Consider the following 57,671-nt stretch of genomic DNA (forward strand, 5'->3'; position numbering starts at 1 on the left):
AAGAGCAATTTGGCTAAGCAGCTCGCTTAACCGAGGGCGCATTCTACAGCACCTCATTTCGCTGTCAAGCACTGTTTCGAAGAATTTTTTCTTTCGATTCAGCCACTTAAAAAAGCCACTCGTTAAAGCCGGCTTCGTCAGCGGGAGGCGCATTCTACACTGAGCAAGCTCTGTGTCAACACCTCATTTTCGAGCCTTTTCACACCTCGCCGAAGCGAGCCACAAAACCCTCAGGACAGCTCCTATTGCCGCCCCACCTCGCAAAAACCTTAACTAAGTCAATCAGTTACGACTCGCTGCGAAGTGGGGCGCATTATAGGGACGGCATTTTTGCGGTCAACTGTTTTTTGCAGTTATTTCAGCGTGATGCGCGCGAAGGCTTTTTTACCGGCCTGGCAAACGTGCGTCGCGCCTTGCTTGAAGAGGAAATCGCGATCAACCACTGCACCATCGATGCGCACGGAACCCGAAGCCAGCACATCACGTGCTGCCGCCGCATTCTTAACCAGACCCGCCTTATTAAGGATGGCGGAGATCGGCATATCGCCCTCGCCCTCTAACGTCACCTCGGGCAGATCTTCTGGCAGCTCTCCGTCTTTTAGGCGATTGCCCGCTGACTTATGGGCATTCTGCGCAGCCTCTTCACCATGGAAGCGCGCGACAAGCTCTTCCGCCAGCTTGATCTTGATATCGCGCGGATTAGCACCTGCCTCGACATCACGCTTGAACTGCTCGATTTCGTCCATGCTGCGGAAGCTCAGCAGCTCGAAGTAACGCCACATCAGCGTATCCGGCATGGAGACCAGCTTGTTGTACATGACGCCTGGCGCTTCTTGGATGCCTACATAGTTGCCCAGTGACTTGGACATCTTCTTCACCCCATCCAAGCCTTCCAACAACGGCATGGTCAGGATGATCTGCGGTTCCTGCCCGTAGGCACGTTGCAGTTCACGGCCCATCAGCAGGTTGAATTTCTGATCAGTGCCACCCAGCTCGACATCCGCCTTCAGTGCTACGGAGTCGTAGCCCTGCACTAGCGGGTAGAGAAACTCATGAATAGCAATCGACTGATTGGCCGCATAGCGCTTGGAAAAATCATCACGCTCCAGCATGCGCGCTACGGTGTGCTTGGCGGCTAACTGAATCAGCTCAGCCGAACTCATAGCGTCCATCCACGTAGAGTTAAACGCCACCTCGGTCTTAGCCGGATCGAGAATCTTGAACACCTGCTCTTTATAGGTCTCGGCGTTCTGCAGCACCTGCTCACGCGTCAACGGCTGACGGGTGACGTTCTTGCCGGTCGGGTCACCGATCATGCCGGTGAAGTCGCCAATCAGGAAGATCACCTGATGGCCCAGCTCTTGGAACTGGCGCAGCTTATTAATAAGCACCGTGTGACCCAAGTGCAGGTCCGGTGCGGTCGGATCGAAGCCGGCCTTAATGCGCAGTGGGCGCCCCTGCTTAAGTTTTTCGATCAATTCGTCTTCGACCAGAATCTCTTCAGACCCACGACGAATCAGCGCCAACTGATCATCCAGCGACTTCATTCTTATCCTCTTGAAAGAATCCACAGACACAAAGGGAACTCAGCTTACAATGCAGGGGACTAAAAACAAATCCGCCCGCCAAGCGGAAATGGGGGAACCATGACGTTTTGATGATTGATCAAACAAGCGTCTGGTTATATTTTATACAGTTATTGCATAACACCGGCCCTTTAAAGACCGATGAATTCTCGCCAGAAGAATAACAAGCCGTACTACCCGCGCAGTCATCTGCTCGCCGCCAGTGGCGTTGCCGCGCTTATGAGCCTGACGCTGTTGGTGTTTCCTTCGCGCGAAGTGGAAGCCAAACGTAGTTCGCCGCTTGAGTTAGACCTGCCCTTAGAAACGGCAGATATCGCAGACTCCCCAGCCCTAGCGCCGCAAAAACCTGAGGTTTTAAGCGCCAAAGCGGGTAACACGCATGCCGCCGCGCTTGATGATTCGGTACGTGAGTCTGTTGCAGAAAACAGCAGCGACGACGATAGCGAAAGCCGCGGTGGCCTGTTTGGCTTTTTCAGCAGCGATGACGACGACAGCGAAGAAACTACCGAGCTGCTCGATACGCCCGTTGAAGAAGATGAACAAGCGCTGCTGGCAGAGACGCCAGAGCCCGTCGCGCCGGCTGAGCCTGAATGGCTGAGCCTCGCGGTTGCCTCCGGTGAAACCCTCTCGACACTGTTTAATCGTGCTGGCCTGAGCGCTACCCAGCTGCATGCAGCGCTGAATAGCAGCAAAGACGCCAAGCAATTCACACGTTTGAAAGTCGGCCAAGTGCTGGAATTCCGCATTGAAGACGGCGAACTGCAGGCCATGCGTTCGCAACTGAACAAGCTAGCCAGCATTGAGCTCGCGCGTGAAGAAAAAGGCTTTAAGTTTCAGCGCCATGAAGTGAAGCCCGAGGTGCACACCCGTTACACCCAAGGTTCGATTGAGTCATCGCTGTTCTTGGCCGGCAAGCGCGCCGGCATGAGCCACGGCTTGGTCATGGAGCTGGCGAACATCTTCGGCTACGACATCGACTTTGCCCGTGAAATCCGCAAAGGCGATCACTTCGAGTTGGTTTACGAAGAGAAGCAAGTGGACGGCGAAAAAGTCGGCACCGGCGAAATTCTTGCCGCACGCTTTACCAACCGCGGCAAGGAATACCAAGCGGTTCGCTACACCAACAAGCAAGGCATCACCAGTTACTACCTGCCCAACGGGCAGTCGATGCGTAAAGCGTTTATTCGCACACCTGTGGACTTCGCGCGCATCAGCTCGCGCTTCTCCATGGGCCGCAAGCATCCGATTTTGAACAAGATCCGCGCCCACAAAGGTGTGGACTATGCCGCTCCGCGCGGCACGCCGATTAAGGCAGCGGGCGCCGGCAAGGTGATTCTGGCTGGCCGCAAAGGCGGCTACGGCAACACGGTGATCATTCAACACGGCGGCACCTACCGCACCCTGTATGCGCATATGAACGGCTTCGCCCGTGGCGTGCGCAATGGTGTGGCGGTCAAGCAAGGACAGGTGATCGGCTACATCGGCACCACCGGCTTGTCGACCGGCCCGCACTTGCATTACGAGTTCCTAGTTAACGGCGTGCACCGTGACCCGCTGTCGATCAAGCTGCCGATGGCTGACCCCATCGCCGCCAACGAAAAACAACGCTTCTTGCAGCAAACGCAACCACTGTTTGCTCAGCTGGAAAGCGGCAAGAAGACCTTGCTCGCCAAACGTTCGGAGTAACATGGCGCTTTATTTGGGGGTGATGTCGGGCACTAGTCTGGACGGTATCGACATCGCCCTAACCGACCTCTTGGGCCAGCCTCAGTTGCTGGCCCATTATTTTTCGCCCCTGCCAGAGGCCCTGCGCAGCGAGTTGTTAGCACTGTGCCAGAGCGGCCCCGATGAACTAGCCCGACAAGCCGTGGCCGGCAATGCGTGGGCCGAGTGTGTTGCCACAGGCATTAAACAGCTGCTCGCCGAGCAGAACTTAACCGCCGCCGACATCTGCGCCATAGGCAGCCACGGACAAACCGTGCGTCACGAACCTGCACGCGGCTTCAGTGTGCAAATTGGCGCGCCTGCTCTATTGGCCGAGTTGACCGGCATTAGCGTAGTCGCCGATTTTCGCAGTCGAGATATTGCCGCCGGCGGTCAAGGCGCACCATTGGTACCAGCGTTTCATCAGCAGTTATTTGCCGATGACATCGAAGTGCGCGCGCTGGTCAACATCGGCGGCTTTAGCAACCTGACCTTGCTCACCCCCGGCGCCGCCGTACAAGGCTTTGACTGCGGCCCGGGCAATGCGCTGATGGACGCGTGGATTCGCCTGCATCGCGGGCAAGATTACGACGCTGACGGTACTTGGGCGGCCAGCGGACACGTTAACCACACGCTACTGACCCAGCTACTGGAAGACCCCTTCTTCGCCCAGCGCGGCCCCAAAAGCACCGGGCGCGAATACTTTCACCCTGCATGGCTGCAAGCGCAGTTGAAGCGTTTTGGTGAGAAGCTGGAAGCGGTGGATATTCAGGCCACACTCTGTGCCCTCACGGCGCACTGCATTAGCCAAGCTTTGCTCGCGCAACAGCCGCAGTGTCAGCGTTTGCTGGTGTGCGGCGGCGGCGCGCACAACCGGCAGTTAATGGCACTACTGCAACAAGCTCTGCCAGCGCTCCATGTAGACACCACGCAAGCGCTCGGCGCTGATCCAGACTGGCTCGAGGCCATGGCTTTTGCTTGGCTGGCCAAATGCTGTGTCGATGGCACGCCGGGCAACCGCCCGGCGGTGACCGGCGCGCGCGGCTTGCGTGTTTTGGGGGCGATTTACCCTGCCTAAGGGACTCATCGCAGGCATTAAAAAAGCGCCCTAGGGCGCTTTTTTACCTTCAGCCGATCAAATCGAGAACGACTGACCGCAACCACAAGTGGTCGCTGCATTGGGGTTTTTAATCACAAAGCGCGAGCCTTCGAGGCCTTCCTGATAGTCGACCTCGGAGCCGGCCAAGTACTGGAAGCTCATCGGGTCGATCACCAAGCTGGCACCTTCGCGCTGGACGATGGTGTCATCATCGGCGACGTCTTCATCGAAGGTGAAACCGTACTGGAAGCCCGAGCAGCCGCCGCCGGTGACAAACACACGCAGCTTTAAGCGTGGGTTGCCTTCTTCTTCGATCAAGGTCTTCACCTTATTGGCCGCACCATTGGTGAAGATCAGAGGGGTCGGCTCAAAGGTTTCAACAGACATGTACTACTCTCCACGGGCCTAAGCCCTATCACAACGCGCTTATTATCCTGTTACCCGAGCAAAATGGTCAACTATTGACCAGCGCTTCTTCACTGCCGCTCGGCTGCACGGCTTCATCCCCCAGATAGCGCAGCTGACCTTCGACTTGCGCGCCCATGGCCATTTCCATCAGCCGATAGTGCAAGTTGCCGCGAATGCGTGCGGTGGCGCCCAGTTCGATGTGCTCTAGGGCAAATACATCGCCCTGCACTTCGCCGTTAATGATGATATGGGGCGCGCTCACTCGGCCTTCAACCCGGCCCTTGTCACTCACCCGCACTAAGCCTTGTTCGGCATTGATGGTGCCTTGCACGAAGCCATCCACCTGCAGCGCGCCGGCCAGTTCGATATCGCCTTTCAGCGCGGTGTTGTGGGCAATCACACTGGTTTGACCGGAAAACTGACTCATGTCGGCACGCGGATTTTTCTTGTTGAACACGACTTACTCCTGATTAATCCAGTCAAAGGTTCGCTCGATGGGCTGCTTCTGCCCGGCCACTACGGCCAAGATGCGAATACGCTGCGGCACAAAGCCCTCCGGCAAGCGTAGCTCGGCAAAACGCCCGGCTGCGGGGTACAGCTGATAATGCTTAAAGCCAAACTGGATGCCGTCTTTGCTCACCTGTTCAGAGAGCTCATGCAGCGGCATACGTTTGGCTTTGTTGCCCTCTTGGCCGAGCACTTCAATCTTCAATTGGCCCTTGAGTGATTTTTCGTCATCGCCCAAGCGGCTGAGCATGAACTTATAGCGGAACAACTGCGCATCGTCCGTGGGCTGTAGCTCAAAGGCGTGAATGGTTAAACCATCGCGACGGCTACCCGGCGCCACGGCCTCTTTGTAGAAGGCCAAGTCTTGCTGCAGCTGAAACACTTCCGCTTCCAGCATTTTGATGGTTTGCCGGCTTTGCTCGGTGGCTTGCTGCGCCAGGCGGCCACCACTTTCGAGCACAGCTTGGCGCTGCATTAGGGTTTGCTCGGCCTCTTCCGACTGGGCCAAGCGCTCGACCAGCGCGTCGTGACCATCCAATGCTGCGCCCACTTCGTAATCGCGCCACTGATAGCCGGCGTACACCGCCAACGGCAGCAGCACCGCCGCCAGCAGCAGGACGGCGTTTTTCCACCGCCCCTGTCCCGGCTGTACAACCCTGACTTGCCAATCGGCTTGCTGACGTTTCTTCGCCATTAGGGCAGCAACGCCACATGACCAAGACCAGCTTGCTCATCCAGACCAAACATCAGGTTCATGTTGTGCACCGCCTGCCCTGCGGCCCCTTTGACCAAGTTGTCGATGGCCGAGAGGATCACCACAGTGTCGCCGTCTTGCGGGCGATGAATAGCGATGCGGCAACGGTTGCTGCCCTTCACGCTGCGGGTTTCTGGATGGCTGCCAGCAGGCATCACATCGACGAATACCTCGTTGGCGTAACGCTGCTCGTACAAGGCTTGCAGATCGACACTGCGGTCCGGCACTTGCGCATACAAAGTAGCGTGAATGCCGCGAATCATCGGGGTGAGATGCGGCACAAAGGTCAGGCCGATCTCATGCCCAGCGGCGCGCGCCAAGCCTTGGCGAATTTCTGGCAGGTGACGATGGCCCGGCACGCCGTAGGCCTTAAAGTTTTCCGAGGCCTCACACAACAAGCTGCCCAAGTGAGTCTGCCGACCGGCGCCGCTGACACCGGATTTACAGTCAGCCACAAGATCGCCACGAATCAGGCCTTGCTCTACCAGCGGCAAGAAGCCCAACTGCACCGCCGTGGGGTAGCAGCCTGGGTTCGCCACCAAGCGCGCCTCGCGCACCTTAGCGCGGTTAATTTCCGGCAGGCCGTAGACCGCCTCGGCCAGAATGTTTTCGCAGGCGTGCGGCATGCCGTACCACTTCTCCCACACCGCAGGGTCACTCAGGCGGAAGTCAGCGGCCAAGTCGACCACTTTCACGCCTGCTTCGAGCAGCTCGGGCACTTGCTGCATAGCAATGCCGTTGGGCGTGGCGAAGAACACCAAGTCGCATTGTTTGAGGGTGTTGACGTCTGGCTGGCTGAAAGCCAAATCCAGATGACCGCGCAAATTGGGGTACATATCCGCCACAGGCAGCCCCGCCTCAGAGCGGGAAGTGATAACCTCAAGCTGCACATCCGGGTGCTGAACCAGCAGGCGCAACAGCTCTACGCCGGTATACCCTGTTCCGCCAACGATACCTACCTTGATCATCTCTGCCTCCCGGATACGCTAAAAATAAGGCATGCATAATAAAGCGCCACGCGGCGCGCAGCAAAAGGCTGACTTTGCGTGAAGTTGCACGTTCGTCCCGTTTTAGACCGTTTTCGCGAACAACTGGCGTCGGTAGAGGCTGCGCCACAGTTGGCCTTGCTGGGTTTATTGGCCGGTTTAGTGACGGGCTTTGTGGTACTGCTGTTTCGCGCCTCGGTAGAAGGCATCTTGGAGGCCATCAACGGCAGCCAAGCCGAAGCCTTTGAAAACCTCGACCCGCTGTGGCGCCTTGCTCTGCCGGTTATTGGTGCGGTGCTGATCGCCCTATACCTGTGGAAACAAAGCGACGCTGACCGCCGTATGGGCATCGCCCATGTGCTGGAGCGCTTCTCGCACCACCAAGGCTATTTCAACCTGCGTAGCCTAATTAACCAGTTCAACCTTGGCGTGATGACCTTAGGCAGCGGCTTTTCCGTCGGCCGTGAAGGCCCCGCCGTGCACTTAGGCGCCGCTGCCAGCAGCTTGATCGGCCAGTGGATGCGTTTGCCGAATAACTCGATGCGCACCTTGGTTGGCTGTGGCGCTGCGGCGGCGATTGCCGCTTCGTTTAACACTCCGCTGGCCGGGGTGATCTTCGCTATCGAAATTATCTTGTTGGATTTCAGCCTCGCCAGCCTGTTGCCTCTCACCCTTGCCGCCGTCACCGGCGCTTTGATGTCGCAGTTGGTGTATGGCTCCGGCAGTGTGATCAACGTGCCGCCTTTGGCGCTCGGCAGTCTGTGGGAGGTGCCGTGGCTGGTGGTCTGTGGCATGGCTCTTGGCGGGCTCGGGGCGATGTTTTCTTGGTGCTTGCTGTTTTGCCAACGCTGGGCGCGCGGGCCGTTTTTTATCCGCCTGATTGGCATCGGCGTGCTCACCGGCGCCGTCGGCTGGTTTCTGCCGCAGGCCATGGGCATGGGTTACGACAGCCTTAACGCCGCGCTGATCGGCCAGTTATCACTCGGCGTGCTGCTCGCCTTGGCACTGGTAAAAACCTTGCTCACCGCCACCAGCATTGGCTTGGGTTTACCGGCTGGGCTGATCTCGCCAATTCTGGTCTGTGGCGCCTGTTTAGGCGGCGCGCTGGGTTTAATTGGCCAAGAGCTGTTTGGCCTGCGCTCACCCAGCGGTTTGTACGCCATGCTCGGCATGGCGGCCGCGATGGGCGCCATTCTGCAAGCGCCACTGGCGGCGCTGATTGCTCTGCTGGAGCTCACCCACAACCCCAATATCGTCTTCCCCGGCATGTTGGTGGTGGCCATCGCCAACCTGACCACCAGCCAAGTTCTTGGCCAAGGCTCAGTATTCTTACAGTCGCTGCGCCAGCAAGGCATCGGCATTCGCTTTAGCCCGCAAGTGCAAGCCATGCAGGCGGTGGGGGCCAGCACACTGATGGAGCGCGACTTTATCTGCCTGCCACGGCACGTTGAGCTGGCCCATGCCAAAGACCTGTTTGCCAAGCGCCTGCCGCGCTGGATTATCGTCGAGCGCGACGACAAGCCCGTCGCCCTGCTGCGCGCCGCCGACCTCGCCAGCCAGCTGGAGCTAGAGCACAACGCGCCGCTGGATTTGCTCAGCATGCCCGGCGAACGCCGCGACCTGTGTATGCTGCCGATGCAAGCCACCGTACAAGAAGCCCTCGATGCACTGAGCAATCAAGGCCATGAAGTGCTGTGTTTGATGGTCCGCCGTCGACGCAGCGCGCCGCGCCCCGCCGGCGTGGTGACCCGTGAAGCCCTCGACCACTATTACCAACTCAACCGCTAAGGAAGTTCCATGCTGTATTTGTGGCTCAAAGCCCTGCACCTGATCGCCATGGTCTGCTGGTTCGCCGGCTTGTTCTACTTGCCGCGCCTGTTTGTCTATCACGCCATGAGCGACGACCAGCCCAGCCGCGAGCGCTTTAAGATCATGGAGCGCAAGCTGTATCGCGGCATCATGCTGCCGTCGATGATTGTCACGGTGCTGGCCGGCGCGGCGCTGCTGTACCTCAACTACCCCTACTACTTAAGCCAAGGGTGGATGCACGCCAAGCTGACCTTAGTGTTCGTATTGATTGGTTATCACCATGTGTGCGGCGCACAGATGAAGCGCTTCGCCCGTGATGAAAACACCCGTGGTCACGTGTTCTACCGTTGGTTTAACGAAGTGCCGGTGCTGTTCCTGCTGGCGATTGTCATTTTGGTGGTGGTGCGTCCGTTCTAACCGCCCCGTTTAAGGAGAAACCCATGGCCTTACCGCAAGCTCTACACAACCTGCGCCTGCCATTGATTGCAGCGCCGATGTTTCTGGTTTCCAACCCTAACCTGGTGCTTGGCTGCTGCCGCGCCGGCATCGTCGGCAGCTTTCCGGCGCTTAACCAGCGCACTAGCGAAGGCTTTGAGCAGTGGCTGGAAGAAATCCAAGCCGGGCTTAACGCCAGCCAGTGCACCACGCCGTACGCCGTCAACCTGATCGTGCACCACAGCAATCCCCGCCTGCAGGCCGACTTAGAACTGTGCGTGAAGCACAAAGTACCGCTGATCATCACCAGCCTCGGCGCGGTGAAAGAAGTGGTCGACGCCGTGCACAGCTACGGCGGCTTAGTGTTCCACGATGTCACCAACAAGCGTCACGCCAAGAAAGCCGCTGAGGCTGGCGTAGACGGTTTGATTTGCGTGAGCGGCGGCGCTGGCGGGCATGCCGGCACTTTGAACCCCTTTGCGCTGATCAATGAAGTGCGCGAGTTCTTCGACAAAACCGTGCTACTGGCCGGCTGCTTAAACCACGGCCACGACATTCTGGCCGCGCAAGCCATGGGCGCCGACTTGGCCTACGCCGGCACGCGCTTTATCGCCACCCAAGAGAACGGTGCCAGCGCCGAATACCAGCAAATGCTGTTGGACGCGCAGTCTGGCGACATCATTCACACCCCGGCGGTTTCCGGCGTACCAGCCAGCTTTATGCGCCAGAGCTTAGAAAAGGCCGGCTATGACCTCGCCAAGCTGAACGACAAAGGCGATGTTAACTACGGCGAAAAACTCAAACCCGTGGATGACGAAGCCAAAGCGTGGAAGACCGTGTGGTCGGCCGGCCAAGGCGTGAGCGGCATTCACGACATTCCCAGCGTGGCCGACCTCGTGCAGCGCATGGAAGACGAATACCGCGCCGCCCGCGCTCGTTTGGCCTTGTGAGTGGGACTGGGGAGCGGCTAACCAGCCCTCCCCCATGCTGGCACTGTGCTTGCTTTTAACCTGCCGCGCAGCCCGCGCCAGCAGCCATCATCCCCCGCACGAGGGGCTGACAGTGCACCAGTACGGCGTTAACCTGTGCGCGGGAAATTACAAAAACCATCGCACAAGGGAATCAGGATGAGCGACGTTCGCTACAAGATCATGTTTTCTGGGGAGCTGATGCCTGACTTCGATCTGGCTCAGGTAGAACAAAACTTAGCTCAGCTGTTCAAGTCAGATATCGACAAAATCCGTCAGCTGTTCTCCGGCAAACCGGTCGCGCTGAAGCGAGATTTAAGCGGCGCCCAAGCCGAAAAATACCTCACCGCCTTGCAACGTGCCGGCGCCAAAGTCAGCAAAGAAAATGACTTAGCCTCGGCCCTGAGTTTAGTCGCCACTGACGATCATCCTGAACCAGAACCACAAACGGCCAGCGCATCGCCGGCCATGCAGGCGCAAGCCGATGACCGCATGAGCTGCCCTAAGTGCGGTTTCGAGCAACCCAAAGCCGCCGAGTGCTCCGGCTGCGGCATCATCATCGAAAAATTCCTCGCCCGTCAGACCGAGTTTGAAGCCAGCATTCAGCCGGCTACCAGCAGCGCAGCCTCGCCCTATGCCACCCCGCAAGCGGCGGTGTATGACAACACCGGCGAAGAAGGCGAGCTGAAATACCTAAACTTCGACGGCCGCATTGGGCGCCTGCGCCTGCTGGCGTGGAACCTACTGTTAGTCCTCGTGGCCTATGCCATCATCGGCGTCGCCGCCGGCATGGTGATTGGCGACTTCCTCGCCCCGCTGGGCTGGTTGATCGGCATCGCGGCCTTTATCGCCTCTATGGTTTACTCGGTCAGCTTCAGCGTGCAGCGTCTGCACGACATCGGCTGGAGTGGGTGGTTGGTGCTGCTCAACTTCGTACCGTTTGTGAACATCGTCTTCCCCTTCCTGATGCTCTTCATGCCCGGCACTCAAGGCCCGAACCGCTTCGGCCCACCGCCGCCAGCCAATAGCACAGGGGTTAAAGTTGCCGCCGGCATCTTTATCGTGATTCTGGTGATTGTGCCGATCACAATGGCGATCAGCCTGCCTGCCTACATGGCCTACATGGAAAACGCCGGCATGATGGGCGGTGAAGGCATGGAGGGTATGGAGGGCATGGAAGGCTTCGACGAAGAGGCCTTCTTGGAATACCAACAGCAACTCGAACAGCAGCAATAAGTGACGGCCTTTGCCTTAGTCACAGGCGCCAGCTCCGGTCTTGGGCTGGCGTTGGCTGAAGCGCTCGCTCGCCAAGGGCGGGCGCTAATGCTGCTGGCCCGCAACAAAGAACAACTGCACCAGATTGCCAACGAACTGCAACGTCGCTTTGGCGTTGAGGTGTTGGTGCGCGCCTGCGACCTGAGCAAGCCACTGCAAGTCACCGGCTTGATTCAAGAAGTGGAAGAGTCTGGCTTAGCCATCGACCTGCTGGTGAATAACGCGGGCCTTGGCACCGCCGGCGCGTTTCTCGCTCAAGAGTGGGCCGACGAAAAGCAAGAACTGGAAGTCAACATTCTCGCCCTCACCCAGCTGTGCCATGGCATTGGTGGGCTGATGGCGCGGCAAAGCGGCGGGCAGATTCTCAATGTCGCCTCCGCTGCGGCCTTCCAGCCCGGCCCGTGGATGAGCAGCTACTACGCCAGCAAAGCCTATGTGCTGAATTTCTCCGAAGGGTTACGCGAAGAACTCAAACCCTTAGGGATTGGCGTCAGCGTGTTGTGCCCCGGCCCCACGCGTACGCACTTCTTCGCTCAAGCCGGTATCGACGCCAGCAAACTGGACAACTCGCCGCTGATGATGAGCGCCGATCAGGTCGCACTGATTGCCGTGCGCGGGCTGGCAAAAAATCGCGCGATTATTATCCCCGGCCTGTTTAACAAGCTGCTGACCCTAACCCCGCGTTTGGCGCCGCGCTGGGTGGTGCGCCGCTTGGCTGGGCGTATCAATCGGATGTTTGTGCACTGAGCATGCACACTACTGAGCCACTGATTAAAACAACAGCTCCCTGACCCTCTAAACAACCACGCCGAGCATTGCTCGGCGTGGTTGTTTTTAGCACGGCGGCTTAAGCCTCCGGCGCATTCACCTCAAGGCGATCGACCTTCTGGAAGCCACGCGGCAGCTTATTACCCCGGCGGCCACGCTCACCTTGGTAATGCACCAAGTCGTCGGGCTTTAAGGTCAGATTGCGCTTGCCGGCTTGCAACACTAAGCTTGCGCCCTCGGGCACCACGGCCAGATCCACCAGTAACTCTTCACGCTTACTGGCGCGATCGGTCGGAATGCCGATGATCTTATTGCCCCTACCCTTCGACAGCTGCGGCAAGTCGGCCACTTTAAACAGCAGCAGACGGCCTTCGCTGGTTACTGCGGCGAGCAAATCGTTTTCAAGCTTGTGCAGCGGTTTGGGCGGCATCACCCGAGCGTTATCGGGCAAGTTAAGCAGCGCCTTGCCGGCCTTGTTTTTCGCCAGTAAATCGGCGCCCTTCACCACAAAACCGTAACCGGCATCGCTGGCGACGATCAGCAGCGTTTCATCTTCAGGCAGCAAGACATGCTCGAAGCTCGCACCCGCCGGTGGCTGCAAGCGACCAGTCAGCGGCTCGCCCTGCCCACGTGCGGATGGCAAGCTGTGCGCGGCCAGCGAATAACTACGCCCCGTGGTATCGAGGAACACCGCTTGTTGATTAGAGCGGCCGATAGCACTGCCCAGATAACTGTCGCCGGCTTTATACGACAGCGCAGCGGCGTCCACATCGTGGCCCTTAGCGCAGCGCACCCAGCCTTTTTCCGACAACACCACAGTGACCGGCTCGGTGGGCATTAGGTCGGCTTCGGACAGCGCTTTGGCTTCGGCACGCACCACCAGCGGGGAGCGGCGCTCGTCGCCATAGGTTTCGGCATCGGCAATCAGTTCTTCGCGTACTAAATTGCGCAGCTTGCCTTCGTTACCCAGCAGCGCCAGCAGTTCGGCGCGCTCTTTAGCGAGCGCATCTTGCTCGCCGCGAATCTTCATTTCTTCGAGGCGCGCTAACTGACGCAAGCGGGTATCGAGAATGTAATCGGCTTGCACTTCGGTGAGGCCAAAGCGCTCCATCAGCACCGGCTTGGGCTGATCCTCGGTGCGGATGATGTGGATCACTTCGTCGAGGTTTAAGAAGGCAATCAGCAAGCCTTCCAACAGGTGCAAACGCCGCTCGACCTTATCTAAGCGGAACTCCAAACGGCGGCGCACGGTGCCGATGCGGTACACCAGCCATTCGCTGAGCAGCTCTTTGAGGCCCTTCACTTGCGGGCGACCGTCGAGGCCGATCACGTTGAGGTTAACCCGGTAGCTGGACTCTAAATCGGTGGTGGCAAACAGGTGACGCATCAGCTCTTGCAGGTCGATGCGGTTAGAGCGCGGCACAATCACGATGCGGGTGGGGTTCTCGTGATCGGATTCGTCACGCAAGTCGCTAACCATCGGCAGCTTTTTGGCCTGCATTTGCCCAGCGATTTGCTCCAGCACCTTAGCGCCAGACACCTGATGCGGCAGCGCGGTGACTACCACTTCGCCATCTTCAATGCAGTACACGGCACGCATACGCACCGAGCCACGGCCGGTGGTGTACATCTTCTGCAGGTCTTCCGCCGCGGTGATGATCTCCGCTTCGGTAGGGAAGTCCGGCCCCGGCACGTGTTCCATCAGCTGTTCAAGGCTGGTCTCGGGCTGCTCCAGCAAGCGCACGCACGCGGCCGCCACTTCGCGCAGGTTATGCGGCGGCACGTCGGTGGCCATGCCCACGGCGATGCCGGTGGTGCCGTTGAGCAGCAGGTTAGGTAAGCGCGCCGGCAACACTTGCGGCTCGTCCATGGTACCGTCGAAGTTGGGCTGCCAATCCACCGTGCCTTGGCCCAGCTCATTGAGCAGCACTTCGGAGTAACGCGACAAACGTGCTTCGGTATAACGCATGGCGGCGAAGGATTTCGGGTCGTCCGGCGCACCCCAGTTACCTTGGCCGTCGACCAGCGGATAGCGGTACGAGAACGGCTGCGCCATCAGCACCATGGCCTCATAACAGGCGCTATCACCGTGCGGGTGGTACTTACCCAGCACATCACCGACAGTACGCGCCGACTTCTTGTGCTTGGAGTCGGCACTCAAGCCCAGCTCGCTCATGGCATAGACAATGCGCCGCTGCACGGGCTTTAAGCCGTCGCCGATATGCGGCAAAGCGCGGTCCATGATCACGTACATCGAGTAGTTGAGGTACGCCTGCTCGGTAAAGTCGGCCAGCGAGCGGCGCTCAACGCCTTCGAGGCTCAGGTCTTGGGTATCACTCATTGGTGGGCTTCCCGTGTTGTTGCCGCCAAACGCAGGCGTAGTTCGTCGCCGCGTTGGGTAAATTCCAATTGTTTTAACGCGCTCATGCCGAGCAACACTTCGTGGCCGGCCAAATTCGGCGCCACGGTGGCGCGCACATCAAATAAGCGCAGATCGCCTAAGGTGAGGCGCTTAAGCACCGTGCGATAACCACGGCTAATGCCGTTGGCGGTGGCCAGCTCGACGGGCAGACCTTCTTCCAACTGCAACTCGGCAGCGAGGCTTTCGGGGATTGCCACATCGGTGGCGCCGGTATCCAGCAGATACACCACAGCCACGCCGTTGATGGTGCCGGAAGCCACGTAATGGCCCTGTCGATTGCGCTTAAGCACCACCTCAACACTGCCGTCGCTGAGCTGCTCGCTGACCGGCACACTGTTGGGGTTGAGCTGTTTTTTCTCCCACTGGGCGAAAAACTGCACGGCCAAGGCCATACCGATAATCCACGCGATGATCATCATCGCGCGGCCCTGTTTGCGTACGCCGTCTGGCGGGGCTTCGCTCATCGGGCCATCCAGCCGCCTTGCGGCAGGTTAAAGCGGAACAAATACGGTCGCGTGTCGCCATCACTCAGGCGTGCTTTATCGCCGTTATCGATACCTACCCAAGCGCCTTCGGCGTCTAGGCTCATGGCCTCGGCCACGCCATAGGGGGTGTTGTAGCGGTATTGGTCATCTTGCAGGGTTTCGGCAAAACCCCAGCAGCGCTGCAGTTCGCCCTTGGCGGTATCGCGGCGACAAATGCGGTGCTCAGAGCGCTCTAGGGTAAACAAGCGCTGCTGATACAGGCTCAGCGCGGTGTAGTCCAAAGCAATCGGCGCACTGACACCATCCCACGCTGCACGAGTGCCGGCATCGACACTCAGCACACAAGCGCTGCTGCACTGCCAGCCCTTGCTGGTGTTCTGCACGCTGAGCAAACCGCGCGGTTCGCGCTCGGCAGCCAGCCACAACTGTTGTCCATCGGGGCTAACGGCCAAGCCTTCGGCGTAGGCGTTAAAGCGCTGAAACAAGCCGCGTGCACGGGCTTGCGACCAAAGCTTTTTCGGCAACCGCAGCCATTCGGCTTTACCGTTGCGAGCAAGTTTGAGCACCGCGACACGGCTTTCGCTGACCAAATACAGGTTGCCGTCTTGGTCGCAGTCCATGCCTTCAAAATCTAATTCGCCGCCGCGTAACTGCGCCGCCAACCAGTTGCGCGCCCGCATGCCGAACGGTAGCGGGCTCGGCGGGCTGGGCGGCAAGGCAAACATCAGCGCCTCGGCACGTAGCACCTCGCCGTCTTCACGCAGGCGAAACACCGCATCATCGACGCGATCCGAAATAGCCCACAGCTGGCCACGACACTCAGTCACGCCGGATAAATTGCCGCCAAACAGACCTTCCACTGGCCATGCCTTAGCCAGCTGCAATTGCGGCCAAGTGGCTTCTTCGGCATGGCTGTTAAGCGCCAGCGCAGTGAGCGCCAGCGCCAGCAAACCACGCCGCATTAGCCCAGCACCTCGGCCAGATTGCCTTTGCTTTCGAGCCAGCTTTTGCGGTCGCCGGAGCGTTTTTTCGCCAGCAGCATGTCCATGATCTCCAGCGTGCCTTGTTCGTCATCCAAGGTTAGCTGCACCAAGCGGCGGGTGTTGGGGTCCATGGTGGTTTCGCGCAGCTGCAGCGGGTTCATCTCACCCAAGCCTTTAAAGCGGGTGACTTGCGGCTTGCCGCGTTTTTTCTCGGCAGTGATGCGCTCGAGAATGCCGTCCCGCTCGGGCTCATCCAGGGCGTAAAACACCTCTTTGCCGAGGTCGATACGGAACAGCGGTGGCATGGCAACGAACACATGGCCGGCCTCGACCAGCGGGCGGAAATGCTGCACGAACAAAGCGCACAGCAAGGTGGCGATGTGCAGACCGTCGGAGTCGGCATCGGCGAGGATGCAGATCTTGCCGTAGCGCAGCTGAGTTAAATCCGCCGCGCCGGGGTCAACGCCGATGGCCACGGCGATGTCGTGCACTTCTTGGCTGCCGAGCACTTCGCCGGCGTCAACTTCCCAGGTATTCAGAATCTTGCCGCGCAGCGGCATGATGGCTTGGAACTCTTTATCGCGCGCTTGTTTGGCACTGCCGCCGGCGGAGTCACCTTCCACCAAGAACAGCTCGCTGCGGCGCGGGTCTTGACCCACACAATCAGCCAATTTGCCGGGCAATGCTGGGCCTTGGGTGATCTTTTTCCGCTCGACTTTTTTGCCGGCTTTTAAGCGTCGGCTGGCGTTGCTGATCGCCAATTCGGCCAGCTGCTGACCTATGTCGGCGTGCTGGTTGAGCCACAGGCTGAAGGCGTCTTTGACGATGCCAGAAACAAACGCGGCGGCTTCGCGCGACGACAGTCGCTCTTTGGTTTGCCCGGAGAACTGCGGCTCCTGCATCTTCATCGACAGCACGTAGCTGATGCGTTCCCAGACATCTTCCGGCGCTAGCTTGACGCCACGCGGCAGCAAGTTACGGAATTCGCAGAACTCGCGCAGCGCATCCAGCAGGCCTTGGCGCAGGCCATTGACATGGGTGCCGCCTTGCGCGGTGGGAATCAAGTTAACGTAGCTTTCCTGCAGGCTTTCACCGCCTTCTGGCAGCCACAGCACGGCCCAGTCGCAGGCTTCCTTATTACCTGCCATGGAGCCATGGAACGGCACTTCGGGCAGGCGCTCGGCTTCGCCGATGCTATCGAGCAAATAGGCGCGCAGGCCGTCTTGGTAGTGCCATTCGAGCACTTCACCGCTGTTACGGTCATCGAATACCACTTTCAGGCCCGGACACAGCACGGCCTTGGCCTTGAGCAGGTGCTTTAAGCGGCTGACGGAAAACTTCGGCGAATCGAAATACTGCGCATCCGGCCAGAAGTGCACAGTGGTGCCAGTGTTGCGCTTGCCGACGCTGCCGACCACGGCCAACTCGCTGGCTTTAAAGCCGTTCTCGAAGGCCATCTGGTATTCCTGACCATCGCGCTTAACCCGCACCTCAACGCGATTCGACAGGGCGTTGACCACCGAGATACCCACGCCGTGCAAACCGCCGGAGAACTGGTAGTTCTTATTGGAGAACTTACCGCCGGCGTGCAGCTTGGTGAGGATCAGCTCGACGCCGCAAATGCCTTCTTCGGGGTGAATATCCACCGGCATGCCTCGACCATCGTCGCTGACTTCCAGCGAGTTATCGGCGTGCAGCACGACCGTCACGCAGCTGGCGTGACCGGCCAGCGCTTCGTCGACGCTGTTGTCGATGACTTCTTGCGCAAGATGGTTGGGGCGTGCGGTGTCGGTGTACATGCCCGGGCGCTTGCGCACCGGATCGAGGCCGGAGAGGACTTCAATAGCGTCGGCGTTATAACTGGTCATAGGCCTTTCTTGTACGTGGTCGATTAACGCAATTGGCTGGGGTTAGCGGGGTTTTGCCACACGCTTGGCGGCCAGCCAGCAAAGGCCAACAGCGCCGGAATGTGTGCGGCAAAGTGGCGAAATCCGTGCTCGCCGCCGGGCTCTACCCGCAGCGCGCAGCCTCGGTAATAGGCCACTGCATCGCGATAATCGAGGGTTTCATCCTGGGTTTGCAACCATACCTGATAGCGCTGCCCGGCGCACGGCGGCGGGCACTGCAAGGCGTTGATTTCGTCGACAAAGTCTTGCGTCAGCTGCCACGTTTCGCCGCTGTGATAGTTGCGCTGCTCCCCCAAGTAATCACTCACCCAGCGCGACGGCGCCACGGCAGGGTTAATCAGCAAGGCTTTCAGGCCATGCTTCTCGGCCAGTGCGGTGGCGTAGTAGCCGCCTAAGGAGCTGCCGATTAGCACCGGCGGCACGACCTCTTGCGCCATGCGCTGCTCAATCAGCGCCAGCGCTTGGGCGGGGCTGTGCGGTAATTGCGGGGCGTATAAGCGTTCGGCGTGGCCAAGCTTGCTCAGTGCGTCCTGTAAAAGACGCACTTTGAGTGACTGCGGCGAGCTGTTAAAGCCATGCAGGTAGATGAGTAACGGTAAATCGGCGCTCACGCGGTGGGCTCCAACGACTCTGACAGGCCGCCTACCTTAGCAGCTCGCCTTAGCGCTGGGGACTGTCACCGAGTCAGTAACCCTTGACGCTGTAATCGACCACAAAGTCGATGCCGGTCACGCGCGACACGCCGGTTTCCAGCCCGCCATCGGGCAGCAAACGCAGCCAGCGATAGCCCGGCGGCTGAGTGTCGACCTGAAAGTCTTCACTGCCGGGGGCGAACTGCACACAGGTAGACGGCGTGGCGAGCAAGCGGTAGTGCCCGCGCAGCTGGTCAAACTCTTGGTGGATGTGCCCCCACAGCAAGCATTTCACCTGCGGTGCGGCATCTAAGCGGCTGAGCAGCGCTTGGGCATTTTTGATCCCAATCGGCTCCAGCCACTGACAACCTACCGACACCGGATGATGGTGGCAGACCACCAAGCAATGTCGCGCTCCCGCTGAAGCCAAGGCGTTATCCAACAGCTGTAATTGATCGTCACGCAGGTAGCCGGGCACGCTGCCTTCCACGCTGGTATCGAGCAAAATGACTCGCCAAGCGCCCAGATCAGTCACGGCCACCAAACGCTGATCGGCGGCGCAGAGCTGCTGCATCGGTGCCACTTCGTCGTGATTGCCGGCCAGCCAGCGCTGTGGCGCTTTAAGCGGCGCGGTCAGCTCAGCAAAGCGCTGGTAGGCCGCCATGCTGGCGTCTTGTGCTAAGTCGCCGGTGCCGAGCAGCAAATCGATCTGCGCTTGCTCGGCCTGCACCTTATCGACCACTTTGGCCAAGCTGTGCGCGGTATCCATGCCCAGCAGGCAGCCGTCAGCCTCAGCAAACAAATGGCTGTCAGATAACTGCACAACCGTCAGCGGACGGTCACTGGGGCAATCGATCAGGCTGGGCAATGCCGCCTACTCCTTACAAGCCGTGGTTACGGCACAAACTGTTCACACAGCGTAAAAGCTGACTCTTGAGCGTGGCAGGAAAAACCGCGTTTTGCTGCCAGCCACTTCACACTTCGCCTTATGACGAAAAATCCACATCCAGTGCTTCGCTACCCACGCCGCACTCACGCACTTGGCCTAACCACTCGGCCAGATAGCCATTGAGCTGGGCTTTTTCATCGGGCTGATGCATGGCCTGATTCGGGTAACCATACGCGCCATGTAAATAGCGTAGACCTTGCATGCCGCCGACTTCCGCCATGCGCGCATCGTGATACACACGCACCAACAAGCGCGGCGTAGGCAACCATGCCAAGGCGCTGTGCAAGCTAATTTGCAGCACGCTGGTGTAGGGGCATTCTTCCAGCACCTCTAGGCGCATGCGACCAAAATCTAGGCCATCGCGGGCCAGCTGCACTTCGCGCACAACGCCCGCGCAGCGCTCTGCCGGCAGCAAGCGCAGCAGGCGGTAATAGTTCGCCTCGCAGGTAGCCTGCAAACCGCACAGGTCGACCCGGTAGCGTGGTTTGGCTAACCCTACGCCCACAGCCCACGCACCTCAGCGCGATTTAGCGCCAGCCATTGCAGGGCAATAATGCTCGCGGCGTTGTCGATGCGCCCGTCACGCACGGCGGCCAATGCATCTTCTAATTCCCACACTTGCACGCGGATATCTTCGCCTTCGCATTCCAGCCCATGCACGCCGCCAGCGCCGCTGCTATCGCAACGGCCGACAAACAAATGCACGCGCTCATCCGAGCCGCCCGGCGACGGGTAATACGCCGTGACCGGCCATAAATGAGTGAGTTCAAGGCCTGCCTCTTCCACCGCTTCGCGGCGGGCGACCTCTTCGGGCTGTTCGTCTTTGTCGATCAGCCCCGCCACCAGCTCGACCAGCCAAGGGTGTTGGCTTTTATCCAGCGCGCCGATGCGAAATTGCTCGATCAGCACCACGCGGTCATGCACCGGGTCATAGGGCAGCACGCACACGGCATCGTGACGCACGAACAGCTCACGGGTAATCGGCGCGCCCATGCCGCCTTCAAATAAGGCGTGGCGTAACTGCACGCGGTCCAGACGATAGAAGCCCTGAAAGCAGGTTTCCCGCTTCAGCACTTCAACATCGGCTTGCGTTAACGTCAGCGCTTCGACCATGACGACTCCTCAGACTGTCTAACCCCAAGCCTAGCTGGCGATGCCCTGGCTTGAAAGCGGCAAAAACGACAAAGGCGCACGGTATTGTCGTGCGCCTTTGTCACCGCACAGACTGTGTGAAAACTACTGCTCTTGGCTATGCGGCGTTAAAAACAGGCTCAAAATGCTCATTTACCACACGTAAACTGCGCTTTTTCGCCTGTTTTTGCCTTGCCTAGCCTGCGCTCGCGACGTTTTCACACAATCTGCTCAGGCGGGTATTACAGCTTGTGATAGAGCTGACTGCCTTGTGCTTTGAACTCTTCGGCCTTGGCTTTCATGCCCTCTTCGACCGACAAATCCACCGCCTCAATACGCTCGCCTTGCTCTTGCGCAGCGGCGTAATCGCGCACTTCTTGGGTGATCTTCATTGAGCAGAACTTAGGCCCGCACATGGAGCAGAAATGCGCCACCTTGGCCGAGTCTTTCGGCAAGGTTTCGTCGTGATAGCTGCGTGCGGTGTCGGGGTCGAGGCCTAAGTTGAACTGGTCTTCCCAACGGAACTCAAAACGCGCCTTCGAGAGTGCATTGTCACGAATCTGCGCGCCCGGGTGCCCTTTGGCCAAGTCGGCCGCGTGGGCGGCGATCTTGTAGGTGATAATGCCGGTTTTTACGTCATCTTTATTGGGCAGACCGAGGTGCTCTTTCGGCGTCACGTAGCAGAGCATGGCGCAGCCGTACCAGCCGATCATCGCCGCACCGATGCCCGAGGTGATGTGGTCATAACCCGGCGCAATATCGGTGGTCAGCGGGCCTAAGGTGTAGAACGGCGCTTCGTCACAGCATTCCAGCTGCTTGTCCATGTTCTCTTTGATCATGTGCATGGGCACGTGACCGGGGCCTTCGATCATGGTTTGTACATCGTGCTTCCACGCAATCTTGGTCAGCTCGCCGAGGGCTTCTAGCTCGCCGAATTGCGCTTCGTCGTTGGCATCGGCAATCGAGCCAGGACGCAGGCCATCGCCCAGCGAGAAGGACACGTCGTAAGCCTTCATGATTTCGCAGATTTCCTCAAAGTGGGTGTAGAGGAAATTCTCTTTATGGTGCGCCAAGCACCACTTAGCCATGATCGAACCACCACGGCTGACAATGCCGGTCACGCGCTTGGCGGTCAGCGGTACGTGACGCAGCAAGACGCCGGCGTGAATAGTGAAGTAATCCACGCCCTGTTCGGCTTGCTCGATCAGGGTGTCGCGGAACAGGTCCCAAGTCAGGTCTTCGGCAATGCCACCGACTTTTTCCAGCGCCTGATACACAGGCACAGTGCCGATGGGCACCGGTGAGTTACGGATGATCCACTCGCGGGTTTCGTGAATGTGCTTGCCGGTGGACAAATCCATCACGGTATCTGAGCCCCAGCGGATGCCCCAGGTGAGCTTCTCGACTTCTTCTTCGATGGACGAGCCCAGCGCCGAGTTGCCGATGTTGCCGTTGATCTTCACCAAGAAGTTACGGCCGATGATCATCGGCTCCAGCTCAACGTGGTTGATGTTGGCGGGGATGATCGCGCGACCACGGGCGATTTCTTCGCGCACAAATTCCGGAGTGATCACCTTCGGGATATTCGCCCCGAAGCTGTGGCCGGGGTGCTGCTGAGCGAGCAAACCGGCTTCGCGAGCCAGCTCCAGCTTCATGTTTTCGCGGATGGCGACGTATTCCATCTCCGGCGTGATGATGCCGCGCTTGGCGTAGTGCATCTGCGAGACGTTCTGGCCGCTCTTGGCGCGGCGCGGGGTGCGCACATGGGCAAAGCGCAGCTTAGCCAGCCCGGCGTCGGCCATGCGCGCACGGCCAAACTCGGAGGAAAGCCCCGGCAGAATTTCGGTATCGCCGCGCTCGTCGATCCAACGACTACGCACATCGGCCAAGCCTTGGCGCAGGTCGATGGTCACGTTGGGGTCGGTGTACGGGCCGGAGGTGTCATACACCAGCACCGGGGCGTTTTTCTCGCCGCCAAAATCGGTGGGGGTGTCGCTTAGGCTGATTTCCCGCATCGGCACTTGGATGTCCGGACGCGAGCCGGGCACATAAATTTTGCGCGAATTAGGCAGCGGCTGAACCGCCTGCTGGTTAACCTCACCCATGGCCTTGGGTGCTTTTTGCGGGGCATTCATGCAGACACTCTCCTGCGTTATTCAGTAAGCAGGAAACAGGCAAAACGCCGGCACGGCAGGCGGTGCTTGTTTCCTCCGCGGGGATTAACCCGATCAGGTTCAACGGGCTCCGGTATGCACCGATCTCAGCCTACAACTAGGCACCCCGACAAGACGCGCTCAGTCTAACCAAGGCGCAACAACCTAGCCAGTTTGAAGACGTTAAAGACACAGCCAGTCACGCTTTCAGCACCGCGCAAGGGAGCACTGATTTAATCGGCGAACGCTTCAAGCACAAGGCGTACGGAGCGCCGCAAGTGAGGCATACCGCCTGGGTAGGCGAACTGGCGAGCACCGCACAACGAAGTGATTGTGGTGTGCAGCCATTAAATTAGCGCTTCCTAAGCGACTCACAAGTCACACAAACCAAGGCTGATGGCCTATCCTTAGCCCACTTTGGCGGCCTCGCGGCCTTTTATTTGTAATCGGCACTTGGACTTGCACCACACCGCCCCCATCATTAGCAGACTGACCATTACAGGAATTAACCCCATGCTGCGTCGACTGTCTTTCGCCATCGCCTTGGCCACAGCGTCTATGGCTGGCCACGCCGAAACCCCGGTAGCCGGCAAAACCGATCTGGTGTCTCTGTATGAAGACGCCGTTGCTAATAGCTCCGACTTAGCCGCCGCGCGCGCCAGCGCTGATGCGCGTAAAGAAGGCGTACCGCAGGCCCGTGCTGGTCTGCTGCCGCAGCTGGGTGCCGGTGCCAACTACAACGACGTGCACACCGACTTCGACAAAAGCACCACCAGCAACACCGACCGCAGCTCGCTGGTGTATCAGGCCAACCTGACTCAGCCGCTATTCCGCGCTGATCGCTGGTTCCAGCTGCAAGCCGCTGAGGCTGTGTCTGAGCAAGCGGGCCTGGAGTTCTCCGCCACCGCGCAAAACCTAATTCTGCAAACCGCCGAAGGCTACTTCGCCGTGCTGCAAGCCGAAGACAACTTGGCCGCCACCACTGCCGAAGAAGCCGCCTTCAAGCGCCAGCTCGATCAAGCGCGTGAGCGTTTTGAAGTGGGTCTGTCGGATAAAACCGACGTACTGGAAGCGCAAGCCGGTTACGACACCGCCCGCGCCAACCGCTTAAACGCCGCCAACGTGGTGGAAAACGCCCTGCAAGCGCTGACCCGCTTAACCGGCAAGTTCTACGACCAACTGGTTGGCATGGGCCACGAGCTCCCGGTTAAGCCGCCGGTACCTAACGATGCCAAACAATGGGTCGACACCGCCTTGGCGCAAAACCTTAACCTGCGCGCGTCGAACTTTGGTGTGGATGCCGCCGGCGAAAACCTGCGCCAGCAGAAGTCCGGTCACCTGCCGACCTTAGATGCCGTGGCCAGCTACAGCCAAGGCGACAACGATGGCTTTGGCCTCAACAGCGGCATCGCCGGCAGCGCCACCGCGCAAACCAGCGTGGGCTTGCAGCTGTCGGTACCGCTGTACACCGGCGGCCTGACCAGCTCTAAGGTGCGCGAAGCCACTTATCAACTAGATCAAAGCGAGCAAAGCCGCGAAAGCCTGCGTCGCCAAGTGGTGCAAAACACCCGCGACCAACACCGCGCGGTGAATAACGACATCGAGCAGATCCAAGCGCGCCGCCAGACCATCATCTCCAACCAGAGCGCGGTGGAAGCCAACGAGATTGGCTATCAGGTCGGCACCCGCAACATCGTCGACGTGCTCAACGCTCAGCGTGCGCTGTACAACTCAGTGCGTGACTACAACAACGCCCGCTACAACTACATCCTCAACAACCTGCGCTTGAAGCAAACCGCCGGCACCTTAAGCCCGGACGACCTGCAAGCCCTGCAGCAGTGGTTGAAGCGCGATTACGACGCCAAGAAAGACTTCCTGCCCGCCGACCTGGCAGAAGCCGGCAAACTGTAAGCCCGCCCACAAGCCCCCGTATGGCAGCCCCATGCGGGGGCTTTTTTTCGTCTTTTTTTCTTCGCCCAGCGGCCGCGAGCCGGCGCTTGAGGCATTTCCTTACAAATTCAGCGGTCACTAAAACCTTGCGCTGCCGCCAGAGCAACTATGCTTAGTTCAGGCCATCCAAATCAGTGGAACAGCCGGCGACTTGGCTGGCAGGTCTGACGGTCCCACCCGTCGGTGTTCGGGGGAGCACCACCGCTTCATTGCCCCTGGGCTATGCCTGCACTGCCATCGCCAAGCCGTGTGCGAGGTGCAAAGCATGAGTATCTTTAGTCATTTTCAGTCGCGCTACGAAACCACTCGGCAGGAAGAACTCTCCCTGCAAGAGTACCTAGACCTGTGCAAACAAGACCCCGGCGCCTTCGCCACCGCCGCCGAGCGCATTCTTAAAGCGATTGGCGAGCCGGAGCTGGTCGACACCTCGCGTGATCCACGCCTGTCGCGGATTTTCTCCAACAAGGTGATTCGCCGTTACCCGGTGTTTGGTGACTTCCACGGCATGGAAGACGCCATCGACCAAATCGTCTCGTTCTTCCGCCACGCCGCCCAAGGGCTGGAAGAGAAGAAACAAATCCTCTATCTGCTCGGCCCGGTGGGCGGCGGTAAATCGTCGCTGGCCGAGAAGCTCAAGCAACTGGTCGAGAAGCAGCCGTTTTACGCCATTAAAGGCTCGCCGGTGTTCGAATCGCCTTTGGGGCTGTTTAACCCCGAAGAAGACGGTGAAATTCTCGAGCAGGAATACGGCATTCCGCGCCGCTACTTAAGCAGCATCATGTCCCCGTGGGCGACCAAGCGACTGAATGAATTTGGTGGCGATATCAGCCAGTTCCGCGTGGTCAAGCTGTACCCCTCGGTGCTCAACCAAGTTGCCGTGGCGAAAACCGAACCCGGCGATGAGAACAACCAAGACATCTCCGCGCTGGTCGGCAAGGTGGATATCCGCAAGCTGGAAGACTTCCCACAGAACGACCCGGACGCCTACAGCTACTCGGGTGCCTTGTGCCGTGCCAACCAAGGCATGATGGAGTTCGTCGAGATGTTTAAAGCACCGATCAAGGTGCTGCACCCGCTGCTCACCGCCACACAAGAGGGCAACTACAACAGCACCGAAGGCTTGGGCGCGCTGCCCTTCCAAGGCGTGCTGCTGGCGCACTCCAACGAAGCCGAGTGGCACAGCTTCCGCAACAACAAAAACAACGAGGCGTTTATCGACCGTATCTACATCGTCAAGGTGCCGTATTGCCTGCGCATGAGCGATGAGATCCGCATCTACGAAAAACTCCTCACCCACAGCTCGCTGTCCGACGCGCACTGCGCGCCCGACACACTGAAAATGCTCGCCCAGTTCTCGGTGCTGTCACGCCTGAAAGAGCCGGAGAACTCCAACGTGTTCTCCAAGATGCGTGTCTACGACGGTGAGAACCTCAAAGACACCGACCCCAAAGCCAAGTCGATTCAGGAATACCGCGACACCGCCGGCGTCGATGAAGGCATGACCGGGCTTTCCACCCGCTTTGCCTTCAAGATTCTCTCCAAGGTGTTCAACTTCGACCCGCACGAAGTGGCCGCCAACCCGGTGCACTTGCTGTATGTGTTGGAGCAGCAAATCGAGCAGGAACAATTCCAAGCCGAAGTGCGCGAGCGCTACCTGCGCTTCCTGAAGGAATACCTCGCGCCACGCTATGTCGAGTTTATCGGCAAGGAAATCCAGACCGCCTATCTGGAGTCTTACAGCGAGTACGGGCAGAACATCTTCGACCGCTACGTGCTGTACGCCGACTTCTGGATTCAGGATCAGGAATACCGCGATCCGGAAACCGGCGAGATTCTCAACCGCGCTTCGCTCAACGAAGAACTGGAGAAAATCGAAAAACCGGCGGGCATCAGCAACCCGAAAGATTTCCGCCACGAGATCGTCAACTTCGTGCTGCGCGCACGCGCCAACAACAACGGCAAGAACCCGAGCTGGAACAGCTACGAAAAACTGCGCGCGGTGATCGAGAAGAAGATGTTCGCCAATACCGAAGACCTGCTGCCAGTGATCAGCTTCAACGCCAAGGCCAGCAAGGAGGATCAGCAAAAGCACAACGACTTTGTCAAACGCATGGTCGAGCGCGGCTACACCGAGAAGCAGGTGCGCCTGCTGTCGGAGTGGTACCTGCGGGTACGCAAGTCGCAATAACGCACGCTTCAGATGGCAGCGCCCAAGCCGCCTAACGGCTGGCTTGCCGCTGCCTAGGAGGAGCCTATGAGCTATGTGATCGACCGGCGCCTAAACGGCAAAAACAAAAGCACGGTCAACCGCCAGCGCTTTCTGCGCCGCTACCGCAGCCATATTAAAAAGGCCGTGGAAGAAGCGGTGACCCGCCGCTCCATCACCGACATGGAGCACGGCGAGCAAATCAGCATTCCCGGCCGCGATACCGACGAGCCGGTGTTTCATCACGGCCGTGGTGGGCGCCAGCACGGCGTGCATCCGGGCAATAAAGAATTCACCAGCGGCGACCGCATTCAGCGCCCACCGTCTGGCGGCGCGGGGCGCGGCCAAGGCAGCGCCAGCAACCAAGGCGAAGGCATGGATGACTTCGTGTTTCAGATCACCCAAGACGAGTTCCTCGACTTTATGTTCGAAGACCTCGCCCTGCCCAATCTGATCAAGCGCCACCTCACCGGCGCCGACAGCTTTAAAACCGTGCGCGCCGGTATCAGCAGCGAAGGCAATCCGTCGCGCATCAACATTGTGCGCACCCTGCGCTCGGCCAACGCGCGGCGCATCGCCCTCACCCACGGCAAGCGCAAGCGCCTAAGCCAACTGGAAGAAGAACTGGCTCGCCTGCAACGCGAAGAACCGGACAACCTGCAAGCCATTCGCCTGCTGCAAGACGACATCAGCCGCCTGCGCATGCGCATCGAAGCAGTGCCGTTTCTCGACACCTTCGACCTCAAATACAACCTGCTGATCAAGCACCCGGTGCCTACCTCGAAGGCAGTGATGTTCTGCCTGATGGACGTTTCCGGCTCCATGACGCAGGCCACCAAAGACATGGCCAAGCGTTTTTTTATCCTTCTGTACCTGTTTTTAAAGCGCAATTACGAACGCATCGATGTGGTGTTTATCCGCCACCACACCAGCGCTAAAGAAGTCGATGAAGAAGAGTTTTTCTACTCGCGCGAAACCGGCGGCACGATTGTCTCCAGCGCGCTCAAGCTGATGCACGAGGTAATCGTCGAACGCTATCCCGCCAACGAGTGGAACCTCTACGGCGCACAGGCCTCCGACGGCGACAACTGGAACGACGACTCGCCGATCTGCCGCGACCTGCTGGTCAATCAGATCATGCCGCACATGCAGTACTTCACCTATGTGGAGATCACCCCGCGCGAACACCAAGCGCTGTGGCATGCCTACGAAGAAGTGCAAGAGAGCTTCCCCGACTACTTTGCCCAGCAGCAAATCGAGTCAGCCGCCGACATTTACCCGGTGTTCCGCGAACTGTTTAAGCGGAGGGTTGAAGCATGAAAAAACGCAAACCCATTTCCACCAGCTCGGAATGGACCTTCGAGCTGATCGGCGACTACGACCGCGAACTGGCGCGCATCGCCGCCGGCTACGGGCTGGAAACCTACCCCAACCAAATCGAAATCATCAGCGCCGAGCAGATGATGGACGCCTACGCTGCCGTCGGCATGCCCATCGGTTATAGCCACTGGTCGTTCGGTAAGCATTTCTTGGCCACCGAGAAAGGCTACAAGCGCGGCCACATGGGGCTGGCCTACGAAATCGTGATTAACTCCGATCCGTGCATCGCCTACCTGATGGAAGAAAACACCTTGTGCATGCAGGCGCTGGTGATCGCCCATGCGTGCTACGGGCATAACAGCTTCTTTAAGGGCAATTACCTGTTCCGCACCTGGACCGATGCCAGCTCGATCATCGACTACCTAGTGTTTGCCAAGAATTACATCCGCCTGTGCGAAGAGCGCCACGGCATCGACGCGGTAGAGGAGCTGCTCGACTCCTGCCACGCACTGATGAACCACGGCGTCGACCGCTACAAGCGCCCTTATCCGATCTCCGCCGAAGAAGAACGCCTGCGTCAGCAAGAACGCGAAGAGGCCGTGCAACAACAAGTCAACGACTTGTGGCGCACCATCCCTCGCGCCAGCGACAAAAGCGGCAACAAAAAAGAGCCGCGCTTCCCCGCCGAACCACAGGAAAACTTGCTGTATTTCATCGAAAAACACGCGCCGCTGTTAGAGCCGTGGCAGCGCGAAGTGGTGCGCATCGTGCGCAAAATTTCCCAGTATTTTTACCCGCAGCGGCAAACCCAAGTGATGAACGAGGGCTGGGCGTGCTTCTGGCACTACACCCTGATCAACGACTTGTACGATCAAGGCTTAGTGACCGACGGCTTTATGCTGGAGTTCTTGCAATACCACAGCGCGGTGATCGCCCAACCGGGCTTCGATAGCCCCTACTACAGCGGCATCAACCCCTACGCGCTGGGCTTTGCGATGTTCCGCGACATTCGCCGCATCTGCGAGGCGCCCACCGACGAAGACCGTTATTGGTTCCCGGATATCGCCGGCAGCGACTGGCTGAGCACCCTCAAGTTCGCAATGAAAAGCTTTAAAGACGAGAGCTTTATCTTGCAGTACCTGTCGCCTAAGTTAATGCGCGAGTTCAAGCTGTTCGCCATTCTCGACGACGACCAACAGCGCGAACTGCATGTCACCGCCATCCACGACGACGACGGCTTCCGCGCCCTGCGACAAACCTTGGCCGGGCAATACAACCTCGGCAATCGCGAGCCGAATATTCAAGTGTGGAATGTCGACCGCCGTGGCGACCGTTCACTGACCCTGCGCCACACCCAGCACGAGCGTAAGCCCTTGGCCGATTCCGCCAGCGAAGTGCTCAAGCACATCCACCGCCTGTGGGGCTTCGATGTGCATTTGGAGATCATGCAGGGCGATCAGCGCGTGAGCAGCGTGCACATGCCGCCCAAACCACCCGCGCCCAGCGAGGAGGACGAACAAACCCGCATGGACTTGATCATTCCACCGATTTAGCCCGCACACTGCTTTCGGCCAACGCCAGCAAAGCCGATACCCCGGCGTGCTGGCGGGCGGCGTGCCAGACCAGATAAGTCGGCACCTGCGCTTGCTCGGCCGGCAGTGCCTGCTCATGCAGTGCCGCACGCCACGGATAACTGGCCAGCACGCTTTCCGGCACTATGCCCAAGCCCATCCCTGCGCTGGCACAGCTCAAAATCGCATGGTAGGAGTTCAGCTCGATCACTCGCGGACTCAGCGCTTGCTGCTGACACCAACGCTGCAACACGCCGCGATACGCGCAGCCTTGCCGAAACGCCAGCAAGGTATTGGGCGCACTCGCGGTGCCGACTAACACTAGGCGCTCTTGCCACAGCGCTTGGCGCTGTAACTCCGGGTGCTCGGGCGGCTCGGCGACAAACGCGGCGTCTAAAGTCTGCGCCAGCACTTGCTCGCTGAGCGGATGACTCGGCCCGGTGGCCAAGTGAATCTCCAACGCAGGATGCGCCCGATGCAGCTGCGCCAGCAACGGCGGCAAACGCACCGCCGCCGTGCTTTCCATACTGCCAACACGCAGCGGCCCGCACGGCTCATCACTGCGCGCCACCTGCACCGCCTGTGCGGCGCGACTGAGCAAGTCTTCAGCATGCCCTAATAAGCGCTCACCGGCTGGGCTTAACTGCATGCCCTTGCCTTGGCGCACAAACAACTCCACCCCTAACTGCTCTTCCAGCACCTTTAGCCGGCTACTGACGCTGGACTGCACACGGTGCAAACGCTTAGCCGCCGCCGTCACGCTGCCGGTTTGCGCCACGGTGTGAAACACCTGCAAATCACTCAATTCGGGTAAGCGCAGCATCGTCAGCTCTCTATCTATCTCAAAAACAGAACATAGCGTTCATTATTAATCGTTATTCGCGAACAAAAAAGCACCGTAGGCTTACCCCACATCAGGAGATGCCTCTATGCACAGCTTTTTAATCGCCGCCGCGACGATTCTGATTTGGATCGGCTTCATGCTCGTCTCGCGCTATGGCGCACTCAGCGCGCTCAGCCCGTGGGACATGCTCGCCCTGCGCTTGTTTCCCGCCGCCCTGCTGCTCGCGCCCTTATGGTTATGGCGCGGCCGCACCACTCTGCTGCAGCCACGTTTACTGTGTTTATCGGCGGTTGGCGGGCTGGGCTATGCCGGTTTGGTATATCAGGGTTTTGCGCAAACCTCGCTCGCCCATGCTGCGGTGCTGTTACCCGGTCTGCTGCCGTTTGCCATCGCCTTGCTCGCGTGGCGGCTACTGGCTGAGCCCTTAGGCCGCGCGCGTCGGCAGGCTTTGCTGCTGATGCTGCTCGGGTTGCTCTGCTTGGGGCTAGAAACCTGGCAGAGCCCGCAGCTGGGTTTGGGCGATCTTTACATTGTCGCCGCCACCCTCTGCTGGGCCTTGATGACTGTGCTGGTGCGACGCTGGCAAGTTGACCTGCTCACCACCATGACAGCCCTTAGCCTGCCGCCTGCCCTGCTGTATGCACCGCTGTATTTCAGCGTGCTAGGTAGCGACTGGCACGACCTGCACCAGCAACAACTGCTGCTGCAAGCCGGCTACCAAGGCGTGCTGGCCATGCTGATTGCCATGCCGCTGTACTTAAGCGCCGTGGCGCGCTTAGGCGCCGCCGGCATGGGCATGCTGATGGGGCTGATACCGCCCGCCTCGGCAGTCGCCGGCATCTGGCTGTTTGCTGAGGCATGGCAGTGGTCCACCGTGGCCGCCCTGCTGCTGGTGCTGCTGGGCGTCGCCCGCGCCAATGCCCACCTGTTTACCCGTCAACCATCCACCACACGAGAAACCACCCATGCCCTACATCAACATTAAAGTGACCCGCGAAGGCGTCACCCGCGAACAGAAACAAGCGCTGATTGCCGGCGCCACCCAGCTGCTGGTCGATGTACTCGGCAAGAACCCCGCCACCACCGTAGTGGTGATCGATGAAGTCGAGCTGGATAACTGGGGTATCGCTGGCGAGCTGGTCAGCGACCGCCGCGCGCAAGGGCGCTAGCACTGGCCGTAACCAGCGCACCGCGCGACAATGCTGCTAACCCCGTACAGAGGCAGGTTATGCAGATCTATAAAGTCGGCGGCGCGGTGCGCGATCGGTTACTCGGCAGAGCCGTCGAAGACATCGACTATGTCGTGGTCGGCGCCACGCCAGAGCAGATGCAAGCGCAGGGCTTTCGCCCCGTCGGCGCTGACTTCCCAGTGTTTTTGCACCCGAAAACCGGCGCCGAATACGCGCTGGCGCGCACCGAGCGCAAAAGCGGCGTGGGCTACGGCGGCTTTACCTTTCATACCGACCCGAGCGTGACGCTGGAAGAAGACCTGATCCGCCGCGACCTGACCATCAACGCCATGGCCGAAGATGCGCACGGCACGCTGGTCGACCCCTACGGTGGCCAGCGCGATTTGGCCGCGCGCGTGCTGCGCCATGTCTCCCCCGCCTTTGCCGAAGACCCGCTGCGTGTGCTGCGTGTGGCGCGTTTCGCCGCCCGCTTTGCCCCGCTGGGCTTTCGCATTGCCGAAGAAACCTTACAGCTGATGCGCGCGCTGGCCGAGAGCGGCGAACTGCAAGCCCTGACCGCCGAACGCGTGTGGAAAGAAACATCCCGCGCGCTGATGGAAGAACGCCCCGATGTGTACTTTCGCACCCTACACAGTTGCGGCGCACTGCGCGTGTTACTGCCCGAGGTTGAGCAGCTGTTTGGCGTGCCGCAGCCGGAAAAACACCACCCAGAGATCGACACCGGCGAGCATGTGATGCAAGTGGTCGAGCAAAGCGCCGTGCTCAATCTACCGCTAGCGGCACGCTGGGCCGCACTGCTGCATGACTTGGGCAAAGGCACCACACCGCCCAGCGAATGGCCACGGCATATCGCCCACGAAGTGCGCGGGCTAAAACTAGTCAAGCAGGTGAATGCGCGCTTTAAAGTGCCACGCGATTGCCAAGACTTGGCCTTGCTGGTGTGCGAACTGCACACCCACTGCCATCGCGCCTTCGAACTGCGCGGCGAAACGCTGCTCAAGCTATTCCAGAAACTCGATTTAAGCCGCCGCGCCGATCGTCTAGAGAGCTTTGTCGGCGCCTGCGAGGCCGACTCACGCGGGCGTAACGAGTTGGGTAAGCGGCCTTATCCGCAAGCCGATTATTTACGCGGCGCGGCGCAAGCCTACTTAGCCGTCAGCGCGCAACCGTTGCTGGAGCAAGGGCTGGAAGGCGCCGAGCTGGGCAAAGCGCTGCAAGCCGAACGCTTGCAAGCACTCAACGCCTACAAAGCCGCGCACTCAATCAGCGAGTAAATGCTGCGGGGTCAGCGCTTGCTCGCGCCAGCTAAACGCCACCGGCTGCAAGCGCTGGCTGTGCGGGTAAGCCTGCCACACAGCCGCCACCGACTCACCGCTATCGGGCAAGCATAGCGTTGGCGCAAGCTCCGCCAAGGGCCAGAGCACAAAAGCGTTTTTACGCAGCTCGGGGCGCGGCAAGGTTAGGCCGGCGTGACTGCCGTGCAAGTCGCCGTAAAGCAGGATGTCGATATCCAACGTCAGCCCTTGGCGGTCTGCGGCATAGCGACCGCTGGCTGACTCGATGGTTTTCAGCGCGGCGTCTAATTCCGCCAGCCCCAGCGAGGTCTGTGCGCCGACTACCAAGTTAAAGAACGGCCCGCTAGTGATGCCCACGGCATCGCTTTCAAACACCGGCGATAGCTGCAAGTCACCGAGCAACGCGTTCAACGCCTCCAGCCCACGGGTGAGGTTCGCCTCGCGCGCAACGTTGCTGCCCAGGCCCAAATAAACAGCGACGGTCATGCCCGCTGCCCGCGCTCGATCTGCACGCCAACGCTGGCGGCATTAGCCACTGCACCGGGTTTGCGCAGGCGAATGCGCAGCCATGGGATGTGGAACTCGGCCATCAACAAAGCCGCCAAGTCTTCCACTAAGGTTTCCACCAGCTGGTAGCTGGAGGCCTCGATAAACGCCGTCACCCGCGCCGACACGGCGGCGTAGTCCAGCGCTTTGGCCAAGTCGTCGCTCTGCGCGGCCGGGCGGTTATCCCAGCCCAAGGTCAAATCCAGCGATAGGCGCTGGCGAATATTGCGTTCCCAGTCATACACACCGATGACCGCTTGCGCTTCGAGCGCCTCAATCAATACGTAATCCACGCACACTTCTCACCGCAGGCCCCGCACGCAGGGCGACAAGGCTAGGCCTTGCTGTTTATCATCCAAGCACCACGCACAAGGGGTGCTCATGTTCTGGTTACTGGCGCTTAGCGCCTACCTGTTAGGGTCCGTCTCGTTTGCCATCTGGCTAAGCCGCTTAAGCGGTCGACCAGACCCGCGCACCTTGGGCTCGGGCAATCCCGGCGCCACCAACATGCTGCGTACCTCAAGCCGCACCTTAGCGCTGGCAACCCTACTGGGTGATTTAAGCAAAGGGCTAGTGCCTGTGCTGATCGCCCGCGCGTTGGATCTAAGCGGCCAAGAACAAGCTTGGATCGGCCTTGCCGCCGTGCTTGGTCACTTACATCCGGTGTTTTATCGCTTCCGTGGCGGCAAAGGTGTCGCCACCTCGGCCGGCATGCTGCTCGGCGTGTATCCGCCGGCGGCACTCTTAGCCCTGTCTAGCTGGGCTTTGGTGTTCTATCTGTGGCGTACCAGCTCGTTGGCTTCGATCATCGCCACGCCACTGGTGTTGCCCTTGCTCGCTTGGCAAAAGCCGAGCGCCTTACTGCCGTTTACCGTGCTGTGCGCCTTGGTACTGTGGCACCACAAGCACAACTTAAAAGATTTACTCGCCGGTAAAGAGCGGCACTTTTAATCACCCTGCTCGGCGTTTATACCGCCGGTAACTGCTCCATCGGCCAACGCGCATGCACCGCTACCTGCGGGCCATCTTGCTGCCCAGCGAGCAAACGCTGGCAGCCGGCGTAAGCGATCATCGCGCCGTTATCGGTGCAAAAGCGCGGACGGGCGTAAAACACTTGGCCGCCGAGTTTGCTCAACATAGCGCCGAGTTGCTCACGCAACTGCAGGTTGGCGCTGACGCCGCCGGCAATCACTAGCCGCTTAAGCTGAGTGTCTTTCAGCGCGCGGCGGCACTTAATCACTAAAGTTTCCACCACCGCCTGCTGGAAGGCATAGGCGATATCGGCACGCGTTTGCTCGCTGGCATCGCCAGCTGCTTGGCACTGCTGCCAGGTATTTAGGGTGAAGGTTTTTAAGCCACTAAAGCTGAAATCCAGCCCCGGGCGATCGGTCATCGGCCGTGGGAAAGTAAAACGCCCGGCTGTGCCTTGCTCGGCCAAGCGAGCGATCTCAGGCCCACCGGGATAATCCAGCCCCAGTAACTTGGCGGTTTTATCGAAGGCTTCGCCGGCGGCGTCATCCAGCGACTCGCCGAGCAGCTGATAACGGCCAATGCCATCCACACGCACTAACTGGGTATGCCCACCGGACACCAACAAAGCGACGAACGGAAATGCTGGCGGATTTTCTTCCAGCATCGGCGCCAGCAAATGGCCTTCCATGTGATGCACACCGACCGCCGGAATCCCCAGCGCGGTAGACATAGCTTGTGCAGTACAGGCGCCGACTAACAGCGCACCGACCAAGCCCGGGCCTGCGGTATAGGCCAGCGCATCGACGTCTTGCAGGCTGCAACCGGCCTCTGCCAGCACCTGACGAATCAACGGTACGGCGCGCCGTACATGGTCGCGCGAGGCCAGCTCAGGCACCACGCCGCCGTACATACGGTGCAAATCAATCTGGCTAAACAGCGCATCGGCCAATAGCCCGCGCTCGCTGTCGTACAGCGCTACGCCGGTTTCATCACAGGAGGTTTCAAGGCCTAAGACCCGCATTATCGGTTTTCCGCTGCGTTCTAAAGCGCGCCATGATAATCTCCCGCCCCGCGCAAGTCAGCCGCCGCTGGGCAAATGGCGCACGCACCCTTTGCATTGCTGCGCAACTGGCGGTAATATCCGCTCCCCTTGATTTCCGTTGCCGGGGAGACGCCTTGGTGACTCATAAATTGGCAACAAACTTTTAAAGGTACGATCTGGATGCCATTCGTCAAACTGAAAGAGAACGAACCCTTCGACGTGGCTCTGCGTCGCTTCAAGCGCTCCTGCGAAAAGGCCGGTGTACTGGCTGAAGTTCGCCGTCGTGAGTTTTATGAAAAGCCCACTACTGAGCGCAAGCGCAAAGCAGCTGCTGCTGTTAAGCGTCACGCCAAGAAGGTTTCCCGCGAGCTGCGTCGTCGCGAGCGTCTGTACTGAGTTACTGGCTACCCAGCCAGTGCTCAGCACTGCTTGCGCGGCCGCGCCTCACGGCGCCCGCGATCCACAAAACGCAACCCGCGACCACGTCGCATATGGGTTGCGTTTTGTCGTTGTCCTGCCCGATAGTTTTTAGCCCCACGTGAACACAGCGAACCCTGCATGGCCGGCTTGATCCCGCAACGCTTTGTGGATGATCTGCTCGACCGCGTCGACATTGTCGAGGTGGTTGGTTCGCGTATCCAGCTGAAAAAAGCCGGCAAAAACTACAGTGCCCGCTGCCCGTTCCATAACGAGAAAACCCCCTCGTTCAGCGTCAGCCCCGACAAACAGTTCTACTACTGCTTTGGCTGCGGCGCCGGCGGCAATGCGCTGAGCTTCTTGATGGAGCACGACCACCTGCCCTTCCCCGAGGCAGTGGAAGACCTCGCGCGCCGCGCAGGTCTTGAAGTACCCCGCGAAGACAGCCGCCCCGGTAAACCGAACCAGCCGCGCCAACCGAAAGACTCGCCGCTATACCCGCTACTGGAAGCCGCCACACAGTTTTTCAAACAAGCACTGCGCAATCATCCAGCCAAAACCAAGGCGGTGGAGTACCTGAAAAAACGCGGCCTTTCCGGCGAAATTGCCCGCGACTTTGGCTTAGGTTTCGCCCCGCCCGGCTGGGACAACCTGATGCAGCACCTAGGCGGCGACAGCCTGCAACAAAAGGCGCTGATCGATGCCGGGCTAGTGGTGGATAACGCCGAAAGCGGGCGCCGCTATGACCGCTTCCGCGATCGCATCATGTTCCCGATCCGCGACAGCCGCGGCCGAGTGATCGCCTTTGGCGGCCGCGTGCTAGGCGATGACAAACCTAAGTACCTGAACTCGCCGGAAACTCCGGTCTTCCACAAAGGCCAAGAGCTCTACGGGCTATACGAAGCGTGCCAACACAACCGCCAGCTCAACGAGCTGATTGTGGTGGAAGGCTATATGGACGTCATCGCCCTCGCCCAGCAAGGCCTGCGCAATGCCGTAGCCACCCTCGGCACCTCGACCAGCGAAGAACACCTCAAGCGCATGTTCCGCCTCGTACCGCAAGTGCTGTTTTGCTTTGACGGCGACAAAGCCGGCCGCGCCGCCGCTTGGCGCGCCCTCGAGGCCGCCCTGCCAACGCTCGAAGACGGCCGCAAAGTGCGTTTTTTGTTTTTGCCCGAAGGCGAAGACCCCGACACCCTGATCCGCGCCGAAGGCCTTGACGCCTTTCAAGCACGCATCGTGCAGCACGGCATGCCGCTGGCCGATTACTTCTTCCAGCAATTAAGCCGCGAAGCCGACCCGCAGAGCCTTGAAGGCAAGGCCCACTTCGCTACCCTCGCCGCGCCAATGATCAACAAGGTACCCGGCGAAAAACTGCGCAGCCTGATGCTTAAGCGCGTCAGTGAACTCACGGGCCTGGACAGCAGCGACTTGGAAATTCCCGCCAAACCCGCCGGCGAAAACGACTACCCCAGCGACTATTTCAACAACACCGACAGCCACGACGCGCCGCCGGCCTACGCCGATGCCAGCGCCCACGTCGGCGACGGTGAACCGCGCCAATGGCGCAAAGAAGGCTTTAAAAAAGGTGATTTCAAAGCTGGCAACCGCTTTAACCGCGACCGTCGCCCGCCACCGCGTGAAGCCATTAGTGTCGAACCACCGCTGCTCGGCGCGCTGCGCTGCCTGCTCAAGCAGCCCGCGCTAGCCCAAGAAGCCGGCGACACGCAGATTTTGGCGGGCGGCGACGACCACTACAGCCACCTACTCGCCGCCTTGCTGGAGTCGCTACGCAAGCACCCCGAGCAAACCACAGTGCACCTACTGGCGCGCTGGCACGGCACCGAGCAAGGCAAATTACTCAGCGCCTTGGCGCAGCGCGAATGGCTGATCAGCGATGACAACCAACGGCAATTATTCCTCGACAGCTTGCAGCATTTAATTCGCCAACAGCGCGACAAACGCTTAAGCCAACTGATCCAGCAATCGCGCGACAGCAGCCTAAGTGACGCGCAAAAAGACGAACTGCGTCTACTCTTGAGTCAACGCTGAATGACTCAGCACGCCAGCCAACAGCCTGTTTTAGCGGCCTCAGCGCCCACTCTCCGTGGCTTGACTGGCAATTCACACACGCTTGGCGGTATAATGGCCAGCTTGATTTTTCACCCTTGACTTGCCTCGCAAAGGGTCGACATGTCCGTAAAAGCTCAACAGCAATCCCGTCTTAAAGAACTTATCGCTCGTGGCCGTGAACAAGGCTACCTGACCTATGCCGAAGTGAACGATCACCTGCCGGACGATATCTCCGATCCGGAACAGGTCGAAGACATCATTCGCATGATCAACGACATGGGGATCACTGTTTACGAAACAACTCCCGATGCCGATACCCTGCTGATGGCCGAGTCCGATACGGACGAATCCGCCGCAGAAGAAGCTGCCGCCGCTCTAGCCGCCGTGGAGACCGAAGCCGGTCGCACCACCGACCCCGTGCGCATGTACATGCGTGAGATGGGTACCGTCGAGCTGCTGACCCGCGAAGGCGAAATCGTCATCGCCAAGCGTATCGAAGAAGGTATCCGTGAGGTCATGTGCGCCATCGCCATGTTCCCCGGCACCATCGACGGCGTTTTGGCCGAATTCAATCGCCTGCTCGAAGAAGGCGGTCGCCTGACCGACCTGTTCATTGGCTACATCGACCCCGATGACGGCCAGCCCGGCGAAGAAAGTGACGACATCGACGGCGCTAATCTGAAAGACGATAACAGCGACGACAGCAGCGATGACGACGACGATGACGACGACAGCGATGGCGACGACAGCGACGACGACAACAGCGCCGACGGCCCAGACCCAGAAGAAGCCAAACTGCGCTTTGGCGCCGTGGCCGAACAGCTGGAAGCCCTCAACAAGCTGCTGAAGAAGCACAAGCAACGCGACCACGCCAAAGTGGTTGAAGCTCAAGAGCTGCTCGGCACCCTGTTCATGCCGATCAAGCTGGCCCCCAAGCAGTACGAGGCGCTGATCGAAACCGTGCGCAGCGCACTCACTCGCGTACGTGAGCAAGAGCGCGCCATCATGCAGCTGTGTGTGCGTGACGCGCGCATGCCGCGTGGCGACTTCCTCGGCAGCTTCCCCAGCAATGAAGTGGAGCTGAAGTGGGTCGACGGCGTGCTGAAAGGCAAGCCGAAATACGCCGAAGCGCTGAGCGCGCACCGCGACGAAATCGTCCGCTGCCAGCAACGCCTGATCGAGCTGCAAGACGAAGTGCAGCTGAGCATCGCGCAGATCAAAGACATCAACCGCCGCATGTCGATTGGCGAAGCCAAAGCCCTGCGTGCGAAGAAAGAAATGGTTGAGGCCAACCTGCGCTTGGTGATCTCGATCGCCAAGAAGTACACCAACCGTGGCCTGCAGTTCCTCGACCTGATTCAGGAAGGCAACATCGGTCTGATGAAGGCGGTGGACAAGTTCGAATACCGTCGTGGTTATAAGTTCTCGACTTACGCCACTTGGTGGATTCGTCAGGCCATCACCCGCTCGATTGCCGACCAAGCGCGCACCATCCGTATTCCGGTACACATGATCGAAACGATCAACAAGCTCAACCGTATTTCCCGCCAGATGCTGCAGGAAATGGGCCGCGAGCCGACCCCGGAAGAACTGGGCGAGCGCATGGACATGCCTGAGGACAAGATCCGCAAGGTACTGAAGATCGCCAAAGAGCCGATCTCCATGGAAACCCCGATTGGCGATGACGAAGACTCGCATCTGGGCGACTTCATCGAAGACAGCACCATGCAGCTGCCCATCGATGTCGCCACCATCGAGAGCCTCAAAGAAGCCACCCGCGACGTACTCTCTGGCCTCACCGCGCGTGAAGCCAAAGTACTGCGCATGCGCTTCGGCATCGACATGAACACCGACCACACCCTTGAGGAAGTCGGCAAGCAATTCGACGTCACGCGTGAGCGTATCCGTCAGATCGAGGCTAAGGCGCTGCGCAAGCTGCGTCACCCGTCGCGGTCCGATCACCTGCGCTCGTTCCTCGACGAGTAAGCGCTAGTTGCTTGTTCAACGCCCGGCTCTGCCGGGCGTTTTTCTTTGCCCCACAGGCAGCGCCAAGTACCTGAGTGAGCTAGGCTTTACGGCGGACTAAGGAGTTGCCATGCCCCGCCGCCCACTGCTGTCGATCGCGTTTGTGTTGTGCTTATTGAGCACTGCCATTGCACACGCCACCAACCGCGCCATTGCCCTCACCGCGCAGGAGCAACACTGGCTGGAGCAAAACCCGGTCTGGCAAGTGGCCAGCGACCCGGACTGGCCACCGTTCGAATACCTCGACCAGCAAAACCTGCATCAAGGCCTTGCCGCCGATTACTTGCGCTTTGCCGCTAACAGCCTTGGCGTCAGCTTGGCCATTCAGCCCACCCCGGATTGGAGCACCGCCCTAGAGCGAGCCCGCCAAGGCCAGTTGCACATTCTGGCCGCCATCGTGCCCAGCGCGGAACGCGAGCAATACCTGACCTTTACCCAGCCCTATCTGGATTACCCGGTGGTGATTCTGAGCCGCGCCAACGGCCCACAACCAACCGACATTCAGGCGCTTAAACCGCTCAAAGTCGGCGTCATCCGCAATTACCGCACCCACGAGCAGCTGCGCGTTAACCACCCAGAGCTGCACTTAGTGGCCTTCGACAACGCCAGCATGCTGCTCACCGCCCTCGCGTTGGGCCAAGTGGATGCCGCCGTCAATGACCTCGCCTCCAGCAGCTGGACGCTGCAACGCCTCGGCCTACACAACATTCAACGCAGCGGCGAACTGAAACTGCGCTACGCCCTGAGCATGGCCACGCCCAAAGGCAGCCCGCTACCAAGCATTCTCAACAAGCTGTTCAACCACATGACAGAAGAACAGCACCGCACCCTGCAAGCCCCGTGGCTCGGCGCACAGCTACAGGCAGATAGCCGCTGGCAACAGCGTGCACTGTGGATTGCCCTAAGCTCTTTCGCCCTGCTGGCGTTAACCCTCTATCTATTACGCATCAACCGGCGCCTGCGCCGCGAAGTGCAACAACGCCGCGCCATGGCCCAGGTCATCAGCGGCAACATGCAGCAATACCAAGCCTTGGTCGAAGGCCTCTGCGCCGTATCGTGGGAGATGGAGCTACCGGCATGGAACTTCCGCTATGTCTCGCCGCAGGCCGAACAGTTACTCGGTTTCAGCAGCCAAGACTGGCTTAGCCCCGGCTTCTGGCGCAGCCGTCTGCACCCCGACGACGCCGAGCGCGTCGAGCAAGAAGTGCAGCAGCGGACCTCCGCCGGGCTCGACCACACACTGCAATACCGCCTGTTAGACCATCACCAACAGCCGGTATGGGTGCACGAAATCACCACTGTGATCCGCAGCGAACACGACAATCTGCGCCGTGGCCTGCTGATTAACATCAGCGCCAGCCGCAGTGCTGATCTCGCCCGCCAAGCTTCACAAGCGCGCTTTGCCGCCATCTTCCAAAACTGCCCGGACATGCTGGCGGTTTGTCGCCGTCGCGACGGCCACATCCTGATGGTCAACCCCGCACTAGAGCAGCGCTTCGGCTGGAGCGAGCGCGAGATCATCGAAAAAACGCCCGGTCAGCTCAACCTATGGGCCAACCCCACCACCGGCACCGAACTGTTCCGCCAGCTAAAAGAACACGGCCATTTGCAGAACTTCGAAACCCGCATGCTGCAACGTGACGGCACGCCGCTCGAAGTGCTGATCTCCATCAGCCCGCTAGAGCTGCCCGGCAACGAGCAACAAATCGCCGTGGTGATTCGCGATATCAGCGAACTGCGCCGCACCGAGCGCGACATGCGCCTCTCCCAAGAAATGTTCGCCAAGGCCTTCCACAGCAGCCCCGACGGCCTGTTGCTTACCCGCCTCAAAGACGGGCAAATCTTGCAGGCCAACGAAGGCTTTGAGCGGATTACCGGGGTGAGTCGCGAACACGCCAAAGGCAGCAATACTTTTGTCTTGCGCCTGTGGGCCAACCCACGCGACCGGGAGAAAATGCTCGAACTGCTCCAGCAAGATGGCGAAGTGACCGACTTTGAAGCGCCCATCCAACACATCGACGGCAGCCAACGCACCTGCCAAATGTCGGCCCGCCCCATCAGCATTGCCGGGCAACCCTGCATGCTCACCATTGCTCGCGATATCAGCGCGCAACGCTTGTTAGAGCAAGAACTACGTCAAGCCGCCACCGTGTTTGCCAGCACCGCCGAAGGGGTAATGATCACCGATGCCGAGCAGCGCATCACTCAAGTCAACCACGCCTTTACCCGCATCACCGGCTACAGCGCCGCGCAAGCCCTAGGTCAAACGCCGCAACTGCTGGCCTCTGGCAAGCACGACGCCAGCTTTTACCAGCACATGTGGCAAGCCATCCGCGATGAAGGCCACTGGCAAGGCGAGCTATGGAATCGCCGCCAAAGCGGCGAAATCTACCCGCAGTGGCTCAACATCAGCGCGGTCTACGATCAGCAACAACAACTCAGCCATTACGTGGCCGTGTTCAGCGACATCACCGAGCTCAAACAAGCCGAGCAGCGCCTAGCCTTTCTCGCCCAGCACGACCCCCTCACCCAGCTGCCCAATCGCCTGCTACTCGAGCAGCGCATGCACGAAGCCATCGCCCTCAACCAACAAGGGCAACCCGGCGGCGCCGTGCTATTTCTTGATCTCGACCGCTTCAAACACATCAACGACAGCCTCGGCCACCCCGTGGGCGACCGCTTGCTGTGCGCCGTGGCCGAACGCCTGCAACAACAACTCGAACCCGACGACATGCTCGCTCGCTTAGGCGGCGACGAATTTATTCTGCTGCTACCGCGCCGACGCAGCGCGCAAGATGCCGAACGCATTGGCATGAAGCTACTCAACAGCTTCAACCACCCCATGCAAGTAGACGAGCACGAGTTCTTCCTTCAAGCCAGCATTGGCATCAGCCTTTACCCGCACGACAGCAGCGACTGCGCTGAGCTGATCAGCCATGCCGATGCCGCCATGTACCGCGCCAAACGCCAAGGGCGCAACCGCCTAGCCTTCTACAGCAAAGACCTCACCGAGCGCGCCACCCGCCGCGTGCAGCTTGAACGCCAACTGCACCACGCGCTCCAAGAACAAGCCTTCGAGCTGTACTACCAAGCCAAAATACGCCTGCACGATGGCAGCCTGTGTGGCGCCGAAGCGCTGATCCGCTGGCACCACCCCGAGCGCGGCTTAGTGATGCCCGGCGACTTTATTCCGCTGGCCGAAGAGAACGGCCTGATCCTACCCATCAGCGATTGGGTACTCGAAAACGCCTGCCAGCAGCTCGCCCTCTGGCACCAACAATTCGGCCACTTTGGCCCGCTGGCCATCAACCTTGCCGGCGCCCAGCTGGAACAACAGCACCTGCTCGCCCAGATCAGCAACCTGCTCGACAGCTACGCCCTGCCGGCTAATCAGCTGGAGCTGGAAATCTCCGAAGGCTTCATCATGCGTCAGCCCGAAGAACACCTGCGCCTGCTGCAACAACTGAAACAACTCGGCGTGCGCCTCGCCTTGGATGACTTCGGCACCGGGCACTCTTCACTCACCTACCTCAAACAGCTGCCGCTAGACACGCTAAAAATCGACCGCGCCTTTCTCAGCAACCTACCCAACGACAGCCATGACGTGGCCATTACCCGCGCCATTCTGGCGTTGGGCCACAACCTCGGCCTCGACGTCGTTGCCGAAGGGGTCGAAACCCAACAACAAGAAGACTTCCTACGCCAAGAAGGCTGCCAACTGAGCCAAGGCTATCTCATCAGCCGCCCCATCCCCGCCCAGCAATTTGCCGAACAGTTCCTGCGCCAAAACAGCACCCTTGGCACTGGCGCCAAGCCATCCGTATAATCCCGGCTCCTTCTGGGGGCCTATAGCTCAGTTGGTTAGAGCAGAGGACTCATAATCCTTTGGTCCACGGTTCGAGTCCGTGTGGGCCCACCACCTTTAAAGCCGCGCATTGCGCGGCTTTGTGCTTTCTGGCGCAGTACTTAGGCAACTTAAGGCCTCCGTATAACTCCAGAAAAGGTGAACTTAGCCACAGCAGCAATACCGCGTGGCGGTCAGAATGCAGGCCTTCTCGGCACAAGGATGTTAGCCATGGGCAAGCCCGCCTCACGTCTTAGCGATTTAAATGCATGCCCCATCCCTGGGCACGGCACTAATCCCACCACCACCGGCTCGCCGGATGTTTTGATCAACAACCTGCCAACACTGCGGGTCGGCGACAGCAGTGCCTGTGGTGATACGGTTGCGCAGGGGATCAGCAACATCTTGGTTAACGGCAAACCCATTGCCTTTCTCGGCAGCGCTACCGCGCATGGCGGCATGATAGTTACCGGCTCTGGTAATGTGCTGGTTGGCACTCAAGTGGGCAGCGCGCCCTTTGTAGCGCCGGAGTTTATTCCCCAACACAGCGAGCAATATCAGCTGATTGACAGCAACAGCGGCGAGCCCATTGCTGATGCGCTCTACTGTGTGGAGTGCGCCGACGGCCAGCGTTTTGTGGGCTACACCAACGCGCACGGCAATACCGAGCGAGTCTTTACCCAAGACGCCCAATCCGTGGTCGTGCGTTGGGGGCGAGATGCAGCAAACTACCTCAAGCAACGAGGCATCAGCTTCTAAGGACAGACGCGATGACAGCCGTTCACCAAGGCAAAACCAGCGCCCAACATCCCATCCAGCAAATCCCAGTATCGCTACAGCGCGACTACATCACCATCGTTGGCGCATCGCACATGACACTGCTGGAAAGGCTGCGCGGGCAGAAAGGCAACAAAATGCGCTTTATCAATCAAGGCATCCGACAAGTGCGCCTCTACCCACCAGCCACCGCCAACCACGCCACCCAGCGCATCTTTCTGATTTTTACCGAAGACTATGAGCGCCCACTGCTCGATGCTGTGAAAGACGTGGTCGAAAACCGCTACGGCGCCAAATACCGCGAGCTGGATTCCATTGCCCACCTACTGGACTTTATCAACCTGCGAATCAGCAAGAAGCGCGAGATCAAGCAGCTCGACCTATTTGCTCACGGTCTGGTGGGCACCATCGAGTTTGGCTATGAGCTCGACAAGGCCGACAGCTATCGCCTGCGTAACGCACAAGCGCAAATGCTCAAGCCAGAAGCGTTCGATCTAAGCGGCAAGATCTACTCTTACGCTTGCCGCACAGGCTTGGGCATCCATGCCGATGTGCACGTTAATGAAGATGAAGACCCGCTGTACGAAAAAAGCCTGGCACAGTTAATCGCCAACACCGCACAGACCACCGTGTGGGCATTTCCACGGCGCAGCAATTACGACCAAACCTACGGCAACGCCAGCGACCGCGCCGGACTGCAAGGTGCGCAACAAAGAGTGCAGGCCGATGATCGCGCGATGGATCACTATGAACGCCAGCTCAGTCGCTATAGGCAACGCTTGGCTGCCCATCGAAAAGCCAGCAAAGACCCAAACGCCCAGCTGCCGAATGAAACTGCCCCCAAGCCGCCAATCAAGACAGCCAGCGCTGAAGATGTGACGTTAGACCGTCATGCGAAAAGCCGCGATAACTATGATCGCTCTATCGGCTACCCACTCGATGCAGAAGGCGCTGTGCACCCAGTACGCGCCGGCGACTCGCCGACCGGCGTGCCCGCATCCCTGCGGGAATACAAACCGCGATGACTCACTACCCAAAAGCCCTGCTAGGCAGCATTGCCCTAGCCGCAAGCCTCATGACGGGGCTTTACTTAAATGCACAGGAAGGCGAAATGGCCAAAAAAATCATGATGTATTACGGCGGCTTCGAGGTGGAGGAGATGTTCGACGCCAGCCAATGGTTTACCCAAGGCATGTACCAACCGCGCAACATTGAGGCCGATGGCAGTGCCAGCAACGTCACCATGCTGCGCCGCCAACTTAAGCCCTTTACCGCCGAGCATTTGGCCGAACTCCCGTACATAGGCAGCAGCGAGCTTCGCAAAGAATTCCCAGAGCTAGACCGGACAACCCTGCTCGACACGCCTCCCGAACTCAGCCACCGCATCCGCTACACCTACAGCGCGTTTGCCGAGCCGAATAAGCCCGAAGACTATTACTACCTGTACCTTGAACTGGAAGGCCGCAAGTTCGCCGTGCTTTTCTCCCGCGATGCGCTTACCGGTGGCAACCTCACCGGCAAAAATGCCTCTGAAGTCCGTGGCGATTACGCCGCGCAAGCCGCGCACCGCCAAGCCTTTAGCGAAATTGCCGAGCACGAGCGCAAGGCGCGTTAAGCGCAGGCGGCCTAACCCATGACTAAACGCCGACTCGCCCTGCTCATTGCCGGCCTACTGCCAGTGCTCGCGCTGGCGAGCTATGCGGCGGTCACACGCATCAACCTCAACCCACACCATGCCGTCGGCGAACAGCTCGACGCCTTAAACGGCGTAGCGATTTACTACAACGGCGGGGTCAACACCGTGCAGGGCCGCCACCTGAGTAAAGACGGCTACAACCTAGGCCTGCGCTACCAGTGCGTAGAGTTCGTAAAGCGCTACTACTTCGAGCGCTACAACCACCGCATGCCCGACACCTACGGCCACGCCAAAGACTTCTTCGACCCGCGCCTTAACGAGGGCGAGCTAAATACCCTGCGAGCCATGCTGCAGTTTCACAACGGCGGCAGCACAGCACCGCAAGCGGATGACCTACTGGTATTTGGCCCATCGCTGCTGAACCGCTATGGCCACGTCGCGGTGATCGCCAGTGTGGGCGCCGCAAGCCTAGAGATTGCCCAGCAAAACCCCGGCCCCTTCGGCAACGCCCGCGAAAACTTAGCGCTTACCCAACAAGCCGGCCGCTGGACGATTCAAGCGCCCGAAGTCTTAGGCTGGCTGCGCTTACCGCCCGCCGCAACAACCGCAGAGCCCAGCAACTTGTAGCCATAGCGCGTCGCCCTAGGCATGCCAAAAGGCACGGCAAAAGCGCCCAAAAGGCCCGTGCTAGAGCCAGATAACCGAGAAACCCTTCGCAAAACTGCGCAACTTTTCGCTACTATCCAAGCATCTCTGGATAGAGGCCAAGAAATGGATTTCTCCCCCATCATCGCGCCGTTGTGGACTACCGTGAGCTGGCTGATCCCGCTGATGCTGGTCATCGGCCTGCTGCAAACCCCGTGGGCCAAGGGTTATATCGGTGAGCTTGTGGTGCGGCTGATTGCCCGCATTAAGCTCGACCAACACACCTACCGCCGCCTGCACAACGTCACCCTCAACACGCCAGACGGCACCACGCAGATCGACCACGTCTTTCTCTCGCCCTACGGCATCTTTGTGCTGGAAACCAAGAACATGCGCGGCTGGATCTTCGGCAGCGAGAAGCAAGCACAGTGGACGCAGAAGCTCTACCAGCGCAGCTTCAAATTCCAAAACCCGCTGCGACAGAACTACAAACACCTCAAAGCCCTGGAAGCCACCCTTGGCGTAAACCCCGAGCACCTGCACTCGCTGATCAGCTTTGTTGGCGGCAGCACCTTTAAAACCGCCATGCCCGCCAACGTGACCCAAGGCATTGGCTTTATTCGCTATATCCAGTCATTCCAGCAGCTGGTGTTTAGCGCCACAGAAGTGGACGCCCTGCTGCACACCCTACAAACCGGCCGCCGCGCGCCGACCCTCGCCACCCACCGCGAGCATGTGCAAAACCTTAAGCGCCGGAGTGATCCGACAGCCGAACGGCTGTGCCCGAAATGCGGCAGCGCGCTGCTGATACGCACGGTTAAATCGGGGGCTAAGGCGGGGCAGCAGTTTTGGGGATGTTCGGGGTTCCCGAAGTGCAGAACGATGCAAAGTTTTTGAGAGATCGGGGCAGGACAAGATCGTGACGCATGCGCACACAAATAAATTCGCCCCTAGCTCTGCAAAGATCCGACCTATTCAGAGCTTATAGGTACACGAGGCAAAAAACGTGACAGCCATGTTCCAGGATCTATTAGCTCTGATAACGAAAACACCCATCCACTCTAAAAATCAAAGGCTTATACAATGATAGATGTAAGCTCAGCACAGCTAACAAATATTGCCGTGCATCGCGTTGGAAATAAGACTCGAGAAGAAGGCATACGTCTTGCCGATAATGAGTCACAGATCAGCGATTCACTACGGGACTCCCTCGCTCAGCATTACTTGCGCCCACTCGCGAAACAGGGAAATAACTATGAGTTCTTCCACGAGACCGACTTATCCCTAAACGTCACTTACAATCTCGCAAAAAGAATATTCGACGAAAAGAAAAGCTTCGTTAAGAACACCCAAGGAATTGCAAAGCATCTATATTCAACCTCAACCCATCCAAACATAGCCAGCGGTGAGCTAGTTTTTTTACTATTTACAGAAGTTCTCATTGGACAGGAGAGCCTGGACGCACTTGCAGTATTAAAAATAGAAAGCAAGGACGACTTTATTAACATCAAGGAATCATCCAACTCTTTTGAAATCATCGAACTATCAGGAATCTCATTAAGCCGAATACAAAAAGGCGCCTTAATACTCCAAAACTCAAAAGGAGTTTGCGTTATCGACAACTTAGGAAAAAAAACAAAGTACTGGACTGAGTCATTTTTAAAAGTTTCACCTAGCGCAACCTCAAAATCCTATGCCAAGATCAGCGGATCAATATTAAAAGGGGTAACCTCCAAGATCGAGGACGCCCAGGCAACAATTGACTTTTCCGAAAGAATAACAGAGAAAATAAACTCATCAGAAACCACAACAATTGAAGAAATAAAAAACATATCATCTCAATTCATCGATCACGACTCTCTGACCGAAATCATATCCGGCATAGCCACTAGCTCCGGGCACGAAATCTCCGAAAACTATGAATTTAAATCAAAAGATTTTTCAAAGATCGCCAACCCAAAAAATAGAAAGATAAAAATACACAGCGGCGTTGGGCTAATCGTTAGCAACCCTAGCTACACTATCTCCAAGCTACTTGTCATAGACAAAGGACATGGCTTTCAAACAATTATCGACATCAAAGAAAGGAAGGAACAGTAATGGGGGAGAAATCTAAAAAGTCTGGAGAAATCGGGGAAAAAATATCTTCCGAACTACTTCGATTAATTGGCTGGAAAAACGCACTACACAACATGAGCATCACCTGCAACTCTCCCAAGCATAGAAACGAATCAGGCAACCAGCGAGAAACGCATGGCGAGGATCAGCTTTTTATTTATCACAACCCCTTTCATGATGATAGAACGGAAATAGTTCATGTTTCTGTAAAGAACTCCCTAGGCGCACCTCCAGGCGAAGCAACACTGAGGACAAAATTTAAGTCCCACTTTAAAGAGTGCCAAGAAATAATTGAATGCGCCAAGCACAGCCCTGAAGTCAACTCAATATCTAGAGCCCACACCACTAGAGGAAAAAAAAGTCACTCCGGCCTTTTAATATGGTTACACAATGATGAATCCGACATTGAGTGCGACATCAAACCTCACCTAGCTAGTAGCCGCTTAGAATCCGACGCAAAATTCCCAATATACTTGATAGACAATGCACGAGCATCATTCTTAATAAAAATAATTGACGATATAAAAAGAAAGTCCGAGGATAAAAAAATAGAATTTTTTTATCCTCGGATAGGAACATCTGTCTATGTAAACGAAGCCAGATCCGGCAGCAGTTTGCCGCTAGAGCTTATCGCATCAGATGTAGTCCCATTCCTTGTTAAATCAGACGACTCATGTGAAATGGTGATTTACGCAGATCAAAAATTCAGCGTCGACGCATATAAAAAGCTTTTATCTTATGCATTACAATTCTCTAGCGGCCTTGTTGCAAAAATCAAAATAGGCATGCCCGACTACAATCCATCACAAGATGAACATGAAGCACAACTCGCCAGGTTTCACTTCCCGGACCGGAACGAAGAAATAATTCCATTTTCTTTCAACAGGTCGATTTTAAGTCTCATTCCAAAAGAGGATTAAACATGAAATCCCCACTTGACACCAACTCAACCATTCTCGCAGGCGCAGATCTGAGAATCCTTCTTAACAGCGAGCACATTTCTTACGGAGAAATAAATTCAACCCTAAAAGAAAAAGGAATTTATATTGGAGAAAATGAAAAATCCATCACCGTCCCCATACTGTCTGCAACCCTCTTGACCCCCGACAACTTCTCTCGGCTAATAGAGGCAAGTGTTGACCGCGAGTCACAACCAAAGGTAAAAGGCTCCAGTCTTAAACTAGTCTCGGAATCCACGGACTGGATAACCCCTCTAAAAGACAACTTATTCGAAAACTCAAGCTGGCTAACAAGTGAGTCAAGCAACATCTCTTTCACGGAGGAGCCCGAAGTAATAATTGACGACTCAAACACAATAAGAATCCCCTATAAAGTAACCAAATCTGATTACAGCAAAGACTGGCTACAACGAGAACTTCAGTTCGATGCCGAGATAACAATAAGAAAACAAAACGGCACCTTACTACTAGACTTCTCATCAAGCCATTCATCAAAAGAAACAGAAGTGATCAACAAAAAAATAACAAGCAATATCTCGAAAATACTTAACAAGGCAAACATAGTCACCTCATCTGAGGTTGAGCAGATCAGATTCGACTCCTTTAACAATGAAGAAAGAATACGCTTCTTCAAAAAACTCACAGCCGGTCTTGGCAAGGAGATATCTACCGGAGACGTTGATAACATCGAGATCAACATTGATCGCGATGGCCCACCTCTACCGAGTGACCCGCAAATCTCATGGATGAAAAACTCCGTCAAGAGAATGAAAATTGATGGGGAAAGATTGAATGACGTTTTCCTAATCTCTGATGAAAAGTACTACCAGTATTATCACATCCAAAAAATGGATGTCGAATATACTTACTCTCAAGGGGTTAACACTGGGAAGTGCAAAATCTGCTTCCTATTCAGCAGCACTAATCGCTCTGAAGATGATTACAAAAAATCCGAACTGACATTTTCCTGCGTAAGATTAAGCCATGACAACAAAGTCAACACCAATTCAAAGCGATCAATATCAAAATTCATAAATGAAAGCCTAAAAAAACTGATAGATGCGAAATTTAATGAGTGTATTGGTACAACCCTGTAGGTTCCGTCTTGAGCCTCACCTCGCAAGCGCGAGATTTGGCTCATACGGCTTGCCCAAGCCCATCACACCCTTAACGCTCTAAACCGTGCCCGATAGGTGCTGGGCGCATAGTGCGTGCGGCGTTTGAATAGGCGGATAAACGAGCTGATGTCTTCGTAGCCTACGGCATGGGTAATGTCTTCGATGCTGGCGTTGGTTTGCACTAACAGCCGGCCGGCGGCGTCGAGGCGGACTTCTTGCAGGTAATGCAGCGGCGTTACGCCAGTGGCTAGCTTGAAGCGCCGCGCGAGCGAGCGGTTAGACAGGCCAAACTGCGCGCCGAGGGCGTCGATGCTGATGCGTTCGGCATGGTGCTGCTCTAGCCACGTTTGCACCTGCAAGATGGCGGCGTCGCTGTGGTGGCGCAGGCTCACCAGCGGGGTAAAGCTGAGCTGTTTGGCGCGCTCCAGATCGACCATAAAGTATTTGGCGGTGTCCATCGCCGTGGCGTGGTCGCAGAACAGTTCGACCAGATACAGGCCCAAGTCGAACCACGAAGTGCCGCCAGCATCGCAGAGGATATTGCCGTCGTGGATCAGCACCTGATCGGCGCGCAGGTCGATGCTGGGGTAGCGCTGGCGAAACAGCTCGACGTTATCCCAAAAGGTGGTGGCTTTTTTGCCCGCCAACAGGCCCGCCTCGGCGAGAAAGAACGAGCCATTGCTGTTGCTGCCCAGCAAGCTGCCTGCGGTGGCGGCCTGTTGCAGGTAATCAGTGAGCCAGGTGTTGTCGCGCAGGGTTTGTTCAATATCACCGGCAATGCTGGGCACCAGCACCACTTCGCTATGGCCTGCCTCGGCAAGGCTGCAATGCGGCGTGAGAGTGATGCGGTTCATGGCTTTCACCGGCTGGCCGTGGGCGCTCACCAAGCGAATGGCAAAGCGCGGCTGGCTGTGGCCGTGCCGTTGGGCGTAGGCGCGCCCGGCGAAGTAGAGCAAGTCGTTAATGCCCATCACCGCCGCGCCGAGCACGTAATCAAACAGCATCACGCTGACCGTCACCATCGAGCCGCCCCTACGCTTGTGGCAGAAATCACCAGTTATATGTCGTTTTCTACAATTACACAGGCGTTAGCCGGTTGCCAGAATGATGACTTTCCCCTCAGCCAAGGTGCCGCCATGAGTGACGTGCAAACGCATTTTCGAACCTGCAACATTTGCGAAGCCATGTGCGGGCTAGAGATTAAGCACCGTGGCGAAGAGATTGTGTCGATCAAGCCCGACCCGCTCGACCCCTTCAGCCGTGGCCATATTTGCCCGAAAGCGGTGGCGCTGCAGGACTTCTATCACGACCCCGAGCGGCTCAAAACGCCGCTGCGCAAAACCGCCGAGGGCTGGCAGGCGATCAGCTGGGAAGACGCCTTTAGCGAAATCGGCAGCCGTGTGCGCGCCCTGCAAGCCGAGCACGGCCAAGACTGCGTGGCCGCTTATATGGGTAACCCCAATGCGCACAACTTGGGCAATGCGCTGTTTTTGCCGCAGTTTATGAAGGCGCTGGGCAGCAAGAACCGCTACAGCTCGGCCTCGGCCGATCAACTGCCGCACCATGTGGCGGCGAACTTTTTATTTGGCGCGGGCATGGCCATTTCGGTGCCGGATATCAATCGCACCGATTACCTGCTGATCATCGGCGGCAATCCGGTGGTGTCTAACGGCAGCATGATGAGCGGCGCCGGCATGCCGGGGCGCATCAAAGATATTCAGCAACGCGGCGGCAAGGTGGTGGTGATCGACCCACGCCGCACCGAAACCGCGAAAATCGCCAGCGAGCATGTGTTTATCCGCCCAGAGAAAGACGCCCTGCTGCTGATGGCGATGATTCACACCTTATTCGCCGAACAGCGTATCAACCTGCGCCACTTGGCCCCGCTGTGCGATGGCTTGGCGGATATCGAACAGGCCGCCGCGCCCTTTAGCCCCGAACAAGTAGCCGAGACCGTGGGCATTAGCGCTGTGGATATTCGCCGCCTTACCGACGAGTTTGCCAGCGCGCCCTCGGCGGTGTGCTACAGCCGCATGGGCGCCTCGACGCAATCCTTCGGCGGCCTGTGCCAGTGGCTGACCTTGGTGCTGAACATACTCACCGGCAATCTGGATCGCCAAGGCGGGGCGATGTTCCCGCAGCCAGCGTTCGACCTGCTTGGCAGCGTAAAGCCGGGCAAGCCCAGCTCGTATGGCCGCCATCAGTCGCGGGTGCGTCAGCTACCGTTTTTTAACGGCGAGTTCCCGATTGCTACTTTGGCCGACGAGATTGAAACCGCAGGCGATGGGCAGATCAAAGCGCTGATCACCATTGCCGGCAATCCGGTGCTCTCGGCGCCCAATGGCGACCGCCTAGACCGAGCCTTTGCGGGGCTGGATTTTATGGTCAGCGTGGATATCTACCTGAACGAAACCACCAAGCACGCCGACATTATTCTGCCTGCTACCACAGGGCTGGAGATTGCCCACTTCGACGTGTTCTTCAATAGCTTTGCGGTGAGCAACACAGCGAAATACTCGCCGCCGATGTTCGCCAAAAAACCGGGACAAAAGCACGATTGGGAGATTCTAAAAGGCCTGATCGCATGCCTGACCGGCGCGCCGGATAACGGCGCCACGCCCGAGCTGCTGCTGGACATGGGCCTCAAAGCTGGGCGTTATAAAGAGCAAGGCATGAGCCTGCAAAGGCTCTTGGATAACCCCCACGGCATCGACCTCGGCCCCCTGCAACCGTGCATCAGCGAGCGCCTGCGCACTGCCGACGGGCGCATTGCGCTGGCACCGGCGTTCTACCTCAACGACCTGCCGCGTTTACAGGCTGCATTAGAGGAAGACGCCACCCAGCGCGCCGACTACCCGTTCCAAATGATCAGCCGCCGCTTAGTGCGCAACCACAATACTTGGACGCACAACGCGCACCGCCTGATCAAAGGTAAGAATCCGGTCACCCTGCAAATGCACTCCGCCGATGCCGCACGCCTGCAATTAAGCGCCGGCCAAGCTGTGACGGTACGCTCGGCCACCGGCCAAGTGACGCTGGATGTGGAGATTAACGACGACATTCTGCAAGGCGTGGTGAGCGTCCCCCAAGGCTGGGGCCATAACCACCGCAACACCGCGATGAGCGTGGCGGCCAAGCAGCCGGGCATCAGCATCAACAGCCTGACCTGCGACCAGCGCGTCGACCCACTCACCGGCAACGCCGCGCTCAACGGCGTGGCGGTGGCGATTCACGCGGCGTAACAGCCCAGCGGCCCCGCCGTTATGCGGGGCCGATGGGGGATTTGTGGGCTTTAGTAAGCCACGCTCACGCGGGTTTGCGCTGGAGCATCTTGCTCGGCCAAGTCCAGCAGGGCCACCGCGTAGTCGGCAGCGCTAATGCGGCTGCGGCCTTCGCTATCGACCAACAACTGGTCGCCGCCTAAGCGATAAGCGCCGCTGCGCTCGCCGGGGTAGATTTCTGCAGCGGGGCTTACAAACGTCCACGCCAGCGGGCTTTGGCTATCGCGGAACACCGCCAGCGCTTCACCTTGGGCGATGGCTTCGGCTTTGTATTCCGCCGGAAAGCTCGGCTGAGCGACTAAGACTTCGCCCGGCGCCACCTCTAAACTGCCGGCACCGCCCACCCACAACAGGCGCTTAACGCCCGTTTTAGGCAGCTCGGCCAACAAGCGCGCGGCGGTGGCCGGCACGATCTCGTGATTACCGGCGGCACGCCCGCCGACACTGGCGATCAGCAAGTCAGCGCCAGCCAACGCCTCGGCCAGTGACTGCTCGGTATTTAAGTCGAACGCACGCGCGGTAACGCCTTCTGGCAAGCCTTGCGGGTTACGCGCCAAGCCAATCACGCGATGGCCGCGTGCTAAGGCCTCTGCACTGATGGTGGAGCCCAGCCAGCCGCTAGCGCCCAAAACTGCAATGTTCATGGTGTGTCTCCTGTGGGTGATTGCACGGGAGCACAGCTTATTGAGCAGATAAAACGCGATAAATACGCTTTAATGAAGCAGTTTATTACCGATATAGAAACAAAATGGACAAACTCGACGCCCTGCGCAGCTTTGTAGAAGTGGCTAATCGCGGCAGCTTTACCGCCGCCGCCGAGCATTTGCAGCTCAGCCGCGTGCAAGTGAGCCGCCATGTGCAAGAGGTAGAGCAGTGGCTGAATTTGCGCTTGCTGCACCGCACTACGCGCCGCGTTAGCCTCACCAGCGCCGGCAGCGACGCGCTGTTGCACTGCGAACGCCTGCTCAACGAAGCCGCCGCGCTTGAGGCCAGCGCCCGCAGCCAACAAGCCCTGCAAGGCGATATCCGCATTGCCGCCCCAGCGGGCGTTGGGCAAAACAGCCTGCTCGATCAACTCAGCGCCTTTATGCAACTGCACCCGGCGGTGCGCGTGCATTTGCAGCTGTCGGATCACAACGCGCAGCTGGTGGATGAGCGCGTCGACATCGCCCTGCGCTTTGCCGTGCAGCCTGACGAGCAACTTATCGCCCGCCGCTTGTTGGCGATTGATTCTGTGGTATGCGCCAGCCCCAGCTACTTAGCGCAACACCCCACGCCAACCAGCCCCAGCGAGCTAAGCCAGCACCGCTGCCTCGTGCACCTCGCCCATCAACACTGGCACTTTTTGCATAACGCCAGCGTGCTCGCGCAGCCGATAAACGGCCAACTGTTTGCCAACGACATGGGCACCCTGCTCAACGCTTGCCTGCGCGGCATGGGTATCGCCCTACTGCCCTGCGATCTGGCCAAGCCGCTGCTTAATCAGGGCAAGCTGGTCGCCCTGATGCTAGACACCCCACCGCCACGCCACTCCTTATGGGCGGTGTACCTATCGCGCAGCTATCAACAGCCGCTGGTGCGCGCGCTGATCGACTATCTGGCCGAACACTGGCAGGTGGATGGGTTGTATTGGGAATAACCCCCGCAGCGCTAAGGCCTAGCCGCCGAACAACTAAGCCGCACTTAACGGCGGTGTTGCCGCTTTTTGAGCCTGAGACTTGCTGTAAATCCGCTGCGCCAACGCCACTTTGCGTTGCCAGTTCATGACCCAGCAGAACAAGACCCCAAGTATGGCTTCGAAAAAAACGGCCACGTACTTTTGCGAAGTAACGGCCTGCTGCAAGTACTCTTTGGCCTCGGGCTTGATCAAATCACACACTACTTTGCGAACGTGTGTATCAGGCAAAAATGTTATGTCTTTAGCGCAGTCGTCTAGGGTCATTGACCATTGCAACCTATTCCAAGCAAATAAACTTTCGCCGTCGGTCCAAACTCGGGTAGAGGATTGTTTAACCTTAATTAAGGTGTGATCCGTCACCAGCAAAAAGCCGCCAAAAACAGCAGCGAGTAGCAGCCCCGCGCAATAAACCCGTCCTTCCCAACGCTTTAGCTTTTGCTGTGGATTAGCAAAGGTTTGCTCTGCGGGGTTGTAGTACTTGGCGGACTTCATCAGGTCATCCGCCGAAACACCAAGCTCATCGGCCCACTTAAACATCTGCATGGCGTCATCGAGGTTGGCAAAGCGGATGCCGGTTTTGTAGCGCAAAGACTCTAAGTCTTTAATCTCGCGCCAGCGCTCGGCTAGAAACGTGTTGTCGATCTCTTCGCTGCCACCCAATAAGCGCCAAATGCGCTCGCGCACAAAGTGCGCAGTGCCGGAGCGGTTGAGGGTAAAGAACAGCAAACAGCCAGTGCCCAGCAGCGCCAGCATAGGGGCTGCGGAGTGCAGCAGCTCGAGAGTTTGCTCGGCAACAGAGAGTGCTTCTTGCGGTGCCATGGGGATTCCTTTCTGTGCTGAGTGGGCGCTGGGCGCCGGCGGGGTTGCCGTTTAGCTTAGTGGCAAAGGCTTAATCGTCGCGCGTCAGCACTTCGAGCAATTCGATCTCAAACCATAAGTCCGAGTTTGGCGGGATGCTGCCGACGCTGCGCTCGCCGTAGCCCAAATGCGCGGGGACAAACAGCTTGCGCTTGCCGCCAACCTGCATGCCCATCAGGCCTTGGTCCCAGCCGGCTATCACCCGGCGACTGCCGATCACGCACTGAAAAGGTTTGCCGCGTGCGTAGGAAGAGTCGAACTCGCTGCCATCGGCCAGCCAGCCACGGTATTGGGTAGTGATCAGCGCGCCTTTGACGCAGGCTTTGCCCGTGCCAATCACTAGGT

General features: G+C 58.4%; 51 protein-coding genes, 1 tRNA gene and 1 riboswitch (1 of these 53 running past the window's edge). Of the genes, 30 read left to right on the forward strand and 22 right to left on the reverse strand.

The genetic code is table 11. The features are described 5' to 3' along the window. Window positions 1-353 precede the first annotated feature (353 nt). Window positions 354-1,547: a tyrosine--tRNA ligase gene (gene tyrS, locus BMX80_RS13225; protein WP_074869276.1), complete on the reverse strand. Its 1,194-nt coding sequence runs from the start codon at window positions 1,545-1,547 to the stop codon at window positions 354-356. Window positions 1,548-1,727: 180 nt separating this feature from the next. Between tyrS and BMX80_RS13230 the strand changes: the two genes are divergently transcribed. Both BMX80_RS13230 and BMX80_RS13235 read left to right on the forward strand, forming a co-directional pair. Beyond that, window positions 1,728-3,272, forward strand: a complete 1,545-nt coding sequence (locus BMX80_RS13230; RefSeq protein WP_074869279.1) for an OapA family protein — start codon at window positions 1,728-1,730, stop codon at window positions 3,270-3,272. Between the two features lies 1 nt (window position 3,273). Then, complete coding sequence (locus tag BMX80_RS13235) at window positions 3,274-4,368, forward strand: anhydro-N-acetylmuramic acid kinase (protein WP_074869281.1); 1,095 nt, start codon at window positions 3,274-3,276, stop codon at window positions 4,366-4,368. 57 nt (window positions 4,369-4,425) lie between these two features. Here the strand turns inward: BMX80_RS13235 and erpA are convergent, their stop codons facing one another. From erpA to argC, 4 genes are all read right to left on the reverse strand, one after another. Further along, complete coding sequence (erpA, locus tag BMX80_RS13240; RefSeq protein WP_071873386.1) at window positions 4,426-4,776, reverse strand: iron-sulfur cluster insertion protein ErpA; 351 nt, start codon at window positions 4,774-4,776, stop codon at window positions 4,426-4,428. Between the two features lie 67 nt (window positions 4,777-4,843). Next, window positions 4,844-5,254, reverse strand: a complete 411-nt coding sequence (locus BMX80_RS13245; protein WP_074869284.1) for a bactofilin family protein — start codon at window positions 5,252-5,254, stop codon at window positions 4,844-4,846. 3 nt (window positions 5,255-5,257) lie between these two features. Next, window positions 5,258-5,998: a DUF6776 family protein gene (locus BMX80_RS13250; protein WP_083394326.1), complete on the reverse strand. Its 741-nt coding sequence runs from the start codon at window positions 5,996-5,998 to the stop codon at window positions 5,258-5,260. Continuing rightward, a complete protein-coding gene (argC, locus tag BMX80_RS13255; protein ID WP_074869287.1) occupies window positions 5,998-7,026 on the reverse strand; it encodes an N-acetyl-gamma-glutamyl-phosphate reductase in 1,029 nt (342 codons plus the stop codon). The genes BMX80_RS13250 and argC overlap by 1 nt, the downstream gene beginning before the upstream one ends. Window positions 7,027-7,104: 78 nt before the next feature. Between argC and BMX80_RS13260 the strand changes: the two genes are divergently transcribed. The 5 genes from BMX80_RS13260 to BMX80_RS13280 all read left to right on the forward strand — a co-directional run bounded on the left by BMX80_RS13260 (window position 7,105) and on the right by BMX80_RS13280 (window position 12,278). After that, window positions 7,105-8,832 (forward strand): chloride channel protein, encoded by a 1,728-nt coding sequence (locus BMX80_RS13260; RefSeq protein ID WP_074869289.1) that lies wholly within the window; start codon window positions 7,105-7,107, stop codon window positions 8,830-8,832. Between the two features lie 9 nt (window positions 8,833-8,841). Further along, window positions 8,842-9,270, forward strand: coding sequence for a protoporphyrinogen oxidase HemJ (gene hemJ / locus BMX80_RS13265; protein ID WP_071873390.1), 429 nt, complete (start codon window positions 8,842-8,844; stop codon window positions 9,268-9,270). 23 nt (window positions 9,271-9,293) lie between these two features. Further along, window positions 9,294-10,238, forward strand: coding sequence for an NAD(P)H-dependent flavin oxidoreductase (locus BMX80_RS13270; protein WP_074869292.1), 945 nt, complete (start codon window positions 9,294-9,296; stop codon window positions 10,236-10,238). Window positions 10,239-10,415: 177 nt separating this feature from the next. Continuing rightward, window positions 10,416-11,492 (forward strand): DUF805 domain-containing protein, encoded by a 1,077-nt coding sequence (locus BMX80_RS13275; protein ID WP_074869295.1) that lies wholly within the window; start codon window positions 10,416-10,418, stop codon window positions 11,490-11,492. Beyond that, complete coding sequence (locus BMX80_RS13280) at window positions 11,493-12,278, forward strand: SDR family NAD(P)-dependent oxidoreductase (protein WP_074869298.1); 786 nt, start codon at window positions 11,493-11,495, stop codon at window positions 12,276-12,278. It begins immediately after the preceding gene. Window positions 12,279-12,378: 100 nt separating this feature from the next. Here BMX80_RS13280 and parC read toward each other — a convergent pair whose 3' ends face one another. The 9 genes from parC to thiC form a co-directional block, all read right to left on the reverse strand. Next, window positions 12,379-14,640 carry a DNA topoisomerase IV subunit A gene (parC, locus tag BMX80_RS13285; RefSeq protein ID WP_074869301.1) on the reverse strand — a complete coding sequence of 754 codons (2,262 nt, stop codon included), beginning with the start codon at window positions 14,638-14,640 and terminating at the stop codon, window positions 12,379-12,381. After that, window positions 14,637-15,185, reverse strand: a complete 549-nt coding sequence (locus BMX80_RS13290) for a retropepsin-like aspartic protease family protein (RefSeq protein WP_074869303.1) — start codon at window positions 15,183-15,185, stop codon at window positions 14,637-14,639. Before BMX80_RS13290 ends, parC begins: the two co-directional genes overlap by 4 nt. After that, entirely contained in the window at window positions 15,182-16,168 is a 987-nt protein-coding gene (locus tag BMX80_RS13295) for an esterase-like activity of phytase family protein (protein ID WP_074869305.1), read from the reverse strand. Before BMX80_RS13295 ends, BMX80_RS13290 begins: the two co-directional genes overlap by 4 nt. Then, on the reverse strand, window positions 16,168-18,057 hold the full coding sequence (parE, locus tag BMX80_RS13300) for a DNA topoisomerase IV subunit B (RefSeq protein ID WP_071873397.1): 1,890 nt from the start codon (window positions 18,055-18,057) through the stop codon (window positions 16,168-16,170). The genes BMX80_RS13295 and parE overlap by 1 nt, the downstream gene beginning before the upstream one ends. Window positions 18,058-18,080: 23 nt before the next feature. Then, entirely contained in the window at window positions 18,081-18,707 is a 627-nt protein-coding gene (locus tag BMX80_RS13305) for a YqiA/YcfP family alpha/beta fold hydrolase (RefSeq protein ID WP_074869308.1), read from the reverse strand. Between the two features lie 73 nt (window positions 18,708-18,780). Then, window positions 18,781-19,596, reverse strand: a complete 816-nt coding sequence (gene cpdA / locus BMX80_RS13310) for a 3',5'-cyclic-AMP phosphodiesterase (protein ID WP_074869310.1) — start codon at window positions 19,594-19,596, stop codon at window positions 18,781-18,783. 118 nt (window positions 19,597-19,714) lie between these two features. After that, a complete protein-coding gene (locus BMX80_RS13315) occupies window positions 19,715-20,182 on the reverse strand; it encodes a DUF1249 domain-containing protein (protein WP_074869313.1) in 468 nt (155 codons plus the stop codon). Continuing rightward, the gene (locus tag BMX80_RS13320) at window positions 20,173-20,790 is read right to left on the reverse strand and encodes an NUDIX domain-containing protein (RefSeq protein WP_074869316.1); all 618 of its coding nucleotides are present in this window, start codon (window positions 20,788-20,790) and stop codon (window positions 20,173-20,175) included. Before BMX80_RS13320 ends, BMX80_RS13315 begins: the two co-directional genes overlap by 10 nt. A 260-nt stretch (window positions 20,791-21,050) precedes the next feature. After that, window positions 21,051-22,943, reverse strand: a complete 1,893-nt coding sequence (gene thiC, locus BMX80_RS13325; RefSeq protein WP_074869319.1) for a phosphomethylpyrimidine synthase ThiC — start codon at window positions 22,941-22,943, stop codon at window positions 21,051-21,053. 53 nt (window positions 22,944-22,996) lie between these two features. Further along, a riboswitch (TPP riboswitch) is annotated at window positions 22,997-23,101 on the reverse strand. 373 nt (window positions 23,102-23,474) lie between these two features. Here thiC and BMX80_RS13330 point away from each other — a divergent pair. From BMX80_RS13330 to BMX80_RS13345, 4 genes are all read left to right on the forward strand, one after another. Beyond that, the gene (locus tag BMX80_RS13330; RefSeq protein WP_071873403.1) at window positions 23,475-24,872 is read left to right on the forward strand and encodes a TolC family outer membrane protein; all 1,398 of its coding nucleotides are present in this window, start codon (window positions 23,475-23,477) and stop codon (window positions 24,870-24,872) included. A gap of 304 nt (window positions 24,873-25,176) precedes the next feature. After that, entirely contained in the window at window positions 25,177-27,099 is a 1,923-nt protein-coding gene (locus BMX80_RS13335; RefSeq protein ID WP_074869322.1) for a PrkA family serine protein kinase, read from the forward strand. Window positions 27,100-27,165: 66 nt separating this feature from the next. Further along, a complete protein-coding gene (locus tag BMX80_RS13340; protein ID WP_074869325.1) occupies window positions 27,166-28,437 on the forward strand; it encodes a YeaH/YhbH family protein in 1,272 nt (423 codons plus the stop codon). Continuing rightward, window positions 28,434-29,990, forward strand: coding sequence for a SpoVR family protein (locus tag BMX80_RS13345; RefSeq protein ID WP_071873406.1), 1,557 nt, complete (start codon window positions 28,434-28,436; stop codon window positions 29,988-29,990). The genes BMX80_RS13340 and BMX80_RS13345 overlap by 4 nt, the downstream gene beginning before the upstream one ends. On the opposite strand, the gene BMX80_RS13350 is transcribed toward BMX80_RS13345, so the two are convergent. Beyond that, on the reverse strand, window positions 29,974-30,831 hold the full coding sequence (locus BMX80_RS13350; RefSeq protein ID WP_074869328.1) for a LysR substrate-binding domain-containing protein: 858 nt from the start codon (window positions 30,829-30,831) through the stop codon (window positions 29,974-29,976). The two genes, BMX80_RS13345 and BMX80_RS13350, sit on opposite strands and share 17 nt — an antisense overlap. Window positions 30,832-30,937: 106 nt before the next feature. Between BMX80_RS13350 and BMX80_RS13355 the strand changes: the two genes are divergently transcribed. The 3 genes from BMX80_RS13355 to BMX80_RS13365 are packed head-to-tail and all read left to right on the forward strand — an operon-like array spanning window position 30,938 to window position 33,316. After that, the gene (locus tag BMX80_RS13355) at window positions 30,938-31,837 is read left to right on the forward strand and encodes a DMT family transporter (RefSeq protein WP_074869331.1); all 900 of its coding nucleotides are present in this window, start codon (window positions 30,938-30,940) and stop codon (window positions 31,835-31,837) included. Further along, a complete protein-coding gene (locus BMX80_RS13360) occupies window positions 31,818-32,021 on the forward strand; it encodes a 2-hydroxymuconate tautomerase family protein (protein WP_071873409.1) in 204 nt (67 codons plus the stop codon). Before BMX80_RS13355 ends, BMX80_RS13360 begins: the two co-directional genes overlap by 20 nt. 59 nt (window positions 32,022-32,080) lie before the next feature. After that, entirely contained in the window at window positions 32,081-33,316 is a 1,236-nt protein-coding gene (locus BMX80_RS13365) for a multifunctional CCA addition/repair protein (RefSeq protein WP_074869333.1), read from the forward strand. Here BMX80_RS13365 and folK read toward each other — a convergent pair. Further along, a complete protein-coding gene (gene folK / locus BMX80_RS13370) occupies window positions 33,302-33,823 on the reverse strand; it encodes a 2-amino-4-hydroxy-6-hydroxymethyldihydropteridine diphosphokinase (protein WP_074869334.1) in 522 nt (173 codons plus the stop codon). The two genes, BMX80_RS13365 and folK, sit on opposite strands and share 15 nt — an antisense overlap. Next, window positions 33,820-34,176 (reverse strand): dihydroneopterin aldolase, encoded by a 357-nt coding sequence (gene folB / locus BMX80_RS13375; protein ID WP_071873412.1) that lies wholly within the window; start codon window positions 34,174-34,176, stop codon window positions 33,820-33,822. The genes folK and folB overlap by 4 nt, the downstream gene beginning before the upstream one ends. Before the next feature lie 88 nt (window positions 34,177-34,264). Between folB and plsY the strand changes: the two genes are divergently transcribed. Beyond that, window positions 34,265-34,834 carry a glycerol-3-phosphate 1-O-acyltransferase PlsY gene (plsY, locus tag BMX80_RS13380; protein WP_071873413.1) on the forward strand — a complete coding sequence of 190 codons (570 nt, stop codon included), beginning with the start codon at window positions 34,265-34,267 and terminating at the stop codon, window positions 34,832-34,834. Between the two features lie 16 nt (window positions 34,835-34,850). Here the strand turns inward: plsY and tsaD are convergent, their stop codons facing one another. After that, window positions 34,851-35,876 (reverse strand): tRNA (adenosine(37)-N6)-threonylcarbamoyltransferase complex transferase subunit TsaD, encoded by a 1,026-nt coding sequence (gene tsaD / locus BMX80_RS13385; RefSeq protein WP_074869337.1) that lies wholly within the window; start codon window positions 35,874-35,876, stop codon window positions 34,851-34,853. A gap of 201 nt (window positions 35,877-36,077) precedes the next feature. Between tsaD and rpsU the strand changes: the two genes are divergently transcribed. The 13 genes from rpsU (at window position 36,078) to gapS4b (ending at window position 51,488) form a co-directional block, all read left to right on the forward strand. Continuing rightward, a complete protein-coding gene (rpsU, locus tag BMX80_RS13390) occupies window positions 36,078-36,293 on the forward strand; it encodes a 30S ribosomal protein S21 (protein ID WP_071873415.1) in 216 nt (71 codons plus the stop codon). Window positions 36,294-36,455: 162 nt separating this feature from the next. Continuing rightward, window positions 36,456-38,366: a DNA primase gene (gene dnaG, locus BMX80_RS13395; protein ID WP_074869339.1), complete on the forward strand. Its 1,911-nt coding sequence runs from the start codon at window positions 36,456-36,458 to the stop codon at window positions 38,364-38,366. 141 nt (window positions 38,367-38,507) lie between these two features. After that, the gene (gene rpoD / locus BMX80_RS13400) at window positions 38,508-40,373 is read left to right on the forward strand and encodes an RNA polymerase sigma factor RpoD (protein ID WP_071873417.1); all 1,866 of its coding nucleotides are present in this window, start codon (window positions 38,508-38,510) and stop codon (window positions 40,371-40,373) included. 109 nt (window positions 40,374-40,482) lie between these two features. Then, a complete protein-coding gene (locus tag BMX80_RS13405; RefSeq protein ID WP_074869342.1) occupies window positions 40,483-44,238 on the forward strand; it encodes an EAL domain-containing protein in 3,756 nt (1,251 codons plus the stop codon). 16 nt (window positions 44,239-44,254) lie between these two features. Beyond that, window positions 44,255-44,331, forward strand: a tRNA-Ile gene (locus tag BMX80_RS13410). A gap of 156 nt (window positions 44,332-44,487) precedes the next feature. Further along, window positions 44,488-45,015, forward strand: a complete 528-nt coding sequence (locus tag BMX80_RS13415; protein ID WP_074869345.1) for a PAAR domain-containing protein — start codon at window positions 44,488-44,490, stop codon at window positions 45,013-45,015. 11 nt (window positions 45,016-45,026) lie between these two features. After that, entirely contained in the window at window positions 45,027-46,058 is a 1,032-nt protein-coding gene (locus BMX80_RS13420) for a hypothetical protein (protein ID WP_074869348.1), read from the forward strand. 86 nt (window positions 46,059-46,144) lie between these two features. Continuing rightward, a complete protein-coding gene (locus BMX80_RS13425) occupies window positions 46,145-46,648 on the forward strand; it encodes a hypothetical protein (RefSeq protein ID WP_139214128.1) in 504 nt (167 codons plus the stop codon). An 18-nt stretch (window positions 46,649-46,666) separates the two neighbouring features. After that, on the forward strand, window positions 46,667-47,296 hold the full coding sequence (locus BMX80_RS13430; protein ID WP_074869353.1) for a CHAP domain-containing protein: 630 nt from the start codon (window positions 46,667-46,669) through the stop codon (window positions 47,294-47,296). Window positions 47,297-47,440: 144 nt separating this feature from the next. Next, window positions 47,441-48,211, forward strand: a complete 771-nt coding sequence (locus BMX80_RS13435; RefSeq protein ID WP_074869356.1) for a nuclease-related domain-containing protein — start codon at window positions 47,441-47,443, stop codon at window positions 48,209-48,211. Between the two features lie 186 nt (window positions 48,212-48,397). Beyond that, window positions 48,398-49,414 carry a nucleoid-associated protein gene (locus BMX80_RS13440; protein ID WP_074869359.1) on the forward strand — a complete coding sequence of 339 codons (1,017 nt, stop codon included), beginning with the start codon at window positions 48,398-48,400 and terminating at the stop codon, window positions 49,412-49,414. Then, a complete protein-coding gene (gapS4a, locus tag BMX80_RS13445) occupies window positions 49,414-50,352 on the forward strand; it encodes a GapS4a family protein (RefSeq protein WP_074869361.1) in 939 nt (312 codons plus the stop codon). Before BMX80_RS13440 ends, gapS4a begins: the two co-directional genes overlap by 1 nt. Window positions 50,353-50,354: 2 nt before the next feature. Further along, on the forward strand, window positions 50,355-51,488 hold the full coding sequence (gapS4b, locus tag BMX80_RS13450) for a GapS4b family protein (RefSeq protein WP_074869364.1): 1,134 nt from the start codon (window positions 50,355-50,357) through the stop codon (window positions 51,486-51,488). Window positions 51,489-51,550: 62 nt separating this feature from the next. Here the strand turns inward: gapS4b and BMX80_RS13455 are convergent, their stop codons facing one another. After that, window positions 51,551-52,531, reverse strand: a complete 981-nt coding sequence (locus BMX80_RS13455) for a GlxA family transcriptional regulator (protein ID WP_074869368.1) — start codon at window positions 52,529-52,531, stop codon at window positions 51,551-51,553. A gap of 114 nt (window positions 52,532-52,645) precedes the next feature. Between BMX80_RS13455 and BMX80_RS13460 the strand changes: the two genes are divergently transcribed. Beyond that, window positions 52,646-54,751, forward strand: coding sequence for a molybdopterin-dependent oxidoreductase (locus BMX80_RS13460; RefSeq protein WP_074869371.1), 2,106 nt, complete (start codon window positions 52,646-52,648; stop codon window positions 54,749-54,751). Between the two features lie 50 nt (window positions 54,752-54,801). Here BMX80_RS13460 and BMX80_RS13465 read toward each other — a convergent pair whose 3' ends face one another. Further along, complete coding sequence (locus tag BMX80_RS13465) at window positions 54,802-55,434, reverse strand: NAD(P)-dependent oxidoreductase (protein WP_074869373.1); 633 nt, start codon at window positions 55,432-55,434, stop codon at window positions 54,802-54,804. A gap of 104 nt (window positions 55,435-55,538) precedes the next feature. Here BMX80_RS13465 and BMX80_RS13470 point away from each other — a divergent pair, with 104 nt between their 5' ends. After that, the gene (locus BMX80_RS13470) at window positions 55,539-56,429 is read left to right on the forward strand and encodes a LysR family transcriptional regulator (protein WP_074869375.1); all 891 of its coding nucleotides are present in this window, start codon (window positions 55,539-55,541) and stop codon (window positions 56,427-56,429) included. A 33-nt stretch (window positions 56,430-56,462) separates the two neighbouring features. Here the strand turns inward: BMX80_RS13470 and BMX80_RS13475 are convergent, their stop codons facing one another. Then, a complete protein-coding gene (locus tag BMX80_RS13475) occupies window positions 56,463-57,287 on the reverse strand; it encodes a DUF6216 family protein (protein WP_074869378.1) in 825 nt (274 codons plus the stop codon). A gap of 70 nt (window positions 57,288-57,357) precedes the next feature. Further along, a protein-coding gene (locus BMX80_RS13480) for an FKBP-type peptidyl-prolyl cis-trans isomerase (protein WP_074869380.1) crosses the window boundary here: on the reverse strand, window positions 57,358-57,671 show its 3' portion. Its footprint extends 37 nt past the window's final position; only the last 314 of its 351 coding nucleotides appear in the window; its start codon lies off the right edge, out of view; its stop codon occupies window positions 57,358-57,360.

The organism is Atopomonas hussainii, from assembly GCF_900109735.1.
Taxonomy (GTDB): Bacteria; Pseudomonadota; Gammaproteobacteria; order Pseudomonadales; family Pseudomonadaceae; genus Atopomonas; species Atopomonas hussainii.

What these genes read in the sequence shown, in the direction of transcription:
- BMX80_RS13330 (WP_071873403.1), top strand. Translation starts at nt 23,475, where the DNA reads ATGCTGCGTCGACTGTCTTTCGCCATCGCCTTGGCCACAGCGTCTATG.
- BMX80_RS13420 (WP_074869348.1), top strand. Translation starts at nt 45,027, where the DNA reads ATGACAGCCGTTCACCAAGGCAAAACCAGCGCCCAACATCCCATCCAG.
- BMX80_RS13425 (WP_139214128.1), top strand. Translation starts at nt 46,145, where the DNA reads ATGGCCAAAAAAATCATGATGTATTACGGCGGCTTCGAGGTGGAGGAG.
- BMX80_RS13355 (WP_074869331.1), top strand. Translation starts at nt 30,938, where the DNA reads ATGCACAGCTTTTTAATCGCCGCCGCGACGATTCTGATTTGGATCGGC.
- BMX80_RS13345 (WP_071873406.1), top strand. Translation starts at nt 28,434, where the DNA reads ATGAAAAAACGCAAACCCATTTCCACCAGCTCGGAATGGACCTTCGAG.
- tyrS (WP_074869276.1), bottom strand. Translation starts at nt 1,547, where the DNA reads ATGAAGTCGCTGGATGATCAGTTGGCGCTGATTCGTCGTGGGTCTGAA.
- gapS4a (WP_074869361.1), top strand. Translation starts at nt 49,414, where the DNA reads ATGGGGGAGAAATCTAAAAAGTCTGGAGAAATCGGGGAAAAAATATCT.
- BMX80_RS13440 (WP_074869359.1), top strand. Translation starts at nt 48,398, where the DNA reads ATGATAGATGTAAGCTCAGCACAGCTAACAAATATTGCCGTGCATCGC.
- BMX80_RS13335 (WP_074869322.1), top strand. Translation starts at nt 25,177, where the DNA reads ATGAGTATCTTTAGTCATTTTCAGTCGCGCTACGAAACCACTCGGCAG.
- BMX80_RS13455 (WP_074869368.1), bottom strand. Translation starts at nt 52,531, where the DNA reads ATGGTGACGGTCAGCGTGATGCTGTTTGATTACGTGCTCGGCGCGGCG.
- rpsU (WP_071873415.1), top strand. Translation starts at nt 36,078, where the DNA reads ATGCCATTCGTCAAACTGAAAGAGAACGAACCCTTCGACGTGGCTCTG.
- BMX80_RS13235 (WP_074869281.1), top strand. Translation starts at nt 3,274, where the DNA reads ATGGCGCTTTATTTGGGGGTGATGTCGGGCACTAGTCTGGACGGTATC.
- BMX80_RS13320 (WP_074869316.1), bottom strand. Translation starts at nt 20,790, where the DNA reads ATGGTCGAAGCGCTGACGTTAACGCAAGCCGATGTTGAAGTGCTGAAG.
- argC (WP_074869287.1), bottom strand. Translation starts at nt 7,026, where the DNA reads ATGATCAAGGTAGGTATCGTTGGCGGAACAGGGTATACCGGCGTAGAG.
- plsY (WP_071873413.1), top strand. Translation starts at nt 34,265, where the DNA reads ATGTTCTGGTTACTGGCGCTTAGCGCCTACCTGTTAGGGTCCGTCTCG.
- BMX80_RS13460 (WP_074869371.1), top strand. Translation starts at nt 52,646, where the DNA reads ATGAGTGACGTGCAAACGCATTTTCGAACCTGCAACATTTGCGAAGCC.
- BMX80_RS13415 (WP_074869345.1), top strand. Translation starts at nt 44,488, where the DNA reads ATGGGCAAGCCCGCCTCACGTCTTAGCGATTTAAATGCATGCCCCATC.
- BMX80_RS13475 (WP_074869378.1), bottom strand. Translation starts at nt 57,287, where the DNA reads ATGGCACCGCAAGAAGCACTCTCTGTTGCCGAGCAAACTCTCGAGCTG.
- BMX80_RS13340 (WP_074869325.1), top strand. Translation starts at nt 27,166, where the DNA reads ATGAGCTATGTGATCGACCGGCGCCTAAACGGCAAAAACAAAAGCACG.
- BMX80_RS13275 (WP_074869295.1), top strand. Translation starts at nt 10,416, where the DNA reads ATGAGCGACGTTCGCTACAAGATCATGTTTTCTGGGGAGCTGATGCCT.
- parC (WP_074869301.1), bottom strand. Translation starts at nt 14,640, where the DNA reads ATGAGTGATACCCAAGACCTGAGCCTCGAAGGCGTTGAGCGCCGCTCG.
- erpA (WP_071873386.1), bottom strand. Translation starts at nt 4,776, where the DNA reads ATGTCTGTTGAAACCTTTGAGCCGACCCCTCTGATCTTCACCAATGGT.
- BMX80_RS13290 (WP_074869303.1), bottom strand. Translation starts at nt 15,185, where the DNA reads ATGAGCGAAGCCCCGCCAGACGGCGTACGCAAACAGGGCCGCGCGATG.
- BMX80_RS13230 (WP_074869279.1), top strand. Translation starts at nt 1,728, where the DNA reads ATGAATTCTCGCCAGAAGAATAACAAGCCGTACTACCCGCGCAGTCAT.
- BMX80_RS13465 (WP_074869373.1), bottom strand. Translation starts at nt 55,434, where the DNA reads ATGAACATTGCAGTTTTGGGCGCTAGCGGCTGGCTGGGCTCCACCATC.
- thiC (WP_074869319.1), bottom strand. Translation starts at nt 22,943, where the DNA reads ATGAATGCCCCGCAAAAAGCACCCAAGGCCATGGGTGAGGTTAACCAG.
- tsaD (WP_074869337.1), bottom strand. Translation starts at nt 35,876, where the DNA reads ATGCGGGTCTTAGGCCTTGAAACCTCCTGTGATGAAACCGGCGTAGCG.
- BMX80_RS13250 (WP_083394326.1), bottom strand. Translation starts at nt 5,998, where the DNA reads ATGGCGAAGAAACGTCAGCAAGCCGATTGGCAAGTCAGGGTTGTACAG.
- BMX80_RS13350 (WP_074869328.1), bottom strand. Translation starts at nt 30,831, where the DNA reads ATGCTGCGCTTACCCGAATTGAGTGATTTGCAGGTGTTTCACACCGTG.
- BMX80_RS13470 (WP_074869375.1), top strand. Translation starts at nt 55,539, where the DNA reads ATGGACAAACTCGACGCCCTGCGCAGCTTTGTAGAAGTGGCTAATCGC.
- dnaG (WP_074869339.1), top strand. Translation starts at nt 36,456, where the DNA reads ATGGCCGGCTTGATCCCGCAACGCTTTGTGGATGATCTGCTCGACCGC.
- gapS4b (WP_074869364.1), top strand. Translation starts at nt 50,355, where the DNA reads ATGAAATCCCCACTTGACACCAACTCAACCATTCTCGCAGGCGCAGAT.
- BMX80_RS13270 (WP_074869292.1), top strand. Translation starts at nt 9,294, where the DNA reads ATGGCCTTACCGCAAGCTCTACACAACCTGCGCCTGCCATTGATTGCA.
- BMX80_RS13360 (WP_071873409.1), top strand. Translation starts at nt 31,818, where the DNA reads ATGCCCTACATCAACATTAAAGTGACCCGCGAAGGCGTCACCCGCGAA.
- BMX80_RS13295 (WP_074869305.1), bottom strand. Translation starts at nt 16,168, where the DNA reads ATGCGGCGTGGTTTGCTGGCGCTGGCGCTCACTGCGCTGGCGCTTAAC.
- folK (WP_074869334.1), bottom strand. Translation starts at nt 33,823, where the DNA reads ATGACCGTCGCTGTTTATTTGGGCCTGGGCAGCAACGTTGCGCGCGAG.
- parE (WP_071873397.1), bottom strand. Translation starts at nt 18,057, where the DNA reads ATGACCAGTTATAACGCCGACGCTATTGAAGTCCTCTCCGGCCTCGAT.
- BMX80_RS13435 (WP_074869356.1), top strand. Translation starts at nt 47,441, where the DNA reads ATGGATTTCTCCCCCATCATCGCGCCGTTGTGGACTACCGTGAGCTGG.
- BMX80_RS13430 (WP_074869353.1), top strand. Translation starts at nt 46,667, where the DNA reads ATGACTAAACGCCGACTCGCCCTGCTCATTGCCGGCCTACTGCCAGTG.
- hemJ (WP_071873390.1), top strand. Translation starts at nt 8,842, where the DNA reads ATGCTGTATTTGTGGCTCAAAGCCCTGCACCTGATCGCCATGGTCTGC.
- BMX80_RS13365 (WP_074869333.1), top strand. Translation starts at nt 32,081, where the DNA reads ATGCAGATCTATAAAGTCGGCGGCGCGGTGCGCGATCGGTTACTCGGC.
- BMX80_RS13405 (WP_074869342.1), top strand. Translation starts at nt 40,483, where the DNA reads ATGCCCCGCCGCCCACTGCTGTCGATCGCGTTTGTGTTGTGCTTATTG.
- rpoD (WP_071873417.1), top strand. Translation starts at nt 38,508, where the DNA reads ATGTCCGTAAAAGCTCAACAGCAATCCCGTCTTAAAGAACTTATCGCT.